A 52,406-nucleotide genomic window follows, 5' to 3' on the forward strand; every position below is an offset into this window, starting at 1 on the left:
CACCCCCCAAACCTTTTTTTTTTTTTTTTTTTTTTTTTTCCCGTGGTTTCATCTCCGCATACCATCACGCTCACCCCCCGGGCCGGGGCCCCCCGGGGGGGGGGCCCCCGGGCCTCGGTGTTGTGCGCTGTCCCGTTACGCCGACCTGGTCAGCTGCGAGGGGCGTACGGGGTCGGCGAACGGCGCGCCCGCCGCGTACCGTTCCAGCTCGTCCAGCGCCTGGTCCGCCATCCGGTGCAGCTCGTTGCCGAGCGACCCGGCCACATGGGGCGTGAGCAGGACGTTCTCCAGCTCGTACAGCGGCGAGTCCGGCGGCGGCAGCTCCGGGTCCGTCACGTCCAGGACGGCGCGCAGGCGGCCGGAGCGCAGGTGCGCGAGGAGGGCCTCCTCGTCGACGAGCGAGCCGCGCGAGGTGTTGATCAGCGTCGCCCCGTCCGGCATGGCCGCCAGCTGGCGCGGCCCGATCATCCGGTACGTCGACGGCAACTGCGGCGCGTGGACGGAGACGACCGACGCGCGGGCGCACAACTCGTCCAGCGGCACCGGCTCCACGCCGAGCTCCGCCGCCTCGGCGGCGCTCACGTACGGGTCGTACAGCAGGACCCGCAGGTCGAAGGGGCGCAGCAGCTCGATCACGCGGCGGCCGATGCGCGAGGCGCCGACGATGCCGACGGTGCGGCGGTAGTTGCCGGCGGCGGCGAGCTCCTGGTGCCAGTCGTGCGCGGCGCGCAGCTGCGCGTACCGCCGGGCCGAGGGCAGGACGTGCTTGCCGGCGAGGAGGATCGTGGCGAGCGTGTACTCGGCGACGGGCAGCGCGTTGGCCGCGGCGGCCGAGGTGACGGCGATGCCTCGCGCCCAGCACGCGTCGGTGACGTGGTGCTTGACCGAGCCGGCGGCGTGGACGACGGCGCGCAGGCGCGGGGCCCGGTCGAGGACGGCGGCCGTGAGCGGGGTGGCGCCCCAGCAGGTGAAGAGGATTTCGGCCTCGGCGAGCGCGGCCGCGATACGGGGGGTGGGCGCGGTCAGGTCGTGGGCGACGAAGTGCGGGTCGGTGCGCGACAGGGCGGCGAGGCGGGCCCGGTGCGCGTCGGTGAGCAGCCGGTCCGCGATGCCGGGGCCCATCGCGAGGAGGAGGGCGGGCCGGTCGGGGGAGGGGCGCTGGCCCGAGGGCCGATTGTCAGTGGCGTGGTGCATGGTGGAAACCGAGCTCCTCACTTGACGCTGCCGGCGGTCAGACCGGCTTTCCAGTGGCGTTGGAGGGAGACGAACGCAACGACCAGGGGGACGACGGCGAGCAGGGAGCCGGTGACGACGAGGGGGTAGAAGTCCGGTTCGGCATGGGCGTTGCTGTTCCATGCGTACAGGCCGAGGCTCAGCGGGAAGAGCTTCTGGTCCGAGAGCATCACCAGGGGGAGGAAGAAGTTGTTCCAGATGGCGGTGAACTGGAAGAGGAAGACGGTCACGAAGCCCGGCATCACCATGCGCAGCCCGATCGACCAGAAGGCGCGCAGCTCGCCGGCTCCGTCGATACGGGCGGCCTCCAGTGCCTCGCCGGGGATGTAGCCGGCGCTGAAGACGCGCGAGAGGTAGACGCCGAAGGGGTTGACCAGCACCGGGATCAGCACCGCCCAGTAGGTATTGACGATGCCGGTCTCGCTGGCGAGCAGGTACATGGGCAGGGCGAGCGCGGTGGTGGGGACGAGCACGCCCAGCAGGACGAGGCCGAAGAGCTTCTCCTTGCCCCGGAAGTCGTACTTGTCGAAGGCGTAGCCGGCGGCGACGCAGATCAGCGAGCAGGCGAGGGCGCCGCCGCCCGCGTACAGCAGGCTGTTGAGGTACCAGCGGAAGTAGACGCCGTCGCCGTACGCGGCGAGGCGGGTGAGGTTGCCGGCGAGGTCGAAGCCCTCGAAGGAGAGGGCGTCACCGCCGAGCAGTCCGCCCGCGTCCTTGGTGGCGGCGGTGACCAGCCAGGCGAGCGGGAAGAGCATGTAGGCGGTGGCCAGCAGCAGGACGCCGTTGACGGTGGTACGGGACAGCCAGCGGCTCGGCGGCCCCGGGCGGGTGGTCGCGCTCATGCGTGCTTCTCCTTGCGGCGGCGGCCGGTGAGGCGGGTGACGGCGAAGGACAGCAGCGCGGCGGTGAGCGCGAGGAGGACGGAAGCGGCGGCGGCGAGCCCGTAGTCGTTGCGGTCGAAGGCCGCGGAGTACGCGTACATGTTGGGCGTCCAGGTGGAGGTGACGGCGGAGCCCGTGCCCTTGTTGAGGATCAGCGGCTCGGTGAACAGCTGGAGCGAACCGATGAGGGTGAACAGCGCGACCATCGTCAGCGACGCGCGGATCAGCGGGAGTTTGATGCTGAACGCCACGCGCCAGGCACCGGCGCCGTCGACCGTCGCCGCCTCCAGGACGGAGCGGTCGATGGCCTGGAGGGCCGCGTAGAAGATCACCATGTTGTAGCCGAGCCATTCCCACAGCGCGATGTTGACGACGGAAGGGAGGGCGCCTTCGGGGGAGAAGAAGTCGAAGCCGATCCCGCCGGACTCCATGGCCTTCACGACCGGGCTGAGCTGGGGCGTGTAGAGGTAGACCCAGATCAGCGCGGCGATGATGCCGGGCACGGCGTGCGGCAGGAAGAGCGCGAGCTGGAAGAAGCGGCGGGCGCGGGCGAGTGCCGAGTCGAGCAGCAGGGCGAGGGTGAGGGCCCCGGCGAGCAGCAGCGGAAGGTAGAACAGGCAGTATCCGAGGAGCACGCCGAAGCCCTCGAGGAAGGCCCGGTCGGCGAGCGCGGCGGCGTAGTTGTCGAGCCCGGTGAAGACGGTCTCGGTGCCGCCGAAGCCCAGCCCGGACTGCTTCTCGCTGAACAGGCTCAGCCAGACCGCGTATCCGACCGGCACCACCATCACGGCGGTGAACAGCGTGAAGAAGGGGGCCAGGAGGACGGCCGCGGCACCGTGACGGGCACGGGTTCCGCCGGCGCGCGTGACGCGGGCCTTCATCGGCTCAGCCCTCGACCTTCAGGCCGCGCTTGGTCAGCTCGGCGACGGTCGCGTCGTGCCCGGCTTTCACGGCCTCGGCGAGGGTGACGCCGCCGCTCGCGACCTTGCCGAAGCGGTCCTTGATGGCGGTGTTGGTGGTGCCGGTGGCCGGGCCCCAGGCCCACCGCGGGCTGATGGAGGCGCCCGCCTGCTCGAACAGCCGGTAGATGTCCTGGCCGCCGTAGAAACCGGCGTCGAACGACCGCTTGGCGACCGGGCGCAGGGCGGTGGCGGCCGGGAATGCGCTGGAGGTGCCGGAGGAGATCCGGGCCGTGACGCCCTCCTCGGTGGTGGCCATCCACTTCGCGAACTCGACCGCCGCCTCGGTCTTCTTGCTGTCCTTGGTCACGGCGAAGGAGGAGCCGCCGATCATGCCGCTGGCGGGCTTGCCGTCCCAGCTGGGCATCGGGGCGACGGCCCACTTGCCGCTCTGCTCGGGCAGGGTGCCCTTGAGGACGCCCGCGCCCCAGGAGGCGCCGAGGTAGCCGAGGGTGGTGCCGTTCTTGAGGGAGCCGGTCCACTCGGGGCTGAACGAGGCGTTGTTGTGGACGAGGCCGGCGTCGAGGAGGCCCTGCCAGTAGGCGGTGACCTTGGTGGTGGCCGCGTCACCGGTGTCGATCTTCCAGGTGTCGCCCTCGGCCTTGAACCACTGGGCCCCGGCCTGCCAGGCCATCGCCTCGAAGGTGGTCGGGTCGTCGGGGAAGAAGGTGGCGATCCTGGCCTTGGCGTCGGCCTTCTTGACCTTCTCGGCCGCCGCCTTGAACTCGTCCCACGTCCGGGGCACGGCGACGCCGTACTTCGCGAAGAGGTCCTTGCGGTAGTAGAAGGCCTGCGGCGCGGCGTCGAAGGGCACGGCCCAGGTCCTGCCGCCGAGGGTGGTGAGCTCGACGGCCTGCGGCAGCAGCTGCTTCTTCTCCTCCTCGGAGAAGTGGGCGCCGATGTCCTGGAGGGAGCCCTGGCTGACGAACTCGGGGAGCGAGGGGTACTCGATGGAGACCAGGTCCGGGGCGTTGCCGGCCTTCACCGCGTTGGAGATCTTGGCGTAGCCGCCGGCGTTGCCCGAGGGGATCTCCTCGAACTTCACCTGGATGTCCTTGTGCGAGGCGTTGAAGGCGTCGACCACTTCCTTCGACCCCTTGGCCCAGCCCCAGAAGGTGAGGGTCACGGGCTTGCCGTCGGCCCCCGGGGCCGACGCGCCGTCAGCGCCGCCGCCGCACGCCGTGAGGACGGCGAGGGCGGTGGCGGTGACGGTGGCGGCTATGGCGGCGGACGTTCTCCGGCTGCGGCTCATGGCGGGGCTCCAGCTTCGTACGAAGGGCGACAGGGACGGACCTCGTGGCCGAGATACTTGAGCCCCTCTTGAGCGAAGTCAAGAGCGAAAGATTGTTTGATCGAAAAAAGATCAGATCGGTTTCGGATCCGCATCCGCCGTGGACGCGCCGCACGAGGCCCGTACGCGCAGTCTCGGCAGCAGCGCCAGATGCCGCCGCGGCTCCTCCTCGTCGGCCCCGGCCCCGGAGGCCCCCGCCCCGGCCGCGGACCCCGCCGCGAGCCGCTCCAGCAGCAGCTCGGTGGCGAGCCGCCCCACCTGGCGCTTGGGCGGCGCCACGGCGGTCAGCGGCGTGTCGGCGAGCGCCGCGACCTCGTCGTCGTACGCGATCAGCGCCAGGTCCTCCGGCACTCGTACGCCCAGCTCGGCGAGGTGCTGCACCATCTGGATGGCGTCCACGTCGTTGTGCACCAGCGCCGCCGTGGCCGCGCCCGACGCCACCGCCGCCGACAGCGCCCGCACCGCCTCCTCGAACCCCTCCGGGTCCAGCTCCGCCGGCACCGAGTCGATCACCGGACCGGGGCCGGTCAGGCCCAGCGCGCCCAGCGCCTCCGCGTACCCGGCGCGCACCGCGAGCGCCGTCGGGCTGTCCGCGCGGGCCACCAGCAGCGGCGCCCCGTGCCCGAGCCCGACCAGGTGCCGTACGGCGAGCACCACCCCGTGCCGGTGGTCCGACGACACCCGGTCCAAGGCGTCCAGCGGCGAACCCGGCGTGGCCCGCCGCTCCAGCAGCACCGCCGGGACCGGCAGCTCGGCGATCCAGTCGCTGTGTTCGGCCTGGTCGCCGGGCGCCCGCCACCCCGGCGCGATCAGCAGCCCCTCGGCACCGGCCGCCAGCAGGCCCTCGGTGCGCGCGCGGTCGTCCTCCGGCCGGTAGTCGGAGATCCGCAGGATCAGCCGCGCCCCGGCCCGGGCCGCCGCCTCGCGCGCCCCGCGGATGATCTCCGCGAAGTAGTACGTCGCGGACGGCGCGAGCAGCCCCAGCACCGGGCCGCCGTCCTGCCCCGGGCCCTCGGGGCCGGACTGCCGCTCGGGCCAGGACACCTGGCCGTGCACCCGGTCCAGGAGCCCCTTGGCCGCCAGCGCCTCCACGTCCCGGCGCGCGGTGACGGGGGAGACGCCCAGCTGCGCGGCCAGGTCCGACACCCGGGCCGTGCCCCGCTCCCGTACCAGGGCCAGCAGCCGGTCATGACGTTCAACAGCACTCTCGCGCACGCGGAAGTCCCCCTTGAGGTGTGGTGGCCCTTCAGACCCTAGTCCAGCTGATCGAAACGCGGGAAGTTTCGATCATTCGGTCAGAAAGCAGCGCCGTTCGAGCGCCGGCCCCTCGGCCGGGCTCGCGACCGGCTCGGCGACCGGCTCGGCGACCGGGCCCTACTTCGGCCCGTACTTGCGCCCCGCCCGCGAGCTCACGCCACCAAGCAGGCCGCGCGGCGCCAGCTTCACCACACCCATCAGCGCCTTGTACCGCGGGTCCGGGATGGACAGCGTCTTGCCGCGCGCCAGGTCCGCCAGCGCCTCCCGCACCAGCTTGTCGGCGTCCAGCCACATCCAGCCCGGGATGTTGTCCGTCCCCATCCCGGCCCGCTGGTGGAACTCGGTCCGCACGAACCCCGGGCACAGCGCCATCAACCGCACCCCGCTGCCCGCCAGATCGCGCGCCGCGCCCTGCGTGAACTGCACGACCCACGCCTTCGACGCCCCGTACGTGCCCCGCGGCACGAACGCGGCCACCGACGCGACGTTCACCACGCCGCCCCGGCCGCGCTCGCGCATCGGCCCGGTCGCCGCCGCCGTGAGGCGCAGCACCGCCTCGCAGTGGACCGTGAGCATCTTCAGCTCGTCGGCCATCGACACCTCGAGGAACCGGCCCTTGTTGCCGAACCCGGCGTTGTTGACCAGCAGGTCCACCGGCCGCTTCGGGTCGGAGAGCCGCGCCTCCACGGCCGCGATGCCCTCCTCCGTCGACAGGTCCGCGGCCAGCACCTCCGCCTCGACACCGTGCCGGTCGTGCAGCTCGGTCGCCTGTTCCCGAAGCCGCTTCACATCGCGCGCCACCAGCACCACGTCGCGGCCATCCGCCGCCAGCCGCCGCGCGAAGGCGGCCCCGATTCCCGCCGTCGCGCCCGTAATCAGTGCAGTCGTCATACGGGCACGTTAGTGCCCGCCGGTGACGTGTTCGTACGCACGTACTTGAGCGCCCACTCGCGGAGCTCCGGGTCGAGCGCGTCCCCGGCCGCCAGGACCCCCGGCAGCAACGCGCGCCGCACGGTGGAGGCCTGGAAGGCGAGCGCCACGGTGACGTCGTGGTCCGGCCGGTGCACCACCTCCACCGGGTCCCCGGCGCGGATCTCGCCCGGCGTGACGACCCGGAGGTACGCGCCCGGAGCGCCCCGCTCCGTGAACCGCTTGACCCAGCCCTTCTCGTCGAGCCAGCTCGCGAACGTACGGCACGGGATGCGCGCCGACGCCACCTCCAGGACCAGCTCCGAACCGATCCGCCAGCGCTCCCCGATCAGCGCGCCGCTCACGTCGACGCCCGACGTGGTCAGGTTCTCGCCGAACGCGCCGTTGGCCATGGGGCGTCCCAGCACGCCCTCCCAGTGGTCGAGTTCCTCGCGCGCGAACGCGTACACCGCCTGGTGCGTACCGCCGTGGTGGCGCAGGTCGCAGACCGCGTCCCCGGCCAGGCCGCTCGCGCCCTCCCCCTTGGGCCCGGGGTCCGACACCCGCACCGGGCCCTCGGCGGGCCGCTTGTCGATCCCGGTGGTCCCGCTCGGGGCGTCGGTGTACTCGACGGCTTTCGGCCGCCCCACGTTCACGGTCAGAATCCTCATGGCCCGGCAGGCTAATCCGCGCGTCCCAAAGAGACCACTCGATATTTCGCCGAATACCCAAGCAAGCCTTATATTCGGAGGGTGATCGAAGCCCGCCATCTCCGCGTCCTGCGTGCCGTGGCCGCCACCGGCTCCTTCTCCGCGGCCGCCCGCGAACTGGGCTGTACGCAGCCCGCCGTGAGCCAGCAGATGAAGGCTCTGGAAGCCTCCGCGGGCACACCGCTGCTGATCCGCACGGGCCGCGAGATGCGCCTCACCCAGGCCGGCGAGGCGCTCGTGCGCCACGCCTCCGGCATCCTCGCCGGGCTCACCGCCGCCGAGGAGGAGATCGCCGCCATCGCGGGCCTGCGGGCCGGCCGGGTCCGGCTGGTCTCCTTCCCCAGCGGCAGCTCCAGCCTGGTCCCCGGCGCCCTCGCCGCCCTGCGCGCCGCGCACCCCGGCACCCGGGTCTCCCTGGTCGAGGCCGAGCCGCCGCGCTCGGTGGAGATGCTGCGCGAGGGCGACTGCGACGTGGCGCTCGCCTTCCGCTACCGCCCGGTCGTCGCCGAGTGGGACGACCTGGTCGTCCGGCCCCTCCTCGCCGACCGCCTGGTCGGCCTGGTCCCCGAGGGCCACCGCCTCGCAGACGCCGGTTCCGTCGCCATCGGCGACCTGGCCGAGGAGTCCTGGATCGCCGGCTGCCCGCGCTGCCGCCGCCAGCTGGTCAGCGTGTGCGAGAGCGCCGGCTTCACCCCGCGCATCGACTTCGCGACCGACGACTACCCGGCGGTGGTGGGCCTGGTCGGCGCCGGTCTGGGCGTCGCCGTGCTGCCGGAGCTGGCCATCGAGTCCGTACGCCCCCGGGGCGCCCGTACGGTCGCGGTCGAGCCCGCCCTGGAGCGGGAGATCGTCGCCCTCACCCTGCCGGACCTGGCGAACGTCCCGGCCGTCGCGGCCACCCTGGACCACCTGGCACGCACGGCGGCCCGGGTCTGATCACGTCAAAGGGCGGCCCGGTGGACCGCCCTGAGTCCTGCCGCGTGAGGACCTGGTGAGGTGAAGGCCTGGCGAAGAAACGTTCCTTCAGTGGTGTGCCGCCGATCTCGCCGATGCTCCCGAGCCCCCCGTCGCCGCCGATGCCGCCGACGTCGTGACCAGACGGTTGCGGGCCCGCCCCATGAGCTCCTCGCGCTCGTCCTCGGTGAGGCCGCCCCATACGCCGTAGGGCTCCCGCACGGCCAGCGCGTGGGCCGCGCACTGCGCGCGGACCGGGCACCGCATGCAGACCTCTTTCGCCGAGTTCTCGCGCGCACTCCGCGCCGCGCCGCGCTCTCCCTCCGGGTGGAAGAAGAGCGAACTGTCGACCCCCCGGCAGGCCGCGAGGAGCTGCCAGTCCCACAGGTCGGCGTTGGGTCCGGGAAGGCGGGAGAAATCTGCCATAGCGCATGTCCCCTTGAAACCGGTGCTGAGCGGATAGCTGGGCTGATGCCTGGGCTGATACAGCCACGACCGTACAACTACTGTCTAAGTAGATGTAAATATGACTCATTGCGAATCTAGCTACAGACACCGACAAAGTGAAGGAAAAGCCGCTAAATGGGGCATAGCTCTGGGTGAAGCAACGGTGACCTGCGCCGCTCTGCTCCGTACGCGCGCCCTCACGTAGAGTGCCGAACGAGGCGGGCGGACCCGTAACTCTTTCGAGTGACCGTCGTTGAGAGTGCGGAAGTGGTTGACAGAACAAGCGCTCGGGCGGACGCCCGGGCGCGTCAACCGCACAGGTGACGATACGTAACCAGCCTGGAGGCCCAAGGTGACGCGCATCAGCTGCGGAGGACGGCCATGACATCCGTCCTCGTCTGCGACGACTCCCCGCTTGCCCGAGAAGCGCTCCGCCGCGCCGTCGCCACAGTGCCCGGCGTCGAGCGCGTGACGACCGCCGCCAACGGCGAGGAAGTCCTCCGCCGCTGGGGCGCGGACCGCTCGGACCTGATTCTGATGGACGTACGCATGCCCGGTCTGGGCGGCGTGGAGACCGTCCGCCGGCTGCTCTCCGCGGACCCCGGCGCCCGCATCATCATGCTCACCGTCGCCGAGGACCTCGACGGCGTCGCGCTCGCCGTCGCCGCCGGCGCCCGGGGCTATCTGCACAAGGACGCCTCGCGCGCCGAACTGCGCGCCACCGTCACGCAGGCGCTCGCCGACCCGACCTGGCGGCTCGCCCCGCGCCGGCTGCGCTCGGCCGAGATGGGCGCCGCGCCCACGCTCACCGCGCGCGAGATCCAGGTCCTCGAGGGCATGAGCCACGGCCGCTCCAACGCGGAGATCGGCCGCGAGCTGTTCCTCTCCGAGGACACGGTCAAGACCCACGCCCGGCGGCTGTTCAAGAAGCTGGGCGCCTCGGACCGGGCGCACGCCGTCGCGCTCGGATTCCGCTGGGGTCTGGTGCGCTAGCACGTGACCGTTCGGATCCCCGTCCGCCGCCCGGCGGACGGGGCGGCGGAGGCCCGATGTCTGTTTCCGGCTCGATGCCGCATCCTTGAGATGTGGAGTTCCTCGGGGACGAGTCGATCGAGCGGGAGGGGAGGGCGCAGGAGATGACGTCCGGCGCACCTGCTCATAACGCTTCGGTGCACAAGTACGCACAGGGTGCCACCGAGCGGCAGACGTCAAGGCACGATGGACCGATGCGCGATGACGAGACGCACGGGCCTGCCGTGTCCGCGGGGGCGGGGTCGATCGGCGCGCTGGTCCACCGTGCCGTCGAAGGCGACGAACAGGCCACCCACGACCTCCTGGCGCACGTCCACCCGCTGGCCCTGCGTTATTGCCGTACGCGGCTGAGCAGGCTCCCCGGGGACGCGCGCCACTTCGTCGAGGACCTGGCCCAGGAGGTCTGCGTCGCCGTCCTGATGGCGCTGCCGCGCTACAAGGACACCGGTCGGCCCTTCGAGGCGTTCGTCTTCGCCATCGCGGGCCACAAGGTGGCCGACCTCCAGCGGGCCGCGATGCGGCACCCGGGGTCCACCGCCGTGCCCTCCGACGAGATGCCCGAACGCCCGGACGACTCCCTCGGTCCGGAGGAGCGGGCGCTGCTCAGCGACGACGCCGAGTGGGCCAAGAGGCTCCTCGCCAACCTCCCGGAGAACCAGCGCGAGCTGCTGGTGCTGCGGGTCGCCGTCGGCCTCACCGCCGAGGAGACCGGCCAGATGCTCGGCATGTCCCCGGGCGCCGTGCGCGTGGCCCAGCACCGCGCCCTCAGCCGCCTGCGCGCCCTCGCCGAACAGTGACTTCCGCGGGCGCCGTACGGCCCCGTGCGGCCGCGTCCGTCCGTGTGAACGTACAAACCTTCCGGGTGATCTTGCTCGTGGAATGAGACACGCGCTCAGCCCGTTAGCATGGACATCCGCACCGATCAAGGCCATTTGGGGAAGGTGTCATGACTGCCAACGTCGACGGAGTGCCCGAGAAATTCGCGACACTCGGGCTGACCTACGACGACGTGCTGCTGCTGCCGGGCGCGTCGGACATGGCGCCCGACCAGATCGACACTTCCTCGTACATCTCCAAGAACGTGCGGGTGAACATCCCGCTGCTGTCCGCCGCGATGGACAAGGTCACCGAGTCCCGCATGGCCATCGCCATGGCCCGCCAGGGCGGCGTCGGCGTCCTCCACCGCAACCTCTCCATCGCCGACCAGGCCAACCAGGTCGACCTGGTGAAGCGCTCCGAGTCCGGCATGGTCACCGACCCGATCACGGTCCGCCCGGAGGCCACCCTCGCCGAGGCCGACGCCATCTGCGCGAAGTTCCGCATCAGCGGCGTCCCGGTCACCGACCCGGCGGGCAAGCTCCTCGGCATCGTCACCAACCGCGACATGGCCTTCGAGACCGACCGCGACCAGCAGGTGCGCGACGTCATGACCCCCATGCCGCTGGTCACGGGCAAGGTCGGCATCTCCGGCGTGGACGCCATGGAGCTGCTGCGCCGCCACAAGATCGAGAAGCTGCCGCTCGTCGACGACTCCGGCATCCTCAAGGGCCTGATCACGGTCAAGGACTTCGTCAAGGCGGAGAAGTACCCGAACGCCGCCAAGGACAAGGAAGGCCGGCTGATCGTCGGTGCCGCCGTCGGTGTCGCGGGCGACGCGTACGAGCGCGCCCAGGCGCTGATCGAGGCGGGCGTCGACTTCATCGTCGTCGACACCGCGCACGGCCACTCGCGGCTGGTCGGCGACATGGTCGCCAAGATCAAGTCGAACTCCTCGGTGGACGTCATCGGCGGCAACGTCGCCACCCGCGACGGCGCCCAGGCGCTGGTCGACGCCGGTGTGGACGGCATCAAGGTCGGTGTCGGCCCCGGCTCCATCTGCACGACGCGCGTCGTCGCCGGCATCGGCGTCCCGCAGGTCACCGCCATCTACGAGGCCTCCCTCGCCGCCCGCGCGGCCGGCGTCCCGGTCATCGGAGACGGCGGCCTGCAGTACTCCGGCGACATCGCCAAGGCCCTCGTCGCCGGCGCCGACACGGTGATGCTCGGCTCGCTGCTCGCGGGCTGCGAGGAGTCGCCGGGCGAGCTGATGTTCATCAACGGCAAGCAGTTCAAGTCGTACCGCGGCATGGGCTCCCTCGGCGCCATGCAGTCCCGCGGCGAGCAGCGGTCCTTCTCCAAGGACCGGTACTTCCAGGAGGGCGTCGCCTCCGACGAGAAGCTGGTCCCCGAGGGCATCGAGGGCCAGGTGCCCTTCCGCGGCCCGCTCTCCGCGGTCGTCCACCAGCTGGTCGGCGGCCTGCGCCAGTCGATGTTCTACGTCGGCGGGCGCACCGTCCCCGAGCTCCAGGAGCGCGGGAAGTTCGTACGGATCACGTCGGCGGGCCTCAAGGAGAGCCACCCGCACGACATCCAGATGACCGTCGAGGCGCCGAACTACAGCAGGAAGTAGGCGTACGCACGTGAGGGGCGGTTCCGGGATACGGCCGGAACCGCCCCTCACGCGTGTGTCGGGGATACTGGTAGGCGCAGACGTAGAGGGAAAGGCCACACATCGTGACTGAGATCGAGATCGGGCGCGGCAAGCGCGGCCGCAGGGCGTACGCGTTCGACGACATCGCCGTCGTACCGAGCCGGCGCACCCGGGACCCGAAGGAGGTCTCGATCGCCTGGCAGATCGACGCCTACCGCTTCGAGCTGCCGTTCCTGGCCGCCCCCATGGACTCGGTGGTCTCGCCCGAGACCGCCATCCGCATCGGGCAGCTCGGCGGCCTCGGCGTCCTGAACCTCGAGGGCCTGTGGACCCGCTACGAGGACCCGCAGCCGCTGCTCGACGAGATCGCCGAGCTGCCGACCGAGACCGCGACCCGCCGTCTGCAGGAGATCTACGCGGCCCCGATCCAGGAGGAGCTGATCGGGCGGCGCATCAAGGAGGTGCGCGACTCGGGCGTGGTCACCGCTGCCGCGCTCTCCCCGCAGCGCACGGCGCAGTTCTCCAAGGCCGTGGTGGACGCCGGTGTCGACATCTTCGTCATCCGCGGCACCACCGTCTCCGCCGAGCACGTGTCGGGCGCGGCCGAGCCGCTGAACCTGAAGCAGTTCATCTACGAGCTGGACGTCCCCGTCATCGTCGGCGGCTGCGCCACCTACACCGCCGCCCTGCACCTGATGCGTACGGGCGCGGCGGGCGTCCTGGTGGGCTTCGGCGGCGGCGCCGCGCACACCACGCGCAACGTGCTGGGCATCCAGGTCCCGATGGCGACCGCCGTCGCCGACGTCGCGGCCGCCCGCCGCGACTACATGGACGAGTCCGGCGGCCGGTACGTCCACGTCATCGCGGACGGCGGCGTCGGCTGGTCCGGCGACCTGCCCAAGGCGATCGCCTGCGGCGCCGACGCGGTGATGGTGGGCTCGCCGCTGGCGCGCGCGACCGACGCGCCCGGCAAGGGCCACCACTGGGGCATGGAGGCCGTCCACGAGGACGTGCCGCGCGGCAAGCTGGTCGACCTCGGCGCGGTCGGGACGACGGAGGAGATCCTCACCGGTCCCTCGCACTCGCCGGACGGGTCGATGAACTTCTTCGGCGCCCTGCGCCGCGCGATGGCGACGACGGGCTACAGCGAGCTCAAGGAGTTCCAGCGCGTCGAGGTGACGGTCGCGGACGCCCAGCACAGCCGCTGACAGCTTCCCCCGCACGCGTACGACGCGAAGGGGCCCGCACCACACCGGTGCGGGCCCCTTCGCGTATCCGGGGGCGGTTCTCACCCGTGTGGGCTAGAGGCGGTGTGCTGCTCCCACCGGGGTGACGCCGCGGGTGTCCAGGAGGAGCTGGGCCTTCACCGCCAGTCCCTGGAGGTCGTACGTACGGTGGTGCTGGAGAAGGATCGTCAGGTCCGCCGCGGCCGCCGCCTCGTAGAGCGAGTCCGCGCGCGGGACCGGCAGGTCGCGGACGCGCCAGTCGGCCACATACGGGTCGTGGTAACTGACCGCCGCCCCCATGTCCATCAGGCGGCGGGCGATCTCGGTGGCGGGGGAGCCTTCCTGGTCGGCCAGATCGGGCTTGTACGTGATGCCGAGCAGCAGCACGCGCGCGCCGCGCGCCGATTTGCCGTGCTCGTTGAGGAGGGTGGCGCAGCGCTGGATGACGTACTGCGGCATCCGCTCGTTGATGCGCGTCGCCAGTTCGACCAGGCGCAGCGGCCGGTGGGGGCCGATGGTGTCGACGGGGGTGCCGTGGCCGCCGACGCCGGGGCCCGGGCGGAAGGCCTGGAAGCCGAAGGGCTTGGTCTCGGCGCACCGGATGACGTCCCACAGGTCGACGCCGAGGTCGTGGCAGAGGACGGCCATCTCGTTGACCAGGGCGATGTTGACGTGGCGGAAGTTGGTCTCCAGCAGCTTGACGGTCTCCGCCTCGCGCGGTCCGCGGGCGCGGACGACCTTGTCGGTGAGGCGGCCGTAGAAGGCGGCGGCCGACTCGGTGCAGGCGGGGGTGAGGCCGCCGATGACCTTGGGGATGTGGGCGAAGTCGTGGGCGCGGTTGCCGGGGTCGAGGCGGCCGGGCGAGTACGCGAGGTGGAAGTCGCGGCCGGCCCGCAGGCCCGAGCCCTCTTCGAGCAGCGGGCGCAGGACGTCCTCGGTGGTGCCGGGGTGGACCGGGGATTCCAGCAGGACGGTGGTGTGCGGGCGCAGCCGGGCGGCCAGGGCGCGGGCGGCGCCGGTGACGGACGTCAGGTCCAGGGACTGGTCGGCGCCGAGCGGGGTGGGCGCGCAGATGACGGCGGTGCGGACCCGGCCGAGCTCGGTGGGGTTGGTGGTGGGCCGGAAGCCCCCCGAGAGCATCCGGCGGATCTCGGACGCGGTCAGGGAGCCGTCGACCGGGGGGCGGCCGGCGGCGAGCTCCGCGACGGGGCGGGGATCGGTGTCGAAGCCGATCGTGCCGATTCCGGCTGCTGTGGCGGCTTGGGCGAGGGGCAGTCCGAGGTGGCCGAGGCCGATGACGGCGAGGTCTGCGGGCATGGGTGATGCCGTCCTTTCCCGGTAGCCGGAGTGGACGCGAGGTGCAAGTCCTGTGGACAGAACGAGCGGGAGCAATGTCAGACTAGGCGTAAATATGACCGTTATGTGGCATTGCCAGCGTTTGGACGTCCGAGTGTTGTCCACAGGCGGTGGCTGAAGTCGGAGCCCCGGGACAGAATCGAAGCTGTGAGCCCGACCACACGGGGGGCGACGGGAGGCAGCGGTGAGGACAGCGACACTGGGACCCGCGGAGCGCGCCGAGGCACTGGCGGGCATGGCCGAGGGCGAGCTGGACGTGCTGGTGGTCGGCGGCGGAGTGGTCGGCGCCGGGACCGCCCTCGACGCGGCGACCCGAGGGCTCGCGACCGGGCTGGTGGAGGCGCGCGACTGGGCGTCCGGCACGTCGAGCCGGTCCAGCAAGCTCATCCACGGCGGTCTGCGCTATCTCGAGATGCTGGACTTCGCGCTCGTGCGCGAGGCGCTGAAGGAGCGCGGGCTGCTGCTGGAGCGGCTCGCGCCGCACCTGGTCAAGCCGGTGCCCTTCCTCTACCCGCTGCAGCACAAGGGCTGGGAGCGGCTCTACGCCGGGTCGGGCGTGGCCCTGTACGACGCGATGTCGGTCTCCTCCGGGCACGGGCGCGGGCTGCCCCTCCACCGGCACCTGACGCGGCGGCACGCGCTGCGGGTGGCGCCCGCGCTGCGCAAGGACGCGCTGGTGGGCGCGTTGCAGTACTACGACGCCCAGATGGACGACGCCCGCTTCGTGACCACGCTGGTGCGGACGGCCGCGAGCTACGGCGCCCGGGTCGCCAGCCGGGCCCGGGTCATCGGCTTCCTCCGCGAGGGGGAGCGCGTCGTCGGTGCCCGGGTGCAGGATGTGGAAGCGGGCGGGGAGTACGAGGTCCGCGCCAAGCAGATCGTCAACGCGACGGGGGTGTGGACGGACGACACCCAGGCGCTGATCGGGGAGCGGGGCCAGTTCCATGTGCGGGCGTCGAAGGGCATCCACCTGGTCGTGCCCAAGGACCGGATCCACTCGAGCACCGGGCTGATCCTGCGTACGGAGAAGTCCGTGCTCTTCGTCATCCCGTGGGGCCGCCACTGGATCATCGGCACCACCGACACCGGCTGGGACCTCGACAAGGCGCACCCGGCGGCCTCCAGCGCCGACATCGACTATCTGCTGGAGCACGTCAACAGCGTGCTGGCGGTGCCGCTCACCCGGGACGACGTGGAGGGCGTGTACGCCGGTCTGCGACCGCTGCTGGCCGGCGAGTCGGACGCGACGAGCAAGCTGTCGCGCGAGCACACGGTGGCGCACCCGGTGCCGGGCCTGGTCGTCGTGGCGGGCGGCAAGTACACGACGTACCGCGTGATGGCCAAGGACGCCGTCGACGAGGCGGTGCACGCCCTCGACACGCGGGTGGCGGACTGCGTCACCGAGGACGTGCCGCTGCTCGGCGCCGAGGGCTACCGCGCGCTGTGGAACGCGCGGGCGCGCATCGCGGCCCGGACGGGCCTTCACGTGGTGCGGGTGGAGCACCTGTTGAACCGGTACGGCTCGCTGGTGGAGGAGGTGTTGGAGCTGATAGCCGCCGACCCGTCACTCGGCGAGCCGCTGGCCGCGGCGGACGACTACCTGCGCGCCGAGGTCGTCTACGCGGCGTCGCACGAGGGGGCGCGGCACCTGGACGACGTGCTGACCCGGCGGACCCGGATCTCCATCGAGACCTTCGACCGGGGGACGCGCAGCGCGCGGGAGTGCGCGGAGCTCATGGCACCGGTGCTCGGCTGGGACCGGGACCACATCGACAAGGAGGTCGAGCACTACGACAAGCGGGTGGAGGCGGAGCGCGAGTCCCAGCGCCAGCCGGACGACCTGACGGCCGACGCGGCGCGGCTCGGCGCGCCGGACATCGTGCCCATCTGAGCACCTTTCAGCGGCCCGGCCGGCGCCCGCAGAACTCGGCTTCCAGGAGCGCCGGTTCCAGAACCGGGAGCGCCCCGGCCGCCAACGTGTCCGTGTTGACCCGGAAGGTGAGGGTGTGCCGCCCGTCGGCGGTGGCGGCGGTGCGGACGTAACTGCCGGTGATGTGTCCGTTATGGCCCCACACGGTGGTGCCGCAGGACAGGGTGCGCGGGTAGACGCCCATGCCGTAGGTGCCGTGGGAGGGGCGGGTGTCGAGCAGTTCGCGCAGTTGGGGTGAGGGGAGCAGGCGGCCGCCGAGGAGGGCGGCGTAGAAGCGGTTCAGGTCGTCGAGCGTGCTGATCAGCTCGCCGGCCGCGCCCGCGTGGCGCGGGTCGAGGGCGGTGACGTCACGTCCCCGCGCGTCGTACGCACGGCCGTGCGGGGCGGGGAGCGTGGTCCGGGCGCCGGGGAACGAGGTGCCGGTGAGACGGAGGGGGTTGATGATGCGGCGTCGGGTCTCGTCCGCGTAGGAGCGGCCGGTCACCCGCTCGACGACCATGCCCAGCAGGGCGTAGTTGGTGTTCGAGTACGCGTACGAGCCCGGGGGGTGCTGCGGGCGGGTCAGGGCGCTGCGGACGGCGTCCGCCGGGCGGGTCGGCGCGGGGCCCGTGACGGTGGCGTAGTCCGGGATGCCGCTGGTGTGGGTCAGCAGCGCGCGCAGGGTGACGCGGCGGCCCTGGGGCCCGGGGAGCAACCCGGGCAGATGGCGCGCCACCGGGTCGTCCAGGCGCAACCGGCGTTCGGCGCCGAGCTGGAGGACCACCGTCGCGATGAACGTCTTGGTGACGCTGCCCGCGCGGAAGTGGTCGGCGCGGTCGATGTCCGGACCGGTGGTCAGGAAACGGGAGGAGAGAGGTGAAGCGGACAGCAGGGCGGCGGCAGGCGCGTGTCCTTCGGACACGAGCCGCTGCAGGACGGGGGAGTAGTCGGGCGCAGGATCCGGTTCCGGGGACAGGGGCCGCGCACCCAGCGCGAGCAGGACCGCGGCCACGACGACGGCACTGCGTTTCCAGGGCGTTGGCATGGTCCGGGTCCCTTCCTCCGGGGCCATCCTGACGCACGATGGACCCGGAAGAATCGCCGGTCCCGGAGTGAGGGACAATGGACGCTCTTCCAGGGCGGGTTACCGCATCGCGCGGAAGCGGCAGGCGCGGGCGAGGATCAGGGATCGCAGAGGGGACGCATGTCGGAAGCGGAGCAGTCGCGGGGCGCGGCGCGGAAACCTCAGCGGGACGAAGCGAAGCCGGGCGCCGAGGCCGACGTCAAGCCGGATGACGGCCGGGCCGGTGACGCGGTCGGTGGCGCGGTCGACGGCACGGTCGACGGCACGGTCGATGGTGCGGGAAAGAGCCGGAACAGCGGGCCGGATGACGGTCCGGGGGCCGGGGCGGAGGACAGGCCGGACGTGAAGCCGGGTGTCGAGACGGGCAAGGGTGCGGCCGTGGAGTCGGGCGTCGGACAGGACGTGAAGCGGAATGGAACCGCCGAAGCGGAAGCCGCGGCGGAAGCCGGAGCGGCAGAGGTGAAGAGCGGTGCCGCACCGGAGGCGGCGCGTGCGGCGGTCCCCGCCGCACGGTCGGGCGCGGCGGACGACGACGCCAGGTCCGCCAAGCCCTCCACGTCCTCAAAGCCTTCGCAGTCCGCGCCGTCCTCGGAGCCCTCGCGGCCCGACAAGCCGTCCGTGCCGGGAGCCCGGCAGCCCGGCGGCGCGTACAAGAAGGGTGCCGCGGGCACGGACGCGAAGACGACCGAGGGCCGTCTCCTGGCAGGCCGGTACCGGCTCGGCGTCGTGCTCGGACGCGGCGGCATGGGCACCGTCTGGCGGGCCGTTGACGAGACCCTCGGCCGGACCGTCGCCGTCAAGGAGCTGCGTTTCCCCAACAGCATCGACGAGGAGGAGAAGCGCCGCCTCATCACGCGCACCCTCCGCGAGGCCAAGGCGATCGCGCGGATCCGCAACAACGGCGCGGTGACGGTCTACGACGTCGTCGACGAGGACGACCGCCCCTGGATCGTCATGGAGCTCATCGAGGGCAAGTCGCTCGCCGACGTCATCCGCGAGGACGGCGTGCTCACGCCGAAGCGCGCCGCCGAGGTCGGCCTCGCCATCCTCGACGTCCTGCGCTCCGCGCACCGCGAGGGCATCCTCCACCGCGACGTGAAGCCGTCCAACGTGCTCATCGCCGACGACGGGCGCGTCGTCCTCACCGACTTCGGCATCGCCCAGGTCGAAGGGGACCCGTCCATCACCTCGACCGGCATGCTCGTCGGCGCGCCCTCGTACATCTCGCCGGAGCGCGCCCGGGGCCACAAGCCGGGCCCCGCGGCGGACATGTGGTCGCTCGGCGGCCTGCTGTACGCGTGCGTGGAGGGCTGCCCGCCGTACGACAAGGGCTCCGCCATCGCGACGCTGACCGCCGTGATGACCGAGCAGCTGGACCCGCCGCAGAACGCGGGCCCGCTGGAGGAGGTCATCTACGGCCTGCTGCACAAGGACCCCGAGAAGCGGCTCGACGACGCGGGCGCGCGAGTGCTGCTCAACGACGTGATCCACGCGCCCGAGGTGCCGGTCGCGCCGGTCCCGGAGCCGTCGCCGGAGGCCACGCGCGTGGTGCCGCTGCCGCCCGCGCCCGCGCCCGGCCCGAAGGGCAGGGAGGCGGCCGACGCAGCGGCCGAGCGGGTGCGCGGAGCGCTCCGTTCCGTACGCAACGCGGCGACCAAGCCCGAGCCCGCGCCCCGGCCCGGGCCGGCGGCGGAGCAGCGGCCGCAGGCCCCGGTGCGGGCGCCGCTCACCGACGTGGTGTCGCGCCGCACGCTCGTGGTCATCGCGGTGGTGGCCGTGCTCGCGGTGGTCGCCGTCGTGCTGGCCTTCACGCTGGGCGACGACGAGAAGACGGGCACGGGCGGGCAGGCCAAGCCGCAGGGCGGTACGACCGCGTCCGCCGGGGCCACCAGCGGGGCCCAGGGCCAGGACGGCGGCAAGGAGCAGGGCGGTCGGCAGTCGGCCACCGGCGGCCAGGGCAGCGGCGGCCAGCAGGGCGCCGGCACGGGTACGAGCACCGGCACGGGCACGAGCACGGGCACCAGCACCGGCACGGGAACCGGCACCAGCACCGGCACGGGCCAGTCCTCGGGCGGCACCGGCAACGGCGCGGCTCTCCCGCCCGGCTACACCATGGTCACGAACGACCGCTTCCACTTCTCCATGGCCATGCCCTCCACGTTCCGCATGACGGGCATAGCCGGGCAGAACTCCGGCGGGATATTCAGCGCCAACGGCGGCTTCCCGCGCGTCCAGGTCGACTTCAACAGCAGCCCCAAGGACGACGCCGCAAGCGCGTGGGCCGCGGCCGTGGGTGCCGTCTCGGCCACCAGCAACGGCTACAAGCACCACGGCATCGAGAAGGTCGACTACAACGGCTACCCGACCGCCGCCGACTGGCAGTTCGAGCGCAATCAGGGCGGTGAGCGGGTATGGGTGCTCAACAGGGGCTTCAAGGTCGACGCCAAGCGCGGCTACTCGATCATGATCACCTGCAAGTCCAGCGAGTGGAACGGCGCGGAGTGCACGACGCTGCGCAACACGGCGTTCGCCACGTTCCGCCCCAAGGACTGACCGGGGCCACGTATCGTGAGAGCGCGAGGACCGTACGAGCCGGATGGGTCGATAACGGAACACGTACTGACCGGATCTGACGGTCTCGCAGGGCATTGCGGACCGGGGGCCAGCGCGCTCGTGGGGAGGCGTCGTGGAGGACTACGCGGGGAGGGTGCTCGCCGACCGCTACCGCCTGCCCTTGCCGCCCGCGGACGAGTACGACCTCGTCGAGACCCGCGCCTTCGACACGTACAGCGGCCAGGAGGTGCTGGTCCGGCAACTTCCGTTGCCGGAGGTCGTCGAGGCGGAGGTGCTCGACGCCGCCGACGGCACGGCTGCGGGGCGCGCACGGGCCGCGGGGTCCGGTGGGTCCGGCGCGCAGCGGCGCGGGACGCCCGGCCGGGCCACCCGGCGGCCCGGTGATCCGGCCGTACTGCGGGCCGTCGAGGCGGCCCAGGCCGCGGCGCAGATCCCGGACCACCCACGCCTGGACCAGGTCTTCGACGTGTTCACGGAGGCCGGCTCCCTGTGGATAGTGAGTGAGCTCGTGCCGGCCCGCCCGCTGGCCGCGCTACTCGCCGAGGAGCCGCTGAGCCCGTACCGGGCGGCCGAGATCGCCTCGGACGTGCTGACCGCGCTGCGCGCCCTGCACGCGCACGGCTGGGTCCACCGCAACATCACCGCGCGCACGGTGCTCGTCTGCGACGACGGCCGCGTCGTCCTGACGGGCCTGGCGGCCGGTGCCGCCGAAGAGGCCCTGTGCGGGTACGCGCCGGTACCCGTGGCGGACGACGACGAAGAAGACGCTCCGGAGTTCGCGGAAGCGCCGGAAGCGCCGGAAGCGCCGGAAGCGCCGGAAGCCCCCGGGCCCGTGCCGGGCGCCGAGCCCGGATTGCCGTACGGCACACGGCCTTACGGCACGGACCCGTCCGGCGCCTCCACGGTGGACCCGCGCGCCGTACGGGCCGGGGCCATCGCCGCGTACCGGGCCGGGGCACGCGCCGCGAGCCGCGCCCACGAGGCCGGCGCCGCCGCGCTGCCCCCCGGCGGCACGCTGCCCCCCGGCTACGAGCGCCACCAGGGCCACCAGGTCCAGGGCGCGCTGTACGACGAGGATCACGAAGACCTCGAAGACTTCGAGGACCTCGACGACCACGGCGGCGAGGCGCCGCGCGCCCTGCTGACCGGCACCTGGCACGACGGCCCGGGCTCCACCGGTTCCGTACCGGCCGGCGGCGGCCACGTGCCCGTGCCCCGGCCCTCGCGGGCGCTCGAACCCGGGCCCGCCCCCGCACCCGCCGGCCGCTGGGACGACGTCGTCGCGGACACCCGCCCCGCCGCCCCCTACCGGGGCCCGGCGACCCCCCTCGCCGCCGAGCGCGCCCGCCAGGCGAGGATCGCCGTCGTCGGAGCCGTGACGGAGCGGTGGGCGCCGGAGCAGGCCGGACCCGTCCACGGGACCTGGCAGCTGGCCCCGCCCATCGGCCCCGCCACCGACCTGTGGGCGCTCGGGGCGCTGCTCTACCGCGCGGTCCAGGGGCATGCCCCGTATCCCGAGGAGAGCGCCGCCGAGCTGGTGCAGCTCGTGTGCGCGGAGCCGCCCGCGTACGCGGAGGAGTGCGGTCCGCTGCGTCCGGTCGTCGAGTCGCTGCTGCGCCAGGACCCCACCGAGCGCCCCGACTTCGAGGAGCTGCGCGGCTGGCTGCGTTCGCTCGTCCGCTCCGCGCCCGAGCCGGACGCGGGCGTCGGCGTCGTACCCATGCCGTCCGTACCGGCCGACAGCACGCGGCTGCCGGTCGTACGCCGTCGCGGTGAGCTCGTCCGCAAGCGCCGCGGCCGCCGCACGGGCACCGGCGTTGGCGCCGTGGACCCGGCGGGCCCCGGACGCCACCGTCACAAGAAGCCCAGGGCGGCGACCCGCGAACCGAGACCGGGGCGAGCCCCCAGGGGGCAGCAGGGGAGCGCCCGGCGCCCGCGTGCGCTCGGCCGCACCCTCCTGCTGCTCATCCTGCTCGCGCTCGCGGCCGCCGTCGCGTACGCCGTGCTGTTCATGCCCAAGGCCGAGACCCAGGAGCGGCGGCAGCAGGGTTCGGCGCCCCGGCCCACCGCGCCCCAGCAGACCGGGCAGGACGGGCAGACCGGGCAGGACGGGCAGACCGGTCGGCCGACTCCCACGCCCCCCCCCACCACCCCCGCTCCGTCCCCCAACGCCGTGACGCCGACCACCCCCGCCCTCGCCGACGGCTACACGGTCCGTGAGGACCCCGAGGGCTTCCGGATCGGCGTCGACAAGGACTGGCGCCGCAGCCCCATCAACGACGTCGGCCAAGTCCGCTACACGGGCGGCGACTACACCCTGATCGTCGTCCCCGGCCGCGACACCGTGCAGGCCAACGGCAGCGACCCGATGGAGTACCAGCGCACCAAGGAGCGCGAGCTCCAGCCCTGGCGGGACTCCTCCTGGGCCTCCGTCACCGGCATGCGCCGCGTCGACGTCGGGCGGCAGGTCATGGCGGAGGGCCAGTTCACCTGGCAGGACGTCAACAACCGTGAGGTGTACGTCCGGAACCTCGCCCTCATCGTCGGCGACCGCTACCACGTCATCCAGGTCATCGGCCCGGACGGCCAGCGCGACAAGGTCAACGAGATCTACGAACAGGCCGTCACCGCCTACCGCGCCACCCGCTGAGCCCCACCGGGGAGCGGCAGGGCAGCAGCACGGCAGCAACACGGCAGCAACACGGCAGCCGTACGCATCACGGTGCGGTCTCCGTGGTGGCCCCGAGGTTCCCCGGCGCCCACCACCCTCCGTAACCTTGGCCTCCTGAGCAACGGGCGGGGGCAAGTGGAACACTCTGAGGAAACGGCCAAGGGTCTGGTACTGGCCGGGCGTTACAGATTGGCCGAATCCATCGGTCGCGGCGGCATGGGCAAGGTATGGCGGGCCCATGACGAGCTCCTCCACCGGACGGTCGCCGTCAAGGAACTGACGGCGGGACGGTACGCGTCGGAGGCCGACCGGATCGTCCTCCACGCCCGTACGCAGAAGGAAGCGCGCGCCGCCGCCCGCATCAGCCACCCCGGCGTCGTCACCGTCCACGACGTACTGGAACACGACGACCGGCCCTGGATCGTGATGCAGTACGTCGACGGGCCGTCCCTCGCCGACGCCGCCAAGGAGGCCGAAAACCGCCGTATCGAGGCGCGCGAGGCGGCCCGCATCGGCAGGCACGTGGTGAGTGCGCTGCGTGCCGCGCACGCCGCAGGGGTGCTCCACCGGGACGTCAAGCCCGGCAACGTCCTGCTGGCCCGCGACGGTCGCGTGCTGCTCACCGACTTCGGGATCGCCGCCATCGAGGGCGACGCGACCATCACCCGTACCGGGGAACTCGTCGGCTCCATCGACTACCTGGCGCCCGAGCGGGTACGGGGCGGCTCCCCCGGCCCGGCCTCCGACCTGTGGTCGCTGGGCGCCACGCTGTACGCGGCGGTCGAGGGCGCCTCGCCCTTCCGCCGCTCGTCTCCCCTCAGCACGATGCAGGCCGTCGTGACCGAGGAGCCGCCGCCCGCCGAGCACGCCGGGCCGCTCGCGCCCGTCATCACCGCGCTGCTGCGCAAGGACCCGGCGGACCGCCCGGACGCCGCCGAGACCGCACGCATGCTGTTGGAGGCCATGGAGGGCCGCACCCCGGCCGCCGCCCAGGCGTACGTGCCGACGCGGCGCGTCGACGAGGCGGACCGCGCCGCCGCGACGGAGGGGACGGAGGCGACGGAGACGAGGGCGACGAGGGCGACGGGCGACCGGCGCGAGGCGCCCACCAAGGTGGACGCGCGGCCGGGCGAGGAGACCTCAGGGTCGGTCGTATCCGCCGGGTCCGCCGGATCCGCCGAGTCGGCCTCGGCCGCCACGGCCGCCAAGGACGGGGGCGCCGGGCGCCGCCTGCGTACGGCCGTCCTCGTCGTCGCCCTGGCCGCCGTCGTCGGCAGCGCCGCCGGATTCGCCGTGACGCGGTACGGGGACGACGCCGGCAGCGGCCCCGAGCGCGCCCTGCCGACGGCCGCCCCGGACGGCTGGGAACGCGTCAAGGACCCGGAAGGTTTCAGCCTTTTTGTGCCCGAGGGCTGGGAGCGGCGCATGGAGGGGGACCAGATCGACTACACCCCTGACAACGGCCGCCACCTCATCCGGATCAGCAAGGACCCGGCGCCGGACTTCGAGACGCCGTGCCTGCACATGAGCGACATCGAGAAAAGCCTGCGGAAACGGCTGCCGCAGTATGCACGGAAGCAGCTGCAAACGAACACGTTCCGTGATCAACTGGAATCCTGTCTGTGGGAGTTCACCTGGGTGGAGACCAAGGACAACGCGGGGGAGCGACGCGCGATCGACCAGGTGTACTACACGGACGACGGAACCGAGTACGCGCTGTACATGTCGTCCCCGGCCGAGGACTGGGCGACCACTCGGAAGCAGTTCGACATCGTGCTGCGCGGCTGGCGTCCCGCCGAGGAGTGACCTCGGCGCGAGCAGAGGGGATGTGCCGTGTCCGGACTGGGGCAGCAGCGGCGGATCGCCGATCGTTACCGGTTGGAGTCCCGGCTCGGCCGTGGCGGTATGGGGACGGTCTGGCGGGCGTACGACGAGCTCCTCGGCCGCCGGGTGGCCGTCAAGGAGATCCACGTCGACGCCGGAGCCACCCCCCACTCCTCGCTGCGCGAGGCGCGCGCCGTCGCCCGCGTACACCACCCGAACGTCATCTGCGTCCACGACGTGGTCGAGGAGGACGGCACCCCGTACATCGTGATGGAGCTCGTCGAGGGCCTCTCGCTCGCCGAACTGCTGGCGGTACGCGGCCCGGTCGACGCGCCCGAGGCGGCGCGCATCGGGCTCGCGCTGCTGGGCGCGCTGCGCGCCGCGCACGCGCTCGGGGTGCTGCACCGCGACCTCAAGCCCGCCAACGTCCTGCTGGAGGACGGCACCGGACGGGTCGTCCTCACCGACTTCGGCATCGCACACCTCGCGGGTGCGACGACGCTCACGGAGGCGGGGATGTTCGTCGGCTCGCCCGAGTACACCGCCCCGGAGCGGATGCAGGGCGCGCAGGCGGGACCGGAGACGGACCTGTGGTCGCTGGGCGCGCTGCTGTGCGCGGCGCTGACCGGCCAGTCGCCGTTCCACCGCGACTCGTTGGGCGGGGTGCTGCACGCGGTCGTGGAGGAGGAGGTCCGGCCACCGGCGGCGGCCGGACCGCTGATGCCGCTGGTACGCGGGCTGCTGGAGCGCGACCCGGAGCGCAGGATCGGCGCGGCGGAGGCGGAGCGGCTACTGCGGGCGTACGCGGCGACGGGGACGACCCCGCTGTACGAGCCGCCGCCACGGGCCGGGCGGCCTCCGGAGCCCGGCCACGCCCGGGCGCGGGATGAGGCGGAGGACGGCAGCGAGCGGCCCCGGAGCAGGTGGTCGCAGCGGTCCCAGCGGTCGCAGCGCTCCCAGCGTGCGCGCGATGCCCAGCGGTCCCGGGAGTCGGAGGGGCCCCCGGCCCGGGGAGCGGAAGCATCAGAGGGGCCTCAGCGGTCGGAACTGCTGCACTGGCCGCACCGGCCCTTCCGGCAGGCGCCGGGCGGCTCCGGTGGCTCCGGTGGCTCAGCCGTCGCACCGGGCTCTGGCGGCTCCGGTGGCTCAGCCGTCGCACCCGGCTCTGGCGGCTCTCCGAGCACGCCCGGCACCAGCGCCTCGGGCGGCTCACGCGGCACCAGCGCCTCGGGCGGCTCACGCGGCACCAGCCCCTCCAGCGCCCCCAGTGCCTCAGAGGCCTCCGACGCCGCACCCGGACCTACCGGCTCCAGCGGCCCTGCTGACGCAGCCCCCGCGCCTCCTCCCCCCGCCGGGAGCGCCGCGACGGCCGCGACGGCCGCGACGAGCCCCAGCACCCCCACCATCCCCCCGGCATCCGCCGCCCCCAACCCCCCACCCCCACCCCACTCCGCCGTCACCCGCCCCACGCCCACCGCCTACCGCACGCGCCCCCTCCGCACCCCCGTCGTCGCCGCCAGCGTGCTGGCCGCCGCCGCAGCGCTCGCCGGGGCGGGCGCGGCAGGCGTGCTCGTCCTGCGCGACGACCCCGGCGACACCGGCGGCGGCAGCGCCGGGCCGCCCGTGGCGACCGTCACGGCCCCGCCGCAGAGACCTCAGGACAGCCCCACTCCCGCGCCCTCCCCGGACCCGTCCCGCTCCACCCCCGTACCCGCCGGGTACCGCGCCGTCTCCGATCCCGAGGGCTTCTCCCTCGTCGTCCCGGAGGGATACGTCCGCAGTACCGACGGCCAGCGCGTCTACTACGTGTCACCCGACAAGGCGTACCGGATCGGCATCCGGGTCCGCCGCCCCGTCGAGGGCGGCCCCTTGGCGGCGATGCGCCGCGCCGACGCCAACGGGCCGGGCACCAACCCCGGTTACCGCGACGCCAAGGTCACCCCCACCACGCACAACGGCCTTCCCGCCGCCCTCCGCGAGTTCACCTGGAACGGATTCGCGGACGGCAAGGGCCCCCGGCGTACGTACGACATCTGCTGGGACGAGGGCGGCCGCCTCTACAACGTGTGGGTCTCGGCGCCGCTCACGCGCCTCGACGAGCTGAAGCGCCATTTCGACACGGTCCTGGATTCCTTCCGCGCGCGGCACGCCTGACGAGCCCTGAGTCCCTGAGTCTCTGAGCCCCTGATCAGGGCTTATTTGCCAGTGATCACTGGCGCGGTGTGAGGGTCCCGCGAAAAGCTGTTACCGGCGGGTACCGCGCGCCCCGCATTCCGCATACCCTCGCCCCCATGACGGACACGACCGACACCACGGAGACGCGGGCCACCACCGCCCCCACCGCGACGAAGGGGCTCGGCACGAACCCCGTGGCCCCCGCCCCGGCGGGCGCCCGCACCGCCGCCGATGTGGTCACGCCCGAGGTGGTCGCCCAGCTCACGCGCGGCGTCGTCGGCTCCGGCCGCACCGCCAACCACACGCCGTTCACCGGCGAGAAGCTGGCCGACCTGCCGGAGTCCACCCCCGAGGACGTCGCCGAGGCGTTCGCGCGCGCCCGCGCCGCCCAGCCCGTCTGGGCCGCGACCCCGGTCCGCGCCCGCGCCGCCGTGCTCCTCCGCTTCCACGACCTGGTCCTCCAGCGCCAGGCCGAGGTACTCGACCTGATCCAGCTGGAGACCGGCAAGGCGCGCCTGCACGCCCACGAGGAGGTCCTGGCCGTCGCCGTCGCGGCCCGCCACTACGGCCGCCGCGCGGGCGCGTACCTGAAGCCGAAGCGCCACACCGGAGTCGTACCGACGCTCACGAAGGTGACGGAGCTGCGCCAGCCGCGCGGGGTCGTCGGCCAGATCGCCCCCTGGAACTACCCCCTCGAACTCTCCGTCGGCGACGCGCTGCCCGCCTTCGTCGCCGGCAACGCGGTGGTCATGAAGCCCGACACCGAGACGGCGCTGACCGCCCTCTGGGCGCGGGACCTGCTCATCGAAGCCGGTCTCCCGGCCGAGGTCTTCCAGGTCGTGCTCGGGGACGGCCCGGTCGTCGGCCCGGAGGTCGTCAAGCACGCCGACTACGTCTCCTTCACCGGCTCCACCCGCACCGGCCGCGAGGTCGCCCAGGGCGCCGCCGCCCGGCTCGTCGGCGTCTCCCTCGAACTCGGCGGCAAGAACGCCATGCTGGTCCTCCACGACGCGGACGTGGAGAAGGCCGCCGCCGGCGCCGTCCGCGCCTGCTTCTCCTCCGCCGGCCAGCTGTGCATCTCCATCGAGCGGCTGTACGTCCACGCGTCGATAGCCGACGACTTCATCGAGCGCTTCGCCGCCCGTACGAAGGCGATGCGGCTCGGCAACTCCCTCGCGTACGGCGCCGACATGGGCTCACTCGTCGGCGAGCGCCAGCTGGAGACGGTGACCCGGCACGTCGACGAGGCCGTCGCCAAGGGCGCCACGCTCATCACGGGCGGCGTCGCCCGCCCCGACATCGGCCCGCTCTTCTACGAGCCGACCATCCTGGAGGGCGTCCAGGAACCGATGTCCGTCTGCGCCGAGGAGACCTTCGGCCCGGTCGTGTCGATCTACCGCTTCACGGACGAGGACGAGGTCGTCGAGCGCGCCAATGCCACCGCGTACGGCCTCAACGCGTCCGTCTGGACGAAGGACGGCCGCCGCGGCCACGCCATTGCCGCCCGCCTGCGTACCGGCACGGTCAACATCAACGAGGGCTACGCCCCGGCGTACGGCAGCGTCCAGTCGCCCATGGGCGGCATGAAGGACTCGGGCCTCGGCCGCCGTCACGGCTCCGAGGGCATCCTCAAGTACACCGAGGCCCAGACGGTCGCGCAGCAGCGGCTGATGCCGCTGGCGCCGTCCTTCGGCATGGACGACGAGAAGTACGCGGCGTTCATGAGCCACAGCCTGCGACTGATGAAGGCGCTCCGCTTCCGCTAGACCCTTCGACCCTTTCCCCCTTCGGTACGGTACGAGGAGAGCCCATGCCCCAGCAGGACGAATCGCCTTCCGCGTACGACTACGACGTCATCGTCGTCGGCTCCGGCTTCGGCGGCTCGGTCTCGGCACTCCGCCTCACGGAGAAGGGCTACCGGGTCGGTGTCCTGGAGGCGGGCCGCCGCTTCACGCGGGAGACGCTCCCCAAGAGCTCCTGGGACGTGAAGAACTACCTCTGGGCCCCGGCCCTCGGCCTCTTCGGCATCCAGCGCATCCATCTGCTCGGTAACGTCATGGTCCTGGCGGGCGCCGGTGTCGGCGGGGGCTCCCTCAACTACGCCAACACCCTCTACGTACCGCCCGCGCCCTTCTTCCAGGACAAGCAGTGGGCGTCCATCACGGACTGGCAGGCGGAGCTCGCCCCCTACTACGACCAGGCCAAGCGCATGCTGGGCGTACGGCTCAACCCGACCATGACGCCCTCGGACGTCCACCTCAAGGCGACGGCCGAGGCGATGGGCGTCGGCGACACCTTCCACCTGGCGCCGGTCGGCGTCTTCTTCGGAGACGGGCGGGACGCGGACGGCACGGCGAAGACCACGCCCGGTTCGCAGGTGCCCGACCCGTACTTCGGCGGGGCCGGCCCCGCCCGGAGCGCCTGCACGGAGTGCGGCGCGTGCATGACCGGCTGCCGGCACGGCGCCAAGAACACCCTCACCGAGAACTACCTGCACCTCGCCGAGAAGGCCGGGGCGGTCATCCACCCCATGACCACGGTCACCGCCCTCACCGAGTCGGCCTCGGGCGACGGCTACCTGGTCACGACCGTCCCCACGCACCGCCGCCGCAAGGCCGCCCCGCGCACGCTGCGCTGCCGGTACGTCGTCGTCGCGGCGGGCACGTACGGCACGCAGACCCTGCTGCACCGCATGAAGGACGAGGGGAAGCTGCCCCGCATCTCCAGCCGCCTCGGCGAGCTGACCCGTACGAACTCGGAGGCGCTGGTCGGCTCCCAGACCACGGACCGCCGCTACCGCAAGCGCCACGGCCACCGCCGCGCCGACTTCACGCGCGGCGTCGCGATCACGTCCTCCATCCACCCCGACGCCAACACCCACATCGAGCCGGTCCGCTACGGCAAGGGCTCCAACGCCATGGGGTCCCTCTCCATCCTCCAGGTGCCGTACTCCGACCACCGCGTCGCGGCCTGGCTCGGCAACGTCGCCCGCCACCCGCTGCTCGCGCTGCGCTCGTTCTCCAACCGCCGCTGGTCGGAGAAGACCATCATCGGCCTGGTCATGCAGTCCCTGGACAACTCCCTCACCACCTACCGCAAGCGCGACGGCATCGGGAAGGGCCTCCTCACCGCCCGCCAGGGCCACGGCGCCCCGAACCCCAAGCAGATCCCGGAGGGCACGCGCGCGGCCTCCCTCCTCGCCGAGGAGATCAACGGCTTCGCCGGCTCCAACATCGGCGAGCTCATGGGCACCCCGCTCACCGCGCACTTCCTGGGCGGCTGCGCGATCGGCGCGACGGCCGAGGGCGGCGTCATCGACCCGTACCACCGCCTCTACGGCCATCCGGGCATCTCGGTCGTCGACGGCGCGGCCGTCTCCGCCAACCTCGGCGTGAACCCGTCCCTCACCATCACGGCCCAGGCCGAGCGCGCCATGTCCTTCTGGCCCAACAAGGGCGAACCGGACCCCCGCCCCCGCCAGGGCGCCGCCTACGAACGCCTCACCCCGGTCGAACCCAAGTCCCCGGCGGTCCCGGCGGACGCCTTCGCGGCCCTGAAGCTCCCGTTCCTCGGCATCCCCACGGTCCCGCCGAAGTCCTGAGCGTCCGGACACACGAGAGGCGCTGCACCCCCCTCCGAGTGCAGCGCCTCTCTTGTCCGTGTGCGTGCTGGTTACGCGGTGGCGCCGCTGTTGCGACGACGCATCGCGAAGACGACACCGGCACCGGCGACGATGGTGATACCACCGGCGATACCGATCACCGGCAGCATCGACGACGAACCGGTCTCGGCGAGGTTGCCGGTGACGGGCAGCGGCTTGGCCTCACCCTGCGGCTTCACGTCGGTCTTCGGCTTCTCGCCGGAAGGCTTGGCGTCCTCGACCTCACCCGGCGTCTTGCCGGCCGCGAGGACCTGGAACGGGTACATGTCGCCGTTCTCGAAGCACTTGTACGACTCGTCCTCGGCGCCGTTGTCGTAGGCGCCGACGGCGATCGCCAGGCCGTCGCCTGCGGGCGCGCCCTTGTCGATCTTCACGCGGAGGTCGATGGTGACCTGCTTGCCGGCGTCCAGGTCGAACTGGCCGAAGAAGACGCCGTTGTTGACGCCGCTGCCCTCGAAGTCGTTGATCCACTCGCCGGACTCGGGGTCCTTGTACTCGAAGTGGGCGTACTTGTCGACGAGCTTGTTCGCTTCCTCGCTCTCCATCTCGTCCGCGTAGGTGGCGGCGGTGAAGACGTTGAGGTCGCGGATGTCCTGCTTGCCGGTGTTCTTCACGTTGAACGTGAAGTTCTTCCAGCCGCTACCAGCCGTGATCTTGTTCGGGAAGCCGCCGAGGGAGACCGAGACGGAGCCCTCCTCGCACGCGAACTCCTCGTCGCCCTCGCCCTCGCCCTCCTCTTCCTTGGCGGGCTTGTCGCCGGTGGCCGGCTTCTCACCCTCAGCGGCGGGCTTGTCGGCGGGCTTCTCGCCGGTGGCCGGCTTCTCCTCGGCCGCGGGCTTCTCACCCTCAGCGGCCGGCTTCTCGCCCTCAGCCGCGGGCTTCTCGCCCTCAGCGGCCGGCTTCTCGCCCTCGGTGGTGCCCGCGTTGTCCGGGGTCGTCGAGCCGGACGTCGTGGTGTCCTGGTTCGTCGTGTCCGGCGTCGTCGTGTCGGGCGTGGTGGTGCCCTGCTCCCCGGCGCCGCCGGTAGAGGTCGTGCTGGTGGTGCCGTCCGTCGCGTACGCGGCCGGAGCCGCCAGGAAGGCGGCAGGGGCGATGACGGCGGTCGCGGCGGCGACCGCCATGGCGCGGCGAAGCTTCATTCAAGACCTCTGTGGTCTGGGCGTGCCGCATCACACGGCACGGAGTCTGGCGGGCCGCCTCCCGAGGTGGGGGTGTCACGGGTGTGGCCGTTGTTTCCGCATGCATGACCCGTGACTGGAGGGGATGGTTGTGCGCCAACTGACGAAAACTTTATGTGACCCGCGTCACGCGAATGGCCTATCGTCCGGCCGCCGTGCGCCTCGGCGGGCCGGCGCACACCAAGGCCCCGCGGTCATCCCCACCGCGGGGCCTTGGTCGTCGGCGTACACCGTCTCGGCGTACAGCATCGGCGTCATACGGGGACCGGGAACGGGACTGCGGTCCGGACCGGATGCGGTCGGCTCCGGGCGTCCCCGGAGCCGACCGCTTTTTCGGGTGACCGGGCTGCTGTCCCCTGCCGTCCGGTCACGCACGCTGGAGCGAGGTCCCACGACGTACCCGACGGGTACGCCACACGCTCCAGCGGAGCCACGCGTGGTTTCTTCGGCCCGCCCCTGGCTGACACGGACAACCGATCCAACGAAGGCCGGTACCGCGCGGTCACGCGCCGTACGGGTGAGGGTGCGCCCGAACTCAGATACGGCCTCAGATACGGCCCCGGCACAGCTCCAGCATCGTCATCGCGAGCGCGGTGCCCGGCTTGCCCAGCGCGGAGCGGTAGTGGGCCAGGATCTCCATCTCGCGGGCCAGGTTCACGCGGCGGCCGCCGGAGGAGATGCGGGCCTCCTGGATGACGGCCGAGATGGCCACCCGTTCCTGGATCAGGCCGATGATCCGGTCGTCGAGCGCGTCGATGCGCTCGCGCGCGCCGGCGATCAGCTCCGCGGCGTCGTCCGTGCGCGCGCCGGTCTTGTCGAGCGAGTCGAGTGCGGTCATGGCGGGGGCTCCTCGTTCGGTGAGCGGTGCCCCGGGGCGGCATGGCCCGGAAACGACAGGCGCCCCGGACCTTGTCGGCCCGGGGCGCCTGGGAAGTCGCTTGTCAGTTGCTCAAGCAGCACGACCATGGCAGCCGGACGGGCCCGGTGCCATAGGTAAAGACGTAGATCGGCTGCTTGTGCATGGGGGCAAGTATGGTGCATCCGACCATCCGGGCAACCGTGGGTTCGGATGGTGAGACGAAAGGTCGCGCGGACACGCCGGTAGAATTGGCGTACAGCCCCTCCTCCCACCGCCGGAAGGCCGCCGTAGTGTCATCAGCGAATCCCGCTGCCGCGCCCGACGCCGTACTCGTCGTCGACTTCGGCGCGCAGTACGCCCAGCTCATCGCCCGACGCGTCCGTGAGGCGCGGGTCTACAGCGAGATCGTCCCGTCCACCATGCCGGTGGCCGAGATGCTGGCCAAGAACCCGAAGGCGATCATCCTCTCCGGCGGCCCGTCCTCCGTGTACGAGGAAGGCGCCCCCACCCTCGACCGCGAGATCTTCGAGGCCGGCGTCCCCGTCTTCGGCATGTGCTACGGCTTCCAGCTGATGGCCACGACCCTCGGCGGCACCGTCGACAACACCGGCGCGCGCGAGTACGGCCGTACGCCGCTGCACGTCAGCAAGGTCTCCTCCACCCTCTTCGAGGGCACCCCCGCCGAGCAGCCGGTGTGGATGTCGCACGGCGATGCCTGCTCCGCCGCGCCCGAGGGCTTCACCGTCACCGCGTCCACGGACGTCGTGCCGGTCGCCGCCTTCGAGAACGACGAGAAGAAGCTGTACGGCGTGCAGTACCACCCCGAGGTGATGCACTCCACGCACGGCCAGCAGATCCTGGAGCACTTCCTCTACCGCGGCGCGGGCCTGCGCCCCGACTGGACCACCGGGAACGTCATCGAGGAGCAGATCGAGGCGATCCGCGCCCAGGTCGGCGACAAGCGCGCGATCTGCGGCCTGTCCGGCGGCGTCGACTCCGCCGTGGCGGCCGCGCTCGTCCAGAAGGCCATCGGCTCGCAGCTGACCTGCGTGTACGTCGACCACGGGCTGATGCGCAAGGGCGAGACCGAGCAGGTCGAGAAGGACTTCGTGGCGGCGACCGGCGTCCAGCTGAAGGTCGTCGACGCGCAGGAGCGGTTCCTCGCCGCGCTCGCCGGGGTCTCCGACCCCGAGGAGAAGCGCAAGATCATCGGCCGTGAGTTCATCCGCGTCTTCGAGCAGGCCCAGGCCGAGATCATCGCCGAGGCGCCGGACGACCAGCCGGTCGAGTTCCTCGTCCAGGGCACCCTCTACCCGGACGTCGTCGAGTCGGGCGGCGGTACGGGCACGGCGAACATCAAGTCCCACCACAACGTGGGCGGGCTCCCCGAGGACCTCGAGTTCAAGCTGATCGAGCCGCTGCGCAAGCTGTTCAAGGACGAGGTCCGGATGGTCGGCCAGGAGCTCGGCCTGCCGGAGGAGATCGTCCAGCGCCAGCCCTTCCCGGGCCCCGGCCTCGGCATCCGCATCGTCGGCGAGGTCACCAAGGACCGCCTGGACCTGCTGCGCGAGGCCGACGCCATCGCCCGCGAGGAGCTCACCGCGGCCGGCCTGGACCGCGACATCTGGCAGTGCCCGGTCGTCCTGCTCGCCGATGTGCGCAGCGTGGGCGTCCAGGGTGACGGGCGCACGTACGGCCACCCGATCGTCCTGCGGCCCGTCTCGTCCGAGGACGCGATGACCGCCGACTGGACGCGGATGCCGTACGACGTGCTGGCCCGCATCTCGACGCGCATCACCAACGAGGTGCGCGACGTCAACCGCGTGGTGCTGGACGTGACCAGCAAGCCGCCGGGCACCATCGAGTGGGAGTGACCCCACTCCGGGCGTAGCCGGATGAAGCCGCCGTCCCCCGAGGGGGCGGCGGCTTCGTCGTACGACGCCGCACGCTGAACCGGTGGTCCTTCCGTCGCGTATCCATGGGGTGGGGCCGGACAATCGGTTCATGCGGTGGAGAGGCAGGTCGGGGATGGGTGGGCACACGTACCGGACGACGGAGACGGGGGCGCCCCGGGGGCTGCGGGCGGCGGCCTCGCGCTACGCGCTGCTGCCGCTGCGGATCTTCCTCGGCGTCACCTTCGTCTACGCCGGGCTCGACAAGCTCACCGACGACCGGTTCCTGGCCGCGTCCGGCGCCGGCTCGGTCGGGGAGCTCATGCGGTCCGTACGGGACTCCTCCGCCGTGCCGTGGCTGGTCGACGTGGCGCTGAAGAACCCGGAGGCGTTCGGGCAGGCCATCGCCTTCGGGGAGCTGGCCGTCGGGGCCGCGACGCTGCTTGGGCTGTTCGCGCGGCTCGCGGCGGCCGGTGGGGCGCTCATCTCGCTGAGCCTGTGGCTGACCGTGAGCTGGCAGTCCGACCCGTACTACTACGGCAACGACCTCGCCTACCTCATGGCGTGGCTGCCGCTGGTGCTCGCCGGGGCGTCCGTGCTCTCCGTCGACGCGGTGCGCGCCGCGCGGCGCCGGCGCAGCCGGTAGGCGACCCAGGCGGCCGCGCCCGCGAGACCCAGCCCGCCGCAGAGCAGCGGTATCACCGCGTACCAGGGCGTGTGCCAGGAACCGGCGGCGTCGCCCGCGTACAGGACGGCGATCGCCAGGCCCGTGGCGCCCGCGATCAGCCGGCCCGGGCGGAACTCATGACGCAGCACGGGTGACCTCCACCAGTCCGAGCGCGGCGTTCAGCGTGAGGTGCAGGGTGCCCGCCGGGGGCAGGCCCCGGGGCGGGGGGATCGTACGGGTCGTGTCCCGGTCCGGCGCGATGTCGACGTCATCGGCCGGGTCGGCCGGAAGCCGCACGTCACCGAGGCCCACCTGGGCGTGCACCGTCACGGTCACGTTCCGGGGGACGACCACCTCCAGGCGGCCGGCGCCCACCTCCGCCGAGGTGCTCAGGGTGCGCTTCGGGGGGACGGCCACCTTGGAGAGGTCCACCGTGCCGACGCCGCTGCCCACGGCGTACCGGGGTTGGACGTCCGCGACCGTGGCCGGCCGCCACGTCGTACGGGTCCACTCGGTGTCGATCTGCCGCGGGACGAGGGAGGCGCCCGCCAGCAGCAGCGCCGTCACGACCGTCATGAAGACCGTGCCGAAGCCGGTGCGGCCCAGGAACGAGCTGACCGCGAGGCCGAGGGCGAGGACGCCCAGCGCGCACGCGAGACCCGTCTGCAGGCACGTACCGAGCGGCTGCGACCCCCAGGGCACCGCCGTGCCGAGTGCGCCCGCCAGGAGCGCGAGCAGGAGGACCAGGCCGCCGATCGAGCGCGGGGCGGCGGTGGCGGGGGGTGCCGGTCGCCAGGCGCTCCCGGTGGGGCGGGCACGGACCGCGTCCTGGGCGCCCGCCGCGTCCTCGGGGCCCCACAGGTAGCCCAGCGGCAGCGGCCCCGTCGTACCGTCCTTGACGATCGGGTCCCGCCACCACGACGGCGCCGCGGGCGGCGGCGGGGCCTGCGTCTCGGGCGGCGCCTCCGCGACCGCGTGCGCCACCGCGTGCGCCGCCGCCGGGGCCTGCGGCACCTCCCCGTCGACCGTCAGCCGGCGCCTCTGGGACCAGACGGCCGCGCCGCTCACGGCTATGACCAGCAGCAGGGAGAAGGAGATGGTGCTGCTGTTGCCGAGCATCGACAGGAACAGCCCGCAGCCGACGAGCGCCATCAGCACGGCCGTCAGCGAGGCGCCGTCGACGCGGCCCGACAGCAGCCGGCGCGCCTCGTTCTCCTCCTCGCCCTCGGCGGTGATCAGCAGCCAGGCGAAGCCGTAGAAGAGCAGGCCGAGGCCGCCGGTGACGGCGAGGACGCCGACCGCCACCCGGAAGATCACCGGGTCGAGGTCGAAGTGCCGGCCGAGGCCGCCGCAGACCCCGGCCACCACCTTGTGCCGGCGACGCGCGCGGCGCAGCGGCGGATGGGGGGCGGGCGCGGGCACGCCCGACCCTTCGGGCGCCTCCTCGGGCGGCACGGGAGTCGTGCTGGTCATACGTCCATGGTGGCGGCCCGGGCGCCCCGGCGGCACCGGGGCCGACCCTGGCCCGTCCCTGATATCGCCCCCGAGCCCCGGGAGGCGTTCCCACGGGGGCGTTCCCGCGGAGGCGTTCTCAGGGCCGCGTAGGGGGTCGACCCTGATGTGGGGAGGCCGGATGCCGTGTGACGATCGGACCATGCCCGCCGCCACCCGTCCGCCCGAGACCGACGAGCCGCCCGTGCGCAAGCTCTACCGCAGCGCCGACGGGCGGATGCTCGGCGGTGTCGCGCGGGGCCTCGCCGGGCACCTGGGGCTGCCCGTGATCTGGGTGCGGTTCGTCTTCCTCGCCCTCTTCATGGCCGACGGCCTCGGCGTGCTGCTGTACGCCGTCTTCTGGATCGTCGTCCCGCTCGGTGTCGGGGGCAGGGCCGCCGAGCCACGTTCCGTCTTCGAGACGACCTCCGACGGGCGGCGCCGCCTCCGCAAGCCCGACAAGGGCCAGATCGTCGCCCTCATCGCGCTGACGATCGGCGCCGGCGCCTTCGTCAGCAGCGTCAACCTGGGCGGCGAGGCGAACCGGTACGTCTGGCCGATCCTGCTCGTCGGGGTCGGTGTCGTCCTGGTCTGGCGCCAGGCGGACAACGCGCGCCGGGCCCAGTGGACCCGCTCCGGCCGCCGCAAGCGCCTCTTCCAGCTCGCCCGCGGCCTGGCCGGGGTGGCCCTCGTCGGCATGGGCCTGACCGTCTTCATGGTGGTGCGCGGCTCGGCCGCGCAGCTGGGCACCGCGCTCACCGCCGCCATAGCCGTACTGGCCGGCATGGCCCTGCTCGCCGGGCCCTGGCTGGTGCGGATGTCGCAGGACCTCTCCGAGGAGCGGACCATGCGCATCCGCGCCCAGGAGCGCGCCGAGGTCGCCGCCCACGTCCACGACTCCGTCCTGCACACCCTCACGCTCATCCAGCGCAGCGCCGACGACCCGGGCGAGGTCCGCCGCCTCGCCCGCGCCCAGGAGCGCGAGCTGCGCAACTGGCTGTACAAGCCGGAGGGCACCGGCAAGGACGAGGACCAGGAGCCCGAGACCCTCGCCGAGGCCGTGAAGCGCACCGCCGCCGAGGTCGAGGACACGCACGGCGTCCCCCTGGAGGTCGTGGTCGTCGGCGACTGCCCGCTGGACGAGAGACTGGCCGCGCAGATGCAGGCCGCGCGCGAGGCGATGGTCAACGCCGCCAAGTACGGTGGCGGGGGCGGGGCCGTACAGGTGTACGCCGAGGTGGAGGGCCGTACCGTCTTCGTCTCCGTACGGGACCGGGGGCCCGGCTTCGACCTGGACGCGGTCCCCGCCGACCGGATGGGCGTACGAGAATCGATCATCGGCCGGATGCAGCGCAACGGCGGCACGGCGCGGCTGCGGTCGGTGCCCGGGGACGGCACCGAAGTGGAGCTCGAGATGGAGAGGGCGGACGACGCATGACCGAGGACACGACGGCTTCCACGGAGGCCGTGGAGCGGCGGGTGCGGGTGGTGCTCGTCGACGACCACCGGATGTTCCGCACCGGCGTCCGGGCCGAGATCGGGCGGACCGAGACGACCGGCGTCGAGGTGGTCGGTGAGGCCGCCGACGTCGACGAGGCCGTCTCCGTGATCACCGCGAACCGCCCCGAGGTGGTCCTCCTCGACGTCCACCTGCCGGGTGGCGGCGGCGTCGAGGTGCTGCGCCGCTGCGCGCCGCTGATGGCCGACGCCGAGAACCCCGTCCGCTTCCTGGCGCTGTCGGTCTCGGACGCCGCCGAGGACGTCATCGGCGTCATCCGGGGCGGCGCCCGCGGGTACGTCACCAAGACGATCACCGGCACCGACCTGGTCGACTCCGTCTTCCGGGTGCAGGACGGCGACGCGGTGTTCTCTCCCCGGCTGGCCGGGTTCGTGCTGGACGCCTTCGCCTCGACGGACGCCCCGCCCGTCGACGAGGACCTCGACCGGCTGACCCAGCGGGAGCGCGAGGTGCTGCGGCTGATCGCGCGCGGGTACGCGTACAAGGAGATCGCCAAACAGCTGTTCATCTCGGTGAAGACGGTCGAGTCGCACGTCTCGGCGGTGCTCAGGAAGCTGCAGCTGTCCAACCGGCACGAGCTGACCCGCTGGGCGACGGCGCGCCGCCTCGTCTGAGTCTCCCGAGTCTCCGGTCCGCGGGTCCGTCCGCGGATATCGGTACATAACCGGGGCAACCCGCACGGTTCCGGGCCCCTCCTACAGACCGTGATGAGCCTGACGGGTACGCCCTTCTTCGTGACCGCGATCGTGCTGGCCGTGATCGCGGTCCTGCTGCCGCTGGTCCTGTGGACCCGGCTGCGCGGACCGGCGCTCGTGCGGGGCGCGCTCCGGCTCGGCATGGTCGCCTTCGCCCAGCTCACCGCGATCGTCGTGGTCTTCGTCGCCGTCAACAACGCCAACCGCCTCTACGACGGCTGGGGCGACCTCCTCGGCACCAGCGACCACGTCGACGCGGCGATCGACCTCGGGCCCGACGGCACGGGCGGCAAGCGCGTCGCCGACCTGCCGAAGGTGCGGCAGGCCTTCGAGCCGGTCGACGACCCCGGCATGGGCGAGGGCGTCCGGCGCACCACCCTGAAGGGCCGCATCTCCGGGGTGGAGGCCGAGGTGTACGTGTGGCTGCCGCCGCAGTACGACGACCCGGCGTACAAGGACCGGAAGTTCCCGGTGGTCGAGCTGCTCTCGGGCTTCCCCGGCTCCCCGAAGTCCTGGTTCGGCAGCCTGCACGCGAGCAGGCAGCTGGAGCCGCTGATGCGGCAGGGCACGGTCGCGCCGTTCATCCTGGTGTCGCCGCGCACCACCCTGCTCGGCGACACCGACACCGGCTGCGCCAACGTCCCGGGCAAGGTGAACGCCGACTCGTGGCTCAGCATCGACGTGCGCCGGATGGTCGTGGACACCTTCCGCGCCCTCGACACGCCCGACGGCTGGGCCCTCGCCGGGTACTCGGCGGGCGCGCACTGCGCCGCGAAGCTGGCGGTGGCGCACCCGGACCGGTACGGGTACGCGATCAGCATGTCCGGCTACAACGACCCGGCCGCCGAGCCGTCCTCGCTCACCGGCCGGGACCCGGAGCTGCGGCACCGGCACAACCCACTCACCCTGCTGAAGGCGGCCGCGACCCCGCCCAGGATCACGATGCTGTTCACCGGGAACGGGAACGACGGCTTCCAGCAGGGCCTGGACCTGCGCGCCGTCTCCCGGCCGCCGACCCGGATCGACGTCCGCCAGGTCGCGGGCGGCCACCGCACGGCCTCCTGGATGCGGGAGGTGCCGTCGGTCTTCGAGTGGCTGACGGCACGGATGGGGGCCGGTGCTTCGCGGAGCGACGCTTCCGGAGCCGGAGCCGGAGCCGGGGCCGGGGACGCCGGGGCGCAGGGCCCCGGAGGTCCCGGAGGTCCCGGTCGTCAGGGAGCCAGCGAGATGTCCACCTTCTCCGACACCCGCCGGTAGCCGATCCCCGCGTAGATCCGCTCGATCGACGCGTCAGCCGGCTCCAGCCACACCAGCCGGCAGCCGCGCGCGAACGCCGTCGCCGTCAGGTACGCCGAGAGGCCCCCGCCGATGCCCCGCCGCCGATGGCTCGCCGCGACCGCCAGCCCGGCGAGCTCGCTCAGCCCGTCCACCGGCACCGAGCAGCCGCCCGCCCCCACCGTCGTGCCGTCGGCGGTGTCCGTCGCGATTCCGGCGACACCGCCGCCGGCCGCCGCCGTGCGCAGCCAGCGGATCGCGCCCGCGTTCGCCTCGCCGGTCCCGCCGTACGCGAGGTTCTGCACGGAGGCGGCCGCGGCGTACGCGGCGTCGTCCGCCGGCTCGCCGAAGGCGATGCCGTCGACGGGCCCCGGTTCCCGCAGCCCGCCCGGCGCGCACGCCATCAGCGGCGCCCGCCGCTCGACGGTGAACCCGGCTGCGAGCAGCGCCGGTTCGAGTTCCGGCGCGCAGGCCGGCTGGAACTCCAGGCGCGGCACCCGCTCCAGTTCCCGGAAGGCAGCCACCAGTTCGTCGATCTCCGCCTTGGTGGGGGCTGCGCCCGCGTCGGGGATGGCGTAGTTGGCGGGCGGGATGTCCCAGTCGGGGTTGTAGCGCAGGACGAAGGGGCCCACGCGGCGGTGATCGGGGGACCGCAGCGCCAGCGTGCGGACGCAGTCCTGGAGGTCGTCGGCGATGCCTTCGGGGATGCCTGCAGGGTCGCCTTCGGTGGTGCCTTCGGGGATGTCGCGATCCATGGTCATGGATCCGGGACCCTACGCGACCCGGGTCGCTCCCGCCCACGGCATTTCGTCGATCGGCGCGATCCGTACGGGCGCGCCGGGCCGCGGTGCGTGGATCATCTTGCCGCCGCCGATGTAGAGGCCGACGTGGCTGATCCCGGAGTAGAAGAACACCAGGTCACCGGGGGCGAGCGCGGAGCGCGGGACGCGCTGTCCGGCGTTGATCTGGGTGTACGTGGTACGGGGCAGGGCCACCCCGGCGGAGCGCCACGCGGCCTGCGTGAGCCCCGAGCAGTCGAAGGCCGACGGTCCGGTCGCGCCCCAGACGTACGGCTTGCCGAGGGCCCCGTACGCGTACGAGACGGCCTGCGCGGCGCGCGCGTTGGGCGCCTGCCGCGCTCCCGCCGGCGGGGGGTTCCCGGCCGTCGGGCCGGTACCCGCGCCAGGGCCCGCGCCCGTGCCCGCGCCGGGGTTCTCGTACCGCGCGCGTTCGGGGGCGGACAGCCGGCCCAGGAGGCGCTCGGCGGCGGCGAGCTTCTGCTGGACCGTGGCCTTGTGGCGGCGCAGCTCGGCCTGGCGGGCCTCCAGTTCGCGCAGGTGGCCGCCTGATTCGGCGCGCAGCTGCGCGATCCCGGCGAGCTCGCGGCGCACGGCGGCGATGGCGTCGGCCTGGCGGGTCCCGGCGCGCTCGGCGAGGGCGGCGCCCTCCAGGTAGGCGTCCGGGTCGGTGGAGAGGGCGAGCTGGAGGGCGGGGTCGAGCCCCCTGTGCCGGTACTGGGCGGTGGCCACGGAACCGAGCGCGTTACGGGTGGCGGCGAGCCGCTCCGTCCGGCGGGCGGCCTCGTCACGCAGGGCGTCCAGCGAGGAGCGCGCCTTGTCGGCCTGCTCCTTGGCGCCGTTGTACCGCTCGGTGGCCTCCTCGGCCTCCCGGTGCAGCCGGTCCACCTCGGTCCTGATCTGGGCGGGGGAGAGGCGGGGCTCCGCGTGCCCGGCGCCGCCGAGGACCGTGGCGGTCGCCGCCCCGGCGAGGACGAAGCCGGCGGCGGTGCGCCCGGCCGCCGATCCGTTCAGGGATCTCTGCCGGGGCTTGCGGTGCTTGCGGTGCTTCGGAGGTTCTGGGTGAGCTGCCACGAGGGCGGGTCACTTCCCTTCCCTGTCACGTGTGGGTGGGGTGGCCGGCCGCCGTCCGGGAGTCGGAAGACGGCGGTGGGAGAACCGGCCACCTGGGGGAGGACGCTAAGCCCGCCGGTCACGGTGGTGAGGCGGAGTGACCGCAATTGCCCGCAGGTGAGAGTTCGGGAGCGGCTTCCGTCGGCGGCGACGCGCCTGGAACCTCACATTCCGTATCAGCTGTGACCGAGGCGACGAATGAGGCAACCCCGACCGGGGGCCGGTGCTATGGCCCCGGTTAGGCTCCGGCGCATGGACGTACTCATCAATGTCTTCGTCGCGCTGCACATCATCGGCATCGGCGCCCTGCTGGGCGGCTTCCTGTCCCAGATGAAGGCGATGGGCGCGGGCACGGCGCGCTTCAGCCCCGGCATGCTGCACGGCGCGCTGACCATGCTGGTCACGGGTGTCGCCCTGGTCGGGCTGAACCAGGCCGACGAGCAGACCGTGAACAACATCAAGATCGGCGTGAAGCTCGCGATCCTGGTCGTCATTCTCGGCCTGGTCTACGTCAAGCGGGACGAGGAGACGGTCGACAAGCCGCTGTTCGGCGCCGTGGGCGGTCTCACCGTCGCCAACATCTTCATCGCGACGCTCTGGACCTGAGGTCTGAGGTCCGGGGTCTCTCTTACGCGGGGCGCACGCAGCCGGACACCGGCATGGAGTGGACCGGCTCCTCGCGTACGTTCATCCCGGGCCGCGGGGCGTGGATCATCACGCCGTCGCCCTGATAGATGCCGACATGGCTGATGTCGTCGTAGAAGAACACCAGGTCGCCGGGGCGCAGCTCGTCCATGGAGACGCGCGTGCCGACATGGGCCTGCTCCCAGGTGGTACGCGGCAGGTCGACACCCGCCGCCTTCCAGGCCGCCTGGGTCAGACCGGAGCAGTCGTACGAGCTCGGGCCGGCCGCGCCCCACACGTACGGCTTGCCGAGCTGGGCGCGGGCGAAGGCCAGCACCTTGTCGGCTTTGGCTGCGGCGCGGTCGGGGCCCGTCTCCGTCCCGCAGGTTTCCGGTTCGTACGCCGGTTCGTACGCCGGTTCGTGCGCCGGCGTCTCCGCCGGCGTCTCCGTCCGCGATGCCAGCAGGGTGCGCGCCTCCGCGAGCTTGCGCTGCACCGTCCGCTTGCCGGCCCGCAGCGCCTCCGGGGTCTTCGCCGACTCGGCCTGCCGCGCGGCGGGCTCCGCCTTCGCCACCTCGACGACATCACTGACGGGCGTGGCGGTCGGTAGAGGTCGTGCGGGCTGGACGGGCTGCACGGGCTGGACGGGCTGGACGGGAGTGGCGTACCGCTGCGCCTGCGTACCCGTGCCGGCCTGCCGGTAGAGGTCGTCGACCTTTCTCTGCACCTCCTCGACCGTCGGCCGGCCCGGTGCGGCTTCGGCGGACTGGGCGGACTGAGCGGACAGCAGGGTCGTGACCGAGGCGATGGCGGCCGTCGTGACCCCGACGGCGGGGGAATTCGTACCAAACGAACCGAACGTACTGAACGTGCGGGTGGTGCGGCTGCGCGGCTTGCGATGCGACGCCAAGGCCGGCATCTCCTTCCGTAGACCGCCTACCGGGTCAACCGGCGGGTTCGGGCGAACGGAAGGTGCCCTACGGCCTGCGGAAACGGCCGATTCACCCCATGGTGCATGGTGGGTCCCCGGTTCCAACTCCCGTGCGGGGGAAGTGGATTCGGCGTGGGCGGTCCGATCGGCGTGGTTCGCCGATGAGGGAACGGCCCGCTTGTGCGGCACGCTAGCCAACGTGTGGTGGTGCTGTGAAGGATGATGTTCGATATGCCGGATACATTTTCGTGACCTTTACGCTGCGCTTATGCGAGGTGGCGGTGAGCGACGAAACCGGTTCGGCCCCGACTGTCAGTGGGGCGGCCTAGACTCGATAGGCGATGAGCAGCCTCTTTGACGACAGCTTCCTGGCGGACCTGCGGAACCACACCTCCGAGGAACCGCCGCCGCCCCCCGAGGACGCCGAGGACCACGCCCCGGCCCCGGAGGAGGTCCCGCACGACCTCTTCGGGGACCGTTACGACGTGCCCCCGGCCCGGGACGCGTACCACCGCGACGGCGCGCCGCGCACCGTCGTGGACCCCGCCGCGCTGCTGGAGGGGCTGAACGACCAGCAGCGCGCCGCCGTCGTCCACACCGGCTCGCCGCTGCTCATCGTCGCCGGTGCCGGCTCGGGCAAGACCCGGGTGCTGACCCACCGCATCGCCCACCTGCTGGCCACGCGGCACGTCCACCCGGGCCAGATACTGGCGATCACCTTCACCAACAAGGCCGCCGGCGAGATGAAGGAGCGCGTCGAGCAGCTCGTCGGCCCGCGCGCCAACGCCATGTGGGTGATGACCTTCCACAGCGCGTGCGTGCGCATCCTGCGCCGCGAGTCGAAGAGGCTCGGCTTCACGTCGTCCTTCTCGATCTACGACGCCGCCGACTCCAAGCGCCTCATGGCGCTGGTCTGCCGCGACCTGGACCTGGACCCGAAGAAGTTCCCGCCGAAGTCCTTCAGCGCCAAGATCTCCAACCTGAAGAACGAGCTGATCGACGAGGAGACCTTCGCCGACCAGGCCGCCGACGGGTTCGAGAAGACGCTCGCCGAGGCGTACCGCATGTACCAGGCGCGGCTGCGCGAGGCCAACGCCCTGGACTTCGACGACATCATCATGACGACGGTCCACCTGCTCCAGGCGTTCCCGGACGTCGCCGAGCACTACCGCCGCCGCTTCCGCCACGTCCTCGTCGACGAGTACCAGGACACCAACCACGCCCAGTACACGCTCGTACGCGAACTGGTGGGCACCGGTTACGAGGACCTGGACCCGGCCGAGCTGTGCGTCGTGGGTGACGCCGACCAGTCGATCTACGCCTTCCGCGGCGCGACCATCCGCAACATCCTCCAGTTCGAGGAGGACTACCCCGACGCGACGACGATCCTGCTGGAGCAGAACTACCGCTCCACGCAGACCATCCTCTCCGCCGCCAACGCGGTGATCGAGCGCAACGAGAGCCGCCGCCCCAAGAACCTGTGGACGAACGCCGGCCCCGGGACGCGCATCATCGGGTACGTCGCGGACACCGAGCACGACGAGGCGCAGTTCGTCGCCGACGAGATCGACCGGCTGACGGACGCGGGCGAGGCGAAGGCCGGCGACGTCGCGATCTTCTACCGGACGAACGCCCAGTCCCGTGTCTTCGAGGAGATCTTCATCCGCGTCGGCCTGCCGTACAAGGTCGTCGGCGGCGTCCGCTTCTACGAGCGCAAGGAGGTCCGGGACGTCCTGGCGTACCTGCGCGTGCTGGCGAACCCGGAGGACAGCGTCCCGCTGCGCCGCATCCTCAACGTGCCCAAGCGGGGCATCGGCGACCGCGCCGAGGCGATGATCGAGGCGCTCGCGCTCCGCGAGAAGATCACCTTCCCGCAGGCGCTGCGCCGCGTCGACGAGGCGTACGGCATGGCGGCGCGCTCCGCGAACGCCGTGAAGCGGTTCAACACGCTGCTGGACGAGCTGCGCACCATCGCCGAGTCCGGCGCCGGACCGGCCGTGGTCCTGGAGGCGGTCCTGGAGCGCACCGGGTACCTCGCCGAGCTGCAGGCATCCACCGACCCGCAGGACGAGACGCGCATCGAGAACCTCCAGGAGCTCGCCGCCGTGGCCCTGGAGTTCGAGCAGGAGCGCGGCGAGAACCCCGGCACGCTCGCCGAGTTCCTGGAGCAGGTGGCGCTGGTCGCCGACTCCGACCAGATCCCGGACGAGGACGAGGAAGGCTCCGGCGTCATCACGCTGATGACGCTGCACACCGCCAAGGGCCTGGAGTTCCCGGTGGTGTTCCTGACGGGCATGGAGGACGGCGTCTTCCCGCACATGCGCGCCCTCGGCCAGACCAAGGAGCTGGAGGAGGAGCGGCGCCTGGCGTACGTGGGCATCACGCGCGCCCGCGAGCGGCTCTACCTCACGCGGTCGTCGATGCGCAGCGCGTGGGGCCAGCCCTCGTACAACCCGCCCTCGCGGTTCCTGGAGGAGATCCCGGCCCAGCACCTGGAGTGGAAGCGCACGGGCGCGATGGCCAAGCCGTCGTCCGGCGGCCCGGCATCCGGGATCACGGCCTCCCTGTCGTCCTCGCGGTCCCGTTCCGGCCCGTCGGGCTTCGCCACGCGGCGTACGACCGACAAGCCGGTGATCGCGCTGGCGGTCGGGGACCGGGTGACGCACGACCAGTTCGGGCTCGGGACCGTGATGGCGGTGACGGGCGCGGGCGGGGACGCGCAGGCGACGATCGACTTCGGGGACGACAAGCCGAAGCGGCTGCTGCTGCGGTACGCGCCGGTCGAGAAGCTCTAGCCGGCTGAACCGGCTACCGGTTCACCCGGTCGGGTCGAGGCCGTGGCTGCGCAGCCACGGCAGCGGGTCGATCGGGGAGCCGCCGCCGGGCCGTACCTCGAAGTGCAGGTGCGGTCCGGTGGAGTTGCCGGAGTTGCCGGAGTACGCGATGACGTCACCGGCCTTGACCTCGCCGGACCGGATCTTGGTGCTGCTGAGGTGGCAGTACCAGGTCTCGGTGCCGTCCTTGGCGGTCACGATCGCCATGTTCCCGTAGGCGCTGTTCCACTGGGTGCGTACGGTGCCGTCGGTGGCGGCCATCACGGGCGTGCCGTACTGCACGGGGAAGTCGATACCGCTGTGCAGGGACATCCAGTTGACGCCGGCCTGCCCGTAGTACGCGCTGAGCTGGTGCAGCTTGACGGGGAGCGCGAACTTGGGGCGCATCGCCTCGCGGCGCGCGGCCTCCTCCTCGCGCTTCTTGCGCTCGGCCTCCTGGCGGTTCTTGAGGTCGATGCGCTCCTGGGTGCGGCTGGCGCGGTCGCCGAAGTCCCGGGCGTCGGCGCTGAGCGCGGCGAGCTGGGTGTCCAGGGCGCTGTTGGCGGCGGCGACGGTCTTGACGGAGGAGGGGTCCTCAGCGGTCACCGGCTTGGCCTCGGCCTTCTGCTCGCCTCCGGTGAGGCCGCTGACGGAGGCCGCCGCGATTCCGGCGACACCCATCACGCAGGCGGACGGCACGGCGACGGTCAAGAGCGCGGAACGCTTCGCGGGGGTACGCCGTCGGCCACGGCCGCCGCCGCCTCCGCCGGAGCGGCGGGCGGGACGGGGGATGACGGGCGCGGCGACGGTCGCGGCGTCGGCCACGGCCTCCGCGTCGTGCGCCGGCTCTTGCGCCGGCCCGTGTTCCGGCTCGGGGGCTTCTTCGTGAGGAGCTTCCGGCTGGAGGGCCTCTGCCGAGGCGTAGTCGTACTGCTCCGGTACGAACGTCTCGGTGGGCGCGTAGTGCCAGGCGGTGGCGTCGTAGGCGCCGGTGTCGTACTGCGGCTGGTCGTTCTGCGGCTGGTCGTTCTGCGTCTGGTTGTTCCAGGCGCCGGCGTCCCACTGGCCGGTGTACTCGGAGTACTCGACGTAACCGGTGGTGGCGCCGTCCCACTGCGTGGTGTCGTATTGGCCGCTGTGCCCCGCGCCGTAACCGCTCTGGTAACCGGCGGTGTCATAACTCGCCTGCTGGGTACCGTCATAGGACCCGGGGAGGGCGCCGAAGAGCGGGTCGGTCGCGAAGGCACCGGTGTCATAGGCACCGGTGTCGTACGTGCTGGTGGTGTAACTGCCAGTGCCGTGGCTGCCCGTGGTGTAGGCGTCGTCTCCGACGTACCCGGCGTGGGGGTGCTGGTCGTTCACCAACTTCTCTCTCGCCTCGGCAGCAGGACCAGGTCTGGGCGCGGCCCCCGGGATGGGGAACCCCAGAGGGGAAAGCAGTGGGCGCGACTGTACCCGGCGGTATGCGCAAGCGACAATCTTCCGAGAGTCTCGGGTCCGGGGGAAACGGGCATTCAGCCGCCTTTCGGCGGAGTACACACAGAGCCTTGGCCGTACGTTCGAAATCCGTTCGATGGTTGTGGCGTTGCGTTCACGCCACTGACACGGAATCCGCCATTCCGGCGGTCGGCTCCTCGGACTCCAGCACCTGGCGGACCGCGGCGGCGACCGCCGGGTGGACCGGGAGTGCCAGGTGGCCGATCCCGGTGACGCGGACGTTCTCCGTGATCAGGTCCGGATGGCGCAGGCACGCCGTCTCGGCGGGGATCATCACCTGATCGAGATCGCTCCAGAAGCTCACGAAACGCGTACGGCACCGGGGCGCGGGCTCGCTCAACTCCCGCAGGACGGACGAGCCGGGACGCATCTGCCGGACCAGGGGGTGGGCGCCGGCCAACGGGGCGAAGGTGGTGCCCCCGTGCGGCGTGCCCAGCGTGACCAGCGTGCGTACGCGCCGGTCGCCGCCGAGCCGCTGCACGTAGTAGCGGGCGATCAGCCCGCCGAGGCTGTGCCCGACCACGTCCACCTCGGGGTGGCCGGTGCGGGCGCAGACGTCCTCGACATGGCGGCCGAGCAGGGCGGCGGCGGTGCGCAGATCGCAGGTGAGAGGGGAGTAGTTGAGCGACTCCAGGTGCTGGAGCGGCCAGCCGGACCGGGCGAGGGAGCGGCGCAGCGGCACGAAGACGGAACGGTTGTCGATGAACCCGTGCAGCAGCACGACGGGTGGCCGCCCGCCGACGCCTGCGGGCGGAGCGGGGCGGCGGCGTTCCGGGGCGACACCGGTGGGGTAGAGGACCAGATGGCAGGCGAGGATGGCCAGCTCCAGGGCCGTGGCCTTGAACAGCGCGATGACCCTCATGGCCGACCTCGCCCTCCCGCACCGGCACACGAGGCACCGCGCCACGCCGCGCCGACGTGAGGATTCCCCTCACGAGCATGTCCCACGTGTGATTTCCCCCTCGGTATTCACCGTGAAACGGCTGCTTGCGGGATGCTGTCGATAACGTTCGTTCACCTCCCCGGGATATACCCACGGGGGACGCATGTGGAGGCAGTGATGGGTGTGACCGGTCCGATCCGCGTGGTGGTGGCCAAGCCGGGTCTCGACGGCCACGATCGCGGGGCCAAGGTGATCGCGCGGGCCCTGCGTGACGCCGGTATGGAGGTCATCTACACCGGCCTGCACCAGACGCCGGAGCAGATCGTGGACACCGCGATCCAGGAGGACGCGGACGCGATCGGCCTCTCGATCCTCTCGGGCGCGCACAACACGCTGTTCGCGAAGGTGCTGGAGCTGCTGAGGGAGCGGGACGCGGAGGACATCAAGGTCTTCGGCGGCGGGATCATCCCGGAGGCGGACATCGCGCCGCTGAAGGAGAAGGGCGTGGCGGAGATCTTCACGCCGGGTGCGACGACGGCGTCGATCGTCGACTGGGTCAACGCCAACGTCCGCGTCGCCGCGTAGGCGGGTCGGCCCGCAGACCACCAGCCCATCGGCGCCCACCGGGGTGGGATGCACCCACGGTGGATCGGTCCCGACTCCGTGAGGCGGCCGGGGGCGGAGCGTGGGGGGTGGCCGGACGTCAAACGACTGAACGCGCGCGAAGCGCGGTGAACGAGAGTCCGGCCACCCCCCACCGGAGCCCCCAGCCCCCGCCCAGTGCCCACCGGGCACAAGCCACGGCCGGCCCCGCGACATCAACTACGGCGCGAGCTCCCTCCGCATCGTCGCGCGCAGCCGGAGCGTCGACACCAGCCGTTGGAACGCCTCCGACCAGTAGCCGCCCGCTCCGGGGGACGCGTCCTCCGCTTCGTCGGGCACGGCGGTGAGGACCTCGAGGCGGGCCACCTCGGCGGGGTCGAGGCAGCGTTCCGCGAGGCCCATCACGCCGCTGAAGCTCCACGGGTAGCTTCCGGCGTCGCGGGCGATGTCCAGGGCGTCGACCACCGCGCGGCCCAGCGGCTCCGCCCAGGGCACGGCGCAGACGCCGAGCAGCTGGAACGCCTCCGACAGGCCGTGCGCGGCGATGAAGTCGGCGACCCACCGGGCGCGTTCGTCCGCGGGCAGGGCGGACAGCAGCTTGGACCGCTCGGCCAGCGAGGCCGGCGGGGTCGCGGGCGGCCCGAGCAGGGCCCGCGACCATGCCGCGTCCCGCTGCCGGACCGCCGCCCGGCACCACGCGGCGTGCAGCTCGTCGCACCAGTCGTCGGCGACGGGCAGCGCGACGATCTCCTCCGGCGTGCGCCCGCCGAGCCGCGCGGGCCATGCGGAGAGCGGCGTGGCCTCGACCAGCTGGCCGAGCCACCAGGACCGCTCGCCCCGCCCGGCGGGCGGGTTCGCCAGGACGCCGTCGCGCTGCATGCCGGCGTCGCACTCGTGCGGCGCCTCGACCGAGATCACGGCGGTGTCGCCGGTGCGGTCGAGGCTGACGCACGACGCCGCCCGCGCGGCCATGCGCCCGGCCAGCGCCGACTGCGGCAGCGCGGACAGCAGCTCGGCGGCTGTCGCGCGGACGTTGCGGCTGCGGTCGGAGAGCGCCTCTTCCAGGAAGGGCTCGTCGGCGTCGGAGAGGCCGGTGCGCAGGGAGTCGAGGAACATGAGCCGGTCCTCGGCCCGTTCGGTGGGCCAGGTGGAGCGCAGCAGCGCGAGCGCGGCGCCCGGCTCGTGGGCCCGTACGGCCGCCAGCAGGGCGACGCGCTCGGCGAAGAGGCCCTCCTCCCACAGGCTCCGTACCGCTTGGGCGTCGTCGGGCGCGGGCAGCGCGGCCACCCCTGAGGCGCCGCGCAGGGCGAACCGCCACTCCGGGTTGAACCGGGCGAGCCACAGACCGCGCGGCCCGGCGAAGGTGAGGGCCTGGGGCCGCAGGTCGGTGCGGGCGCGGGCGGCGTCCAGCAGGGCGGGGAGCGCGGAGGCGGGCGCCCGGTATCCGCGCTCGTTCGCGGTCGCGAGCCACTGGGGCAGGAGCTCGGTGAGGTCGGGTGCCGCTCCGCGCCGGCCGCCGCCCTGGGACGGCCCGGTCCGGTCGGCGAGCAGCTGGGTGAGCCGGCGGCGGGCCGCTTCGGGGACGGGCGGCCGCGGATCGTGCGGCGCCGGTTCGGGCGGGGCGGCGGCGGGCGCGGGCAGCAGACCGGCTCTGCGCCGCACGGTGTGCAGGGCGGCGGCGTCCAGGAGCGCGACCGGCGCGTCCTTCGCGGGAGCACCGCCGGGCGGCATGACGTCGGCGCCGGGCGGCCGCCGCTCGGTGCCCAGCAGCGCCGAGGTGACGAGGTCTTCCCAGGATGTGGTGGTGGTCATGGCGTCGTCCTCCGTAGGCCGGCGTCAGATGAGCGGAACGGTCTCGGGTGGAACGGTCTCGGGTGGAACGGTCTCGGGCGTCTCCGCCGACCAGGCGGCGAGCGGGGTGAAGCCCCGGTGCCCGCACTCGCCGAAGACGGTGACGGGGCCGCCGCCGGAGAGGGCGACCAGCCGCCACAGGCCCGCGCGGCCGAGCGCGGCGGGGGCGACCGGCAGCGCGGACGCGCCGTCGGCCGCGGACAGTTGCCAGGTGCCGTCCTGTGACGGCACGGGTATGACGTCGGCGAGCGTCACCGGCCAGGCGTCCAGCCACGGATCCTCCCGCAGGGCGCGTCCGTACGCGGCGAGCGCGTCCGTGACCGTGCCGCCGGGCGGCGGCCCTTCGGCCGGGACCGGGGGTGAGAACTGCGGGCCGAGCTCGGCCCGCAGTTGTCCGGCGCCCGCGTGCGGCGTGACCTCGGCGTCGATGACCACGCCCACGGGCAGGGCGAGCTGCGGTGCCCGTCCCGCGGCGCCGAAGGAGAGGAGCAGGGCCGTGCGGCCGCTGTCCCGCCCGTGCAGCCAGATGCGGCGCGTGGTGAGCTTGCCGTCCGTGGTGTCGTACTGGGCGAGGACCGTCCAGTGGTCGCGTACGGCCGGGCCGTCGGCGGGCGCGGTGAGCCCGACGCGGGTGCGTACGGTCGCGGCCAGGGGCTCGGGCAGCCGGTCGATGCCGAGCCACGCCTGGTCGAGGAGGTGCGTCAGCGCGCACTCCTCCAGCAGCCGCACCGGCCAGCCCGGGCCCGAGCCCGGTATCGCGCCCAGCTCCCTGACGCGGCCGGCCAGCCCGGGGGCCTGCGCGTCGACCATGCGGGCGGCCGTCTCCTCCCACAGCCCGTACCCCGCCTGGTCGGCGGAGGCGAGTCCGCCGCGCAGCAGATCGGCGAGCCGCTGCTCCAACTCCCGCGCGCCCGCGGTGATCCGGGCCGACCGGCGTGCGGGGGGGGGGCGGGCCGCCGGGGGGTGGTGGGGGGGTGGTGGGGGGGGGCCGGGGGGCCCGGACGTGCGCTGCCCCCCGGGTGGGCCGGGGGGCCACACGACTTGAGCGGATTCTGAGCTTGACCTGTTGCGCGGCTTCCGTCGCGCCGCTTCCTT

The 52,406-nt window shown here is 72.7% G+C and carries 40 protein-coding genes, 1 pseudogene and 1 riboswitch; of the genes and pseudogenes, 20 read left to right on the forward strand and 21 right to left on the reverse strand.

Features of this window, described 5'->3' with window-relative positions; all coding sequences use genetic code 11:
• Positions 1–135: 135 nt before the first annotated feature.
• From ABZX67_RS28640 to ABZX67_RS28670, 7 genes are all read right to left on the reverse strand, one after another.
• Positions 136–1,194 carry a hydroxyacid dehydrogenase gene (locus ABZX67_RS28640; protein ID WP_355365968.1) on the reverse strand — a complete coding sequence of 353 codons (1,059 nt, stop codon included), beginning with the start codon at positions 1,192–1,194 and terminating at the stop codon, positions 136–138.
• 17 nt (positions 1,195–1,211) lie between these two features.
• The gene (locus ABZX67_RS28645) at positions 1,212–2,075 is read right to left on the reverse strand and encodes a carbohydrate ABC transporter permease (RefSeq protein WP_355365971.1); all 864 of its coding nucleotides are present in this window, start codon (positions 2,073–2,075) and stop codon (positions 1,212–1,214) included.
• The gene (locus tag ABZX67_RS28650) at positions 2,072–2,995 is read right to left on the reverse strand and encodes a sugar ABC transporter permease (protein WP_355365974.1); all 924 of its coding nucleotides are present in this window, start codon (positions 2,993–2,995) and stop codon (positions 2,072–2,074) included. Before ABZX67_RS28650 ends, ABZX67_RS28645 begins: the two co-directional genes overlap by 4 nt.
• Positions 2,996–2,999: 4 nt before the next feature.
• Positions 3,000–4,325 (reverse strand): sugar ABC transporter substrate-binding protein, encoded by a 1,326-nt coding sequence (locus tag ABZX67_RS28655; protein ID WP_355365977.1) that lies wholly within the window; start codon positions 4,323–4,325, stop codon positions 3,000–3,002.
• 111 nt (positions 4,326–4,436) lie between these two features.
• Entirely contained in the window at positions 4,437–5,579 is a 1,143-nt protein-coding gene (locus ABZX67_RS28660; RefSeq protein WP_355365981.1) for a substrate-binding domain-containing protein, read from the reverse strand.
• Between the two features lie 159 nt (positions 5,580–5,738).
• Complete coding sequence (locus ABZX67_RS28665; protein ID WP_355365984.1) at positions 5,739–6,512, reverse strand: SDR family oxidoreductase; 774 nt, start codon at positions 6,510–6,512, stop codon at positions 5,739–5,741.
• Positions 6,509–7,201, reverse strand: a complete 693-nt coding sequence (locus tag ABZX67_RS28670) for an MOSC domain-containing protein (RefSeq protein ID WP_355365987.1) — start codon at positions 7,199–7,201, stop codon at positions 6,509–6,511. Before ABZX67_RS28670 ends, ABZX67_RS28665 begins: the two co-directional genes overlap by 4 nt.
• An 81-nt stretch (positions 7,202–7,282) precedes the next feature.
• Here ABZX67_RS28670 and ABZX67_RS28675 point away from each other — a divergent pair, with 81 nt between their 5' ends.
• A complete protein-coding gene (locus ABZX67_RS28675) occupies positions 7,283–8,176 on the forward strand; it encodes a LysR family transcriptional regulator (protein ID WP_355365990.1) in 894 nt (297 codons plus the stop codon).
• Between the two features lie 87 nt (positions 8,177–8,263).
• Here ABZX67_RS28675 and ABZX67_RS28680 read toward each other — a convergent pair whose 3' ends face one another.
• A complete protein-coding gene (locus ABZX67_RS28680) occupies positions 8,264–8,620 on the reverse strand; it encodes a WhiB family transcriptional regulator (RefSeq protein WP_355365993.1) in 357 nt (118 codons plus the stop codon).
• Positions 8,621–9,022: 402 nt separating this feature from the next.
• Here ABZX67_RS28680 and ABZX67_RS28685 point away from each other — a divergent pair, with 402 nt between their 5' ends.
• The 4 genes from ABZX67_RS28685 (at position 9,023) to ABZX67_RS28700 (ending at position 13,351) form a co-directional block, all read left to right on the forward strand.
• Positions 9,023–9,634 carry a response regulator transcription factor gene (locus ABZX67_RS28685; protein WP_003948568.1) on the forward strand — a complete coding sequence of 204 codons (612 nt, stop codon included), beginning with the start codon at positions 9,023–9,025 and terminating at the stop codon, positions 9,632–9,634.
• 233 nt (positions 9,635–9,867) lie between these two features.
• Complete coding sequence (locus ABZX67_RS28690; RefSeq protein ID WP_355365996.1) at positions 9,868–10,470, forward strand: sigma-70 family RNA polymerase sigma factor; 603 nt, start codon at positions 9,868–9,870, stop codon at positions 10,468–10,470.
• 149 nt (positions 10,471–10,619) lie between these two features.
• Positions 10,620–12,122, forward strand: coding sequence for an IMP dehydrogenase (gene guaB / locus ABZX67_RS28695; protein WP_355365999.1), 1,503 nt, complete (start codon positions 10,620–10,622; stop codon positions 12,120–12,122).
• 104 nt (positions 12,123–12,226) lie between these two features.
• Entirely contained in the window at positions 12,227–13,351 is a 1,125-nt protein-coding gene (locus ABZX67_RS28700) for a GuaB3 family IMP dehydrogenase-related protein (protein ID WP_355366002.1), read from the forward strand.
• Between the two features lie 93 nt (positions 13,352–13,444).
• On the opposite strand, the gene ABZX67_RS28705 is transcribed toward ABZX67_RS28700, so the two are convergent.
• Positions 13,445–14,686: a nucleotide sugar dehydrogenase gene (locus tag ABZX67_RS28705; RefSeq protein ID WP_355366005.1), complete on the reverse strand. Its 1,242-nt coding sequence runs from the start codon at positions 14,684–14,686 to the stop codon at positions 13,445–13,447.
• Positions 14,687–14,909: 223 nt separating this feature from the next.
• Here ABZX67_RS28705 and ABZX67_RS28710 point away from each other — a divergent pair, with 223 nt between their 5' ends.
• On the forward strand, positions 14,910–16,616 hold the full coding sequence (locus ABZX67_RS28710) for a glycerol-3-phosphate dehydrogenase/oxidase (RefSeq protein WP_355366008.1): 1,707 nt from the start codon (positions 14,910–14,912) through the stop codon (positions 16,614–16,616).
• Positions 16,617–16,623: 7 nt separating this feature from the next.
• On the opposite strand, the gene ABZX67_RS28715 is transcribed toward ABZX67_RS28710, so the two are convergent.
• On the reverse strand, positions 16,624–17,679 hold the full coding sequence (locus tag ABZX67_RS28715; protein ID WP_355366011.1) for a serine hydrolase domain-containing protein: 1,056 nt from the start codon (positions 17,677–17,679) through the stop codon (positions 16,624–16,626).
• A gap of 159 nt (positions 17,680–17,838) precedes the next feature.
• On the opposite strand from ABZX67_RS28715, the gene ABZX67_RS28720 reads away from it, so the two are divergent.
• From ABZX67_RS28720 to ABZX67_RS28745, 6 genes are all read left to right on the forward strand, one after another.
• On the forward strand, positions 17,839–20,271 hold the full coding sequence (locus ABZX67_RS28720; protein WP_355366014.1) for a serine/threonine-protein kinase: 2,433 nt from the start codon (positions 17,839–17,841) through the stop codon (positions 20,269–20,271).
• A gap of 133 nt (positions 20,272–20,404) precedes the next feature.
• Positions 20,405–22,942, forward strand: coding sequence for a protein kinase (locus ABZX67_RS28725; RefSeq protein ID WP_355366017.1), 2,538 nt, complete (start codon positions 20,405–20,407; stop codon positions 22,940–22,942).
• A gap of 156 nt (positions 22,943–23,098) precedes the next feature.
• Complete coding sequence (locus ABZX67_RS28730) at positions 23,099–24,769, forward strand: serine/threonine-protein kinase (protein WP_355366020.1); 1,671 nt, start codon at positions 23,099–23,101, stop codon at positions 24,767–24,769.
• Between the two features lie 99 nt (positions 24,770–24,868).
• Complete coding sequence (locus tag ABZX67_RS28735; protein WP_355366076.1) at positions 24,869–26,941, forward strand: protein kinase; 2,073 nt, start codon at positions 24,869–24,871, stop codon at positions 26,939–26,941.
• Between the two features lie 137 nt (positions 26,942–27,078).
• A complete protein-coding gene (locus tag ABZX67_RS28740) occupies positions 27,079–28,728 on the forward strand; it encodes a succinic semialdehyde dehydrogenase (RefSeq protein ID WP_355366023.1) in 1,650 nt (549 codons plus the stop codon).
• A 44-nt stretch (positions 28,729–28,772) separates the two neighbouring features.
• Positions 28,773–30,563 (forward strand): GMC family oxidoreductase, encoded by a 1,791-nt coding sequence (locus ABZX67_RS28745; RefSeq protein ID WP_355366026.1) that lies wholly within the window; start codon positions 28,773–28,775, stop codon positions 30,561–30,563.
• A gap of 71 nt (positions 30,564–30,634) precedes the next feature.
• Here ABZX67_RS28745 and ABZX67_RS28750 read toward each other — a convergent pair whose 3' ends face one another.
• Complete coding sequence (locus tag ABZX67_RS28750) at positions 30,635–31,762, reverse strand: LAETG motif-containing sortase-dependent surface protein (protein WP_355366029.1); 1,128 nt, start codon at positions 31,760–31,762, stop codon at positions 30,635–30,637.
• Positions 31,763–32,348: 586 nt separating this feature from the next.
• Positions 32,349–32,639 carry a chorismate mutase gene (locus tag ABZX67_RS28755; RefSeq protein ID WP_355366032.1) on the reverse strand — a complete coding sequence of 97 codons (291 nt, stop codon included), beginning with the start codon at positions 32,637–32,639 and terminating at the stop codon, positions 32,349–32,351.
• Positions 32,640–32,950: 311 nt separating this feature from the next.
• Here ABZX67_RS28755 and guaA point away from each other — a divergent pair, with 311 nt between their 5' ends.
• Entirely contained in the window at positions 32,951–34,534 is a 1,584-nt protein-coding gene (gene guaA / locus ABZX67_RS28760; RefSeq protein ID WP_355366035.1) for a glutamine-hydrolyzing GMP synthase, read from the forward strand.
• A 154-nt stretch (positions 34,535–34,688) separates the two neighbouring features.
• Positions 34,689–35,198: a DoxX family protein gene (locus tag ABZX67_RS28765; RefSeq protein WP_355366038.1), complete on the forward strand. Its 510-nt coding sequence runs from the start codon at positions 34,689–34,691 to the stop codon at positions 35,196–35,198.
• Here the strand turns inward: ABZX67_RS28765 and ABZX67_RS28770 are convergent.
• Positions 35,105–35,368 carry a hypothetical protein gene (locus tag ABZX67_RS28770; RefSeq protein ID WP_355366041.1) on the reverse strand — a complete coding sequence of 88 codons (264 nt, stop codon included), beginning with the start codon at positions 35,366–35,368 and terminating at the stop codon, positions 35,105–35,107. The genes ABZX67_RS28765 and ABZX67_RS28770 overlap by 94 nt on opposite strands.
• Complete coding sequence (locus ABZX67_RS28775; RefSeq protein ID WP_355366044.1) at positions 35,355–36,692, reverse strand: PspC domain-containing protein; 1,338 nt, start codon at positions 36,690–36,692, stop codon at positions 35,355–35,357. Before ABZX67_RS28775 ends, ABZX67_RS28770 begins: the two co-directional genes overlap by 14 nt.
• A 181-nt stretch (positions 36,693–36,873) precedes the next feature.
• Between ABZX67_RS28775 and ABZX67_RS28780 the strand changes: the two genes are divergently transcribed.
• From ABZX67_RS28780 to ABZX67_RS28790, 3 genes are all read left to right on the forward strand, one after another.
• Positions 36,874–38,148: a PspC domain-containing protein gene (locus ABZX67_RS28780; protein WP_355366047.1), complete on the forward strand. Its 1,275-nt coding sequence runs from the start codon at positions 36,874–36,876 to the stop codon at positions 38,146–38,148.
• Positions 38,145–38,843, forward strand: coding sequence for a response regulator transcription factor (locus tag ABZX67_RS28785; protein WP_355366050.1), 699 nt, complete (start codon positions 38,145–38,147; stop codon positions 38,841–38,843). The genes ABZX67_RS28780 and ABZX67_RS28785 overlap by 4 nt, the downstream gene beginning before the upstream one ends.
• 93 nt (positions 38,844–38,936) lie before the next feature.
• Positions 38,937–40,181 (forward strand): alpha/beta hydrolase-fold protein, encoded by a 1,245-nt coding sequence (locus tag ABZX67_RS28790; protein ID WP_355366079.1) that lies wholly within the window; start codon positions 38,937–38,939, stop codon positions 40,179–40,181.
• Here ABZX67_RS28790 and ABZX67_RS28795 read toward each other — a convergent pair.
• Positions 40,136–40,954 carry a GNAT family N-acetyltransferase gene (locus ABZX67_RS28795; protein WP_355366082.1) on the reverse strand — a complete coding sequence of 273 codons (819 nt, stop codon included), beginning with the start codon at positions 40,952–40,954 and terminating at the stop codon, positions 40,136–40,138. The genes ABZX67_RS28790 and ABZX67_RS28795 overlap by 46 nt on opposite strands.
• Before the next feature lie 18 nt (positions 40,955–40,972).
• A complete protein-coding gene (locus tag ABZX67_RS28800) occupies positions 40,973–42,070 on the reverse strand; it encodes an NlpC/P60 family protein (protein WP_355366053.1) in 1,098 nt (365 codons plus the stop codon).
• Positions 42,071–42,361: 291 nt separating this feature from the next.
• Between ABZX67_RS28800 and ABZX67_RS28805 the strand changes: the two genes are divergently transcribed.
• Positions 42,362–42,715: a hypothetical protein gene (locus ABZX67_RS28805; RefSeq protein ID WP_355366056.1), complete on the forward strand. Its 354-nt coding sequence runs from the start codon at positions 42,362–42,364 to the stop codon at positions 42,713–42,715.
• Positions 42,716–42,737: 22 nt separating this feature from the next.
• Here ABZX67_RS28805 and ABZX67_RS28810 read toward each other — a convergent pair whose 3' ends face one another.
• On the reverse strand, positions 42,738–43,652 hold the full coding sequence (locus tag ABZX67_RS28810) for a C40 family peptidase (RefSeq protein WP_355366059.1): 915 nt from the start codon (positions 43,650–43,652) through the stop codon (positions 42,738–42,740).
• A riboswitch (cyclic di-AMP (ydaO/yuaA leader) is annotated at positions 43,651–43,807 on the reverse strand. It overlaps the preceding gene by 2 nt.
• 198 nt (positions 43,808–44,005) lie before the next feature.
• On the opposite strand from ABZX67_RS28810, the gene pcrA reads away from it, so the two are divergent.
• Positions 44,006–46,459 (forward strand): DNA helicase PcrA, encoded by a 2,454-nt coding sequence (gene pcrA, locus ABZX67_RS28815; protein ID WP_355366062.1) that lies wholly within the window; start codon positions 44,006–44,008, stop codon positions 46,457–46,459.
• A 21-nt stretch (positions 46,460–46,480) separates the two neighbouring features.
• Here the strand turns inward: pcrA and ABZX67_RS28820 are convergent, their stop codons facing one another.
• Together ABZX67_RS28820 and ABZX67_RS28825 are read right to left on the reverse strand one after the other, a co-directional pair.
• A complete protein-coding gene (locus ABZX67_RS28820; protein ID WP_355366065.1) occupies positions 46,481–47,839 on the reverse strand; it encodes a M23 family metallopeptidase in 1,359 nt (452 codons plus the stop codon).
• A 229-nt stretch (positions 47,840–48,068) separates the two neighbouring features.
• Positions 48,069–48,836 (reverse strand): alpha/beta fold hydrolase, encoded by a 768-nt coding sequence (locus tag ABZX67_RS28825; RefSeq protein WP_355366068.1) that lies wholly within the window; start codon positions 48,834–48,836, stop codon positions 48,069–48,071.
• A gap of 198 nt (positions 48,837–49,034) precedes the next feature.
• Between ABZX67_RS28825 and ABZX67_RS28830 the strand changes: the two genes are divergently transcribed.
• Positions 49,035–49,442, forward strand: coding sequence for a cobalamin B12-binding domain-containing protein (locus tag ABZX67_RS28830; RefSeq protein ID WP_355366071.1), 408 nt, complete (start codon positions 49,035–49,037; stop codon positions 49,440–49,442).
• A gap of 237 nt (positions 49,443–49,679) precedes the next feature.
• Here ABZX67_RS28830 and ABZX67_RS28835 read toward each other — a convergent pair whose 3' ends face one another.
• Both ABZX67_RS28835 and ABZX67_RS28840 read right to left on the reverse strand, forming a co-directional pair.
• Positions 49,680–51,272 (reverse strand): DUF5691 domain-containing protein, encoded by a 1,593-nt coding sequence (locus tag ABZX67_RS28835; protein ID WP_355366073.1) that lies wholly within the window; start codon positions 51,270–51,272, stop codon positions 49,680–49,682.
• A 24-nt stretch (positions 51,273–51,296) separates the two neighbouring features.
• Positions 51,297–52,247 (reverse strand): annotated as a pseudogene (locus ABZX67_RS28840) (SWIM zinc finger family protein); the annotation flags it as partial.
• Positions 52,248–52,406 lie beyond the last annotated feature (159 nt).

Source organism: Streptomyces sp. NPDC003036, assembly GCF_040611175.1.
Lineage (GTDB): Bacteria > Actinomycetota > Actinomycetes > Streptomycetales > Streptomycetaceae > Streptomyces.

What these genes read in the sequence shown, in the direction of transcription:
- ABZX67_RS28640 (WP_355365968.1), bottom strand. Translation starts at nt 1,194, where the DNA reads ATGCACCACGCCACTGACAATCGGCCCTCGGGCCAGCGCCCCTCCCCC.
- ABZX67_RS28645 (WP_355365971.1), bottom strand. Translation starts at nt 2,075, where the DNA reads ATGAGCGCGACCACCCGCCCGGGGCCGCCGAGCCGCTGGCTGTCCCGT.
- ABZX67_RS28650 (WP_355365974.1), bottom strand. Translation starts at nt 2,995, where the DNA reads ATGAAGGCCCGCGTCACGCGCGCCGGCGGAACCCGTGCCCGTCACGGT.
- ABZX67_RS28655 (WP_355365977.1), bottom strand. Translation starts at nt 4,325, where the DNA reads ATGAGCCGCAGCCGGAGAACGTCCGCCGCCATAGCCGCCACCGTCACC.
- ABZX67_RS28665 (WP_355365984.1), bottom strand. Translation starts at nt 6,512, where the DNA reads ATGACGACTGCACTGATTACGGGCGCGACGGCGGGAATCGGGGCCGCC.
- ABZX67_RS28670 (WP_355365987.1), bottom strand. Translation starts at nt 7,201, where the DNA reads ATGAGGATTCTGACCGTGAACGTGGGGCGGCCGAAAGCCGTCGAGTAC.
- ABZX67_RS28680 (WP_355365993.1), bottom strand. Translation starts at nt 8,620, where the DNA reads ATGGCAGATTTCTCCCGCCTTCCCGGACCCAACGCCGACCTGTGGGAC.
- ABZX67_RS28685 (WP_003948568.1), top strand. Translation starts at nt 9,023, where the DNA reads ATGACATCCGTCCTCGTCTGCGACGACTCCCCGCTTGCCCGAGAAGCG.
- ABZX67_RS28690 (WP_355365996.1), top strand. Translation starts at nt 9,868, where the DNA reads ATGCGCGATGACGAGACGCACGGGCCTGCCGTGTCCGCGGGGGCGGGG.
- guaB (WP_355365999.1), top strand. Translation starts at nt 10,620, where the DNA reads ATGACTGCCAACGTCGACGGAGTGCCCGAGAAATTCGCGACACTCGGG.
- ABZX67_RS28705 (WP_355366005.1), bottom strand. Translation starts at nt 14,686, where the DNA reads ATGCCCGCAGACCTCGCCGTCATCGGCCTCGGCCACCTCGGACTGCCC.
- ABZX67_RS28715 (WP_355366011.1), bottom strand. Translation starts at nt 17,679, where the DNA reads ATGCCAACGCCCTGGAAACGCAGTGCCGTCGTCGTGGCCGCGGTCCTG.
- ABZX67_RS28720 (WP_355366014.1), top strand. Translation starts at nt 17,839, where the DNA reads ATGTCGGAAGCGGAGCAGTCGCGGGGCGCGGCGCGGAAACCTCAGCGG.
- ABZX67_RS28735 (WP_355366076.1), top strand. Translation starts at nt 24,869, where the DNA reads ATGGGGACGGTCTGGCGGGCGTACGACGAGCTCCTCGGCCGCCGGGTG.
- ABZX67_RS28740 (WP_355366023.1), top strand. Translation starts at nt 27,079, where the DNA reads ATGACGGACACGACCGACACCACGGAGACGCGGGCCACCACCGCCCCC.
- ABZX67_RS28745 (WP_355366026.1), top strand. Translation starts at nt 28,773, where the DNA reads ATGCCCCAGCAGGACGAATCGCCTTCCGCGTACGACTACGACGTCATC.
- ABZX67_RS28750 (WP_355366029.1), bottom strand. Translation starts at nt 31,762, where the DNA reads ATGAAGCTTCGCCGCGCCATGGCGGTCGCCGCCGCGACCGCCGTCATC.
- ABZX67_RS28755 (WP_355366032.1), bottom strand. Translation starts at nt 32,639, where the DNA reads ATGACCGCACTCGACTCGCTCGACAAGACCGGCGCGCGCACGGACGAC.
- ABZX67_RS28765 (WP_355366038.1), top strand. Translation starts at nt 34,689, where the DNA reads ATGGGTGGGCACACGTACCGGACGACGGAGACGGGGGCGCCCCGGGGG.
- ABZX67_RS28775 (WP_355366044.1), bottom strand. Translation starts at nt 36,692, where the DNA reads ATGACCAGCACGACTCCCGTGCCGCCCGAGGAGGCGCCCGAAGGGTCG.
- ABZX67_RS28780 (WP_355366047.1), top strand. Translation starts at nt 36,874, where the DNA reads ATGCCCGCCGCCACCCGTCCGCCCGAGACCGACGAGCCGCCCGTGCGC.
- ABZX67_RS28785 (WP_355366050.1), top strand. Translation starts at nt 38,145, where the DNA reads ATGACCGAGGACACGACGGCTTCCACGGAGGCCGTGGAGCGGCGGGTG.
- ABZX67_RS28790 (WP_355366079.1), top strand. Translation starts at nt 38,937, where the DNA reads ATGAGCCTGACGGGTACGCCCTTCTTCGTGACCGCGATCGTGCTGGCC.
- ABZX67_RS28795 (WP_355366082.1), bottom strand. Translation starts at nt 40,954, where the DNA reads ATGGATCGCGACATCCCCGAAGGCACCACCGAAGGCGACCCTGCAGGC.
- ABZX67_RS28805 (WP_355366056.1), top strand. Translation starts at nt 42,362, where the DNA reads ATGGACGTACTCATCAATGTCTTCGTCGCGCTGCACATCATCGGCATC.
- ABZX67_RS28810 (WP_355366059.1), bottom strand. Translation starts at nt 43,652, where the DNA reads ATGCCGGCCTTGGCGTCGCATCGCAAGCCGCGCAGCCGCACCACCCGC.
- pcrA (WP_355366062.1), top strand. Translation starts at nt 44,006, where the DNA reads ATGAGCAGCCTCTTTGACGACAGCTTCCTGGCGGACCTGCGGAACCAC.
- ABZX67_RS28825 (WP_355366068.1), bottom strand. Translation starts at nt 48,836, where the DNA reads ATGAGGGTCATCGCGCTGTTCAAGGCCACGGCCCTGGAGCTGGCCATC.
- ABZX67_RS28830 (WP_355366071.1), top strand. Translation starts at nt 49,035, where the DNA reads ATGGGTGTGACCGGTCCGATCCGCGTGGTGGTGGCCAAGCCGGGTCTC.
- ABZX67_RS28835 (WP_355366073.1), bottom strand. Translation starts at nt 51,272, where the DNA reads ATGACCACCACCACATCCTGGGAAGACCTCGTCACCTCGGCGCTGCTG.